At 71.3% G+C, this 55,389-nt stretch carries 57 protein-coding genes, 1 tRNA gene and 1 pseudogene (2 of these 59 running past the window's edge); 34 read left to right on the top strand and 25 right to left on the bottom strand.

Annotation, left to right across the window (positions count from 1 at the left end; translation table 11 throughout):
• The 6 genes from CG719_RS15040 to CG719_RS15015 all read right to left on the bottom strand — a co-directional run.
• A protein-coding gene (locus CG719_RS15040; RefSeq protein ID WP_100569113.1) for a HAMP domain-containing sensor histidine kinase crosses the window boundary here: on the bottom strand, positions 1-1,464 show its 5' portion. It extends 3 nt beyond the left edge of the window; the window shows 1,464 of its 1,467 coding nt (coding positions 1-1,464); the start codon lies at positions 1,462-1,464; the stop codon falls past the left edge of the window.
• Positions 1,461-2,195 (bottom strand): response regulator transcription factor, encoded by a 735-nt coding sequence (locus tag CG719_RS15035; RefSeq protein ID WP_100569112.1) that lies wholly within the window; start codon positions 2,193-2,195, stop codon positions 1,461-1,463. Before CG719_RS15035 ends, CG719_RS15040 begins: the two co-directional genes overlap by 4 nt.
• A gap of 117 nt (positions 2,196-2,312) precedes the next feature.
• Complete coding sequence (locus CG719_RS15030) at positions 2,313-2,531, bottom strand: hypothetical protein (protein WP_100569111.1); 219 nt, start codon at positions 2,529-2,531, stop codon at positions 2,313-2,315.
• Positions 2,532-2,590: 59 nt separating this feature from the next.
• Positions 2,591-3,721: a S1C family serine protease gene (locus CG719_RS15025; RefSeq protein ID WP_100569110.1), complete on the bottom strand. Its 1,131-nt coding sequence runs from the start codon at positions 3,719-3,721 to the stop codon at positions 2,591-2,593.
• 135 nt (positions 3,722-3,856) lie between these two features.
• Complete coding sequence (locus CG719_RS15020) at positions 3,857-4,879, bottom strand: LacI family DNA-binding transcriptional regulator (protein ID WP_100569109.1); 1,023 nt, start codon at positions 4,877-4,879, stop codon at positions 3,857-3,859.
• An 87-nt stretch (positions 4,880-4,966) separates the two neighbouring features.
• On the bottom strand, positions 4,967-5,743 hold the full coding sequence (locus CG719_RS15015; RefSeq protein WP_100569108.1) for a winged helix-turn-helix transcriptional regulator: 777 nt from the start codon (positions 5,741-5,743) through the stop codon (positions 4,967-4,969).
• A 241-nt stretch (positions 5,744-5,984) separates the two neighbouring features.
• Between CG719_RS15015 and CG719_RS15010 the strand changes: the two genes are divergently transcribed.
• The 8 genes from CG719_RS15010 to CG719_RS14980 all read left to right on the top strand — a co-directional run bounded on the left by CG719_RS15010 (position 5,985) and on the right by CG719_RS14980 (position 11,332).
• Positions 5,985-6,866: an alpha/beta hydrolase gene (locus tag CG719_RS15010; RefSeq protein WP_100569107.1), complete on the top strand. Its 882-nt coding sequence runs from the start codon at positions 5,985-5,987 to the stop codon at positions 6,864-6,866.
• A 37-nt stretch (positions 6,867-6,903) separates the two neighbouring features.
• Positions 6,904-7,158: a MoaD/ThiS family protein gene (locus CG719_RS15005; protein WP_100569106.1), complete on the top strand. Its 255-nt coding sequence runs from the start codon at positions 6,904-6,906 to the stop codon at positions 7,156-7,158.
• A 4-nt stretch (positions 7,159-7,162) separates the two neighbouring features.
• On the top strand, positions 7,163-8,461 hold the full coding sequence (locus tag CG719_RS15000) for a hypothetical protein (RefSeq protein WP_100569105.1): 1,299 nt from the start codon (positions 7,163-7,165) through the stop codon (positions 8,459-8,461).
• 119 nt (positions 8,462-8,580) lie between these two features.
• Positions 8,581-9,318, top strand: a complete 738-nt coding sequence (locus CG719_RS14995; protein WP_100569104.1) for an LmeA family phospholipid-binding protein — start codon at positions 8,581-8,583, stop codon at positions 9,316-9,318.
• A gap of 208 nt (positions 9,319-9,526) precedes the next feature.
• Positions 9,527-9,607, top strand: a complete 81-nt coding sequence (locus CG719_RS37540; RefSeq protein ID WP_355139345.1) for a putative leader peptide — start codon at positions 9,527-9,529, stop codon at positions 9,605-9,607.
• Positions 9,608-9,747: 140 nt separating this feature from the next.
• A complete protein-coding gene (locus CG719_RS14990) occupies positions 9,748-10,593 on the top strand; it encodes a sulfurtransferase (protein ID WP_100569103.1) in 846 nt (281 codons plus the stop codon).
• A gap of 49 nt (positions 10,594-10,642) precedes the next feature.
• Positions 10,643-10,930, top strand: coding sequence for a DUF1416 domain-containing protein (locus tag CG719_RS14985; RefSeq protein ID WP_100569102.1), 288 nt, complete (start codon positions 10,643-10,645; stop codon positions 10,928-10,930).
• A gap of 144 nt (positions 10,931-11,074) precedes the next feature.
• Positions 11,075-11,332 carry a DUF3099 domain-containing protein gene (locus tag CG719_RS14980; protein ID WP_100569101.1) on the top strand — a complete coding sequence of 86 codons (258 nt, stop codon included), beginning with the start codon at positions 11,075-11,077 and terminating at the stop codon, positions 11,330-11,332.
• Between the two features lie 16 nt (positions 11,333-11,348).
• Here the strand turns inward: CG719_RS14980 and CG719_RS14975 are convergent, their stop codons facing one another.
• Positions 11,349-11,711 carry a DsrE family protein gene (locus CG719_RS14975; protein WP_100569100.1) on the bottom strand — a complete coding sequence of 121 codons (363 nt, stop codon included), beginning with the start codon at positions 11,709-11,711 and terminating at the stop codon, positions 11,349-11,351.
• Positions 11,712-11,876: 165 nt separating this feature from the next.
• Between CG719_RS14975 and CG719_RS14970 the strand changes: the two genes are divergently transcribed.
• The 6 genes from CG719_RS14970 (at position 11,877) to ygfZ (ending at position 16,701) form a co-directional block, all read left to right on the top strand.
• Positions 11,877-12,668, top strand: coding sequence for a hypothetical protein (locus tag CG719_RS14970; protein WP_100569099.1), 792 nt, complete (start codon positions 11,877-11,879; stop codon positions 12,666-12,668).
• Entirely contained in the window at positions 12,665-13,519 is an 855-nt protein-coding gene (locus CG719_RS35405; RefSeq protein WP_159024884.1) for a hypothetical protein, read from the top strand. The genes CG719_RS14970 and CG719_RS35405 overlap by 4 nt, the downstream gene beginning before the upstream one ends.
• The gene (locus CG719_RS14960) at positions 13,516-14,376 is read left to right on the top strand and encodes a hypothetical protein (RefSeq protein ID WP_100569098.1); all 861 of its coding nucleotides are present in this window, start codon (positions 13,516-13,518) and stop codon (positions 14,374-14,376) included. Before CG719_RS35405 ends, CG719_RS14960 begins: the two co-directional genes overlap by 4 nt.
• 220 nt (positions 14,377-14,596) lie before the next feature.
• On the top strand, positions 14,597-15,172 hold the full coding sequence (locus CG719_RS14950; RefSeq protein WP_100569097.1) for an FABP family protein: 576 nt from the start codon (positions 14,597-14,599) through the stop codon (positions 15,170-15,172).
• Positions 15,173-15,254: 82 nt separating this feature from the next.
• Complete coding sequence (locus tag CG719_RS14945) at positions 15,255-15,725, top strand: Fur family transcriptional regulator (RefSeq protein WP_100569096.1); 471 nt, start codon at positions 15,255-15,257, stop codon at positions 15,723-15,725.
• Positions 15,726-15,735: 10 nt separating this feature from the next.
• On the top strand, positions 15,736-16,701 hold the full coding sequence (ygfZ, locus tag CG719_RS14940; RefSeq protein WP_100569157.1) for a CAF17-like 4Fe-4S cluster assembly/insertion protein YgfZ: 966 nt from the start codon (positions 15,736-15,738) through the stop codon (positions 16,699-16,701).
• A gap of 43 nt (positions 16,702-16,744) precedes the next feature.
• Here ygfZ and dtd read toward each other — a convergent pair whose 3' ends face one another.
• Positions 16,745-17,170 (bottom strand): D-aminoacyl-tRNA deacylase, encoded by a 426-nt coding sequence (dtd, locus tag CG719_RS14935; protein ID WP_100569156.1) that lies wholly within the window; start codon positions 17,168-17,170, stop codon positions 16,745-16,747.
• A 172-nt stretch (positions 17,171-17,342) separates the two neighbouring features.
• On the opposite strand from dtd, the gene CG719_RS14930 reads away from it, so the two are divergent.
• The 6 genes from CG719_RS14930 to CG719_RS14905 all read left to right on the top strand — a co-directional run bounded on the left by CG719_RS14930 (position 17,343) and on the right by CG719_RS14905 (position 24,900).
• Complete coding sequence (locus CG719_RS14930) at positions 17,343-18,008, top strand: RsiG family protein (protein ID WP_100569095.1); 666 nt, start codon at positions 17,343-17,345, stop codon at positions 18,006-18,008.
• A gap of 86 nt (positions 18,009-18,094) precedes the next feature.
• Positions 18,095-19,354 (top strand): GNAT family N-acetyltransferase, encoded by a 1,260-nt coding sequence (locus CG719_RS14925; RefSeq protein ID WP_100569094.1) that lies wholly within the window; start codon positions 18,095-18,097, stop codon positions 19,352-19,354.
• A 423-nt stretch (positions 19,355-19,777) separates the two neighbouring features.
• On the top strand, positions 19,778-20,695 hold the full coding sequence (locus CG719_RS14920) for a winged helix-turn-helix domain-containing protein (protein ID WP_100569093.1): 918 nt from the start codon (positions 19,778-19,780) through the stop codon (positions 20,693-20,695).
• Between the two features lie 123 nt (positions 20,696-20,818).
• Positions 20,819-21,697: a winged helix-turn-helix domain-containing protein gene (locus CG719_RS36425; RefSeq protein WP_100569092.1), complete on the top strand. Its 879-nt coding sequence runs from the start codon at positions 20,819-20,821 to the stop codon at positions 21,695-21,697.
• Positions 21,698-21,726: 29 nt separating this feature from the next.
• Positions 21,727-22,446 carry an HAD family hydrolase gene (locus CG719_RS36420; protein ID WP_234375589.1) on the top strand — a complete coding sequence of 240 codons (720 nt, stop codon included), beginning with the start codon at positions 21,727-21,729 and terminating at the stop codon, positions 22,444-22,446.
• 396 nt (positions 22,447-22,842) lie between these two features.
• Positions 22,843-24,900, top strand: a complete 2,058-nt coding sequence (locus CG719_RS14905; protein WP_100569155.1) for an aminoglycoside phosphotransferase family protein — start codon at positions 22,843-22,845, stop codon at positions 24,898-24,900.
• A 3-nt stretch (positions 24,901-24,903) separates the two neighbouring features.
• Here CG719_RS14905 and CG719_RS14900 read toward each other — a convergent pair.
• A pseudogene (locus tag CG719_RS14900) lies at positions 24,904-25,968 on the bottom strand (MerR family transcriptional regulator); the annotation flags it as partial.
• Positions 25,969-26,165: 197 nt separating this feature from the next.
• Here CG719_RS14900 and CG719_RS14895 point away from each other — a divergent pair.
• The 3 genes from CG719_RS14895 (at position 26,166) to CG719_RS14885 (ending at position 27,959) form a co-directional block, all read left to right on the top strand.
• On the top strand, positions 26,166-26,702 hold the full coding sequence (locus tag CG719_RS14895; protein WP_100569090.1) for a helix-turn-helix domain-containing protein: 537 nt from the start codon (positions 26,166-26,168) through the stop codon (positions 26,700-26,702).
• 113 nt (positions 26,703-26,815) lie between these two features.
• Positions 26,816-27,496: a hypothetical protein gene (locus CG719_RS14890; protein WP_100569089.1), complete on the top strand. Its 681-nt coding sequence runs from the start codon at positions 26,816-26,818 to the stop codon at positions 27,494-27,496.
• 130 nt (positions 27,497-27,626) lie between these two features.
• Positions 27,627-27,959 (top strand): DUF2516 family protein, encoded by a 333-nt coding sequence (locus CG719_RS14885; RefSeq protein ID WP_376495866.1) that lies wholly within the window; start codon positions 27,627-27,629, stop codon positions 27,957-27,959.
• A gap of 36 nt (positions 27,960-27,995) precedes the next feature.
• On the opposite strand, the gene CG719_RS14880 is transcribed toward CG719_RS14885, so the two are convergent.
• The 3 genes from CG719_RS14880 to CG719_RS14870 form a co-directional block, all read right to left on the bottom strand.
• Positions 27,996-29,324, bottom strand: a complete 1,329-nt coding sequence (locus tag CG719_RS14880; RefSeq protein ID WP_100569088.1) for a PP2C family protein-serine/threonine phosphatase — start codon at positions 29,322-29,324, stop codon at positions 27,996-27,998.
• 341 nt (positions 29,325-29,665) lie between these two features.
• Complete coding sequence (locus tag CG719_RS14875) at positions 29,666-30,784, bottom strand: C40 family peptidase (RefSeq protein ID WP_199836641.1); 1,119 nt, start codon at positions 30,782-30,784, stop codon at positions 29,666-29,668.
• Between the two features lie 201 nt (positions 30,785-30,985).
• Entirely contained in the window at positions 30,986-31,771 is a 786-nt protein-coding gene (locus CG719_RS14870) for an SAM-dependent methyltransferase (RefSeq protein WP_100569087.1), read from the bottom strand.
• Between the two features lie 377 nt (positions 31,772-32,148).
• On the opposite strand from CG719_RS14870, the gene mshA reads away from it, so the two are divergent.
• On the top strand, positions 32,149-33,486 hold the full coding sequence (gene mshA, locus CG719_RS14865; protein ID WP_100569086.1) for a D-inositol-3-phosphate glycosyltransferase: 1,338 nt from the start codon (positions 32,149-32,151) through the stop codon (positions 33,484-33,486).
• Complete coding sequence (locus tag CG719_RS14860) at positions 33,479-34,006, top strand: YbjN domain-containing protein (protein ID WP_100569085.1); 528 nt, start codon at positions 33,479-33,481, stop codon at positions 34,004-34,006. The genes mshA and CG719_RS14860 overlap by 8 nt, the downstream gene beginning before the upstream one ends.
• 13 nt (positions 34,007-34,019) lie before the next feature.
• Here CG719_RS14860 and CG719_RS14855 read toward each other — a convergent pair whose 3' ends face one another.
• Complete coding sequence (locus tag CG719_RS14855) at positions 34,020-34,835, bottom strand: helix-turn-helix domain-containing protein (protein WP_100569084.1); 816 nt, start codon at positions 34,833-34,835, stop codon at positions 34,020-34,022.
• A gap of 49 nt (positions 34,836-34,884) precedes the next feature.
• Between CG719_RS14855 and CG719_RS14850 the strand changes: the two genes are divergently transcribed.
• Positions 34,885-35,313, top strand: coding sequence for a DUF2000 domain-containing protein (locus CG719_RS14850; protein ID WP_234375587.1), 429 nt, complete (start codon positions 34,885-34,887; stop codon positions 35,311-35,313).
• Between the two features lie 133 nt (positions 35,314-35,446).
• On the opposite strand, the gene CG719_RS14845 is transcribed toward CG719_RS14850, so the two are convergent.
• Positions 35,447-36,709 (bottom strand): MDR family MFS transporter, encoded by a 1,263-nt coding sequence (locus CG719_RS14845; protein WP_100569082.1) that lies wholly within the window; start codon positions 36,707-36,709, stop codon positions 35,447-35,449.
• A gap of 186 nt (positions 36,710-36,895) precedes the next feature.
• On the opposite strand from CG719_RS14845, the gene CG719_RS14840 reads away from it, so the two are divergent.
• Positions 36,896-37,657 (top strand): phosphoglyceromutase, encoded by a 762-nt coding sequence (locus tag CG719_RS14840; RefSeq protein ID WP_100569081.1) that lies wholly within the window; start codon positions 36,896-36,898, stop codon positions 37,655-37,657.
• 751 nt (positions 37,658-38,408) lie between these two features.
• On the opposite strand, the gene CG719_RS14825 is transcribed toward CG719_RS14840, so the two are convergent.
• Together CG719_RS14825 and CG719_RS14820 are read right to left on the bottom strand one after the other, a co-directional pair.
• On the bottom strand, positions 38,409-38,624 hold the full coding sequence (locus CG719_RS14825) for a hypothetical protein (RefSeq protein WP_100569078.1): 216 nt from the start codon (positions 38,622-38,624) through the stop codon (positions 38,409-38,411).
• A gap of 228 nt (positions 38,625-38,852) precedes the next feature.
• Positions 38,853-39,341, bottom strand: coding sequence for a nuclear transport factor 2 family protein (locus tag CG719_RS14820; protein ID WP_100569077.1), 489 nt, complete (start codon positions 39,339-39,341; stop codon positions 38,853-38,855).
• A gap of 197 nt (positions 39,342-39,538) precedes the next feature.
• On the opposite strand from CG719_RS14820, the gene CG719_RS14815 reads away from it, so the two are divergent.
• Entirely contained in the window at positions 39,539-40,441 is a 903-nt protein-coding gene (locus CG719_RS14815; protein WP_159024883.1) for a LysR family transcriptional regulator, read from the top strand.
• Here the strand turns inward: CG719_RS14815 and CG719_RS14810 are convergent.
• The 3 genes from CG719_RS14810 to CG719_RS14805 all read right to left on the bottom strand — a co-directional run bounded on the left by CG719_RS14810 (position 40,389) and on the right by CG719_RS14805 (position 42,555).
• The gene (locus CG719_RS14810) at positions 40,389-41,198 is read right to left on the bottom strand and encodes a formylglycine-generating enzyme family protein (protein ID WP_234375586.1); all 810 of its coding nucleotides are present in this window, start codon (positions 41,196-41,198) and stop codon (positions 40,389-40,391) included. The genes CG719_RS14815 and CG719_RS14810 overlap by 53 nt on opposite strands.
• 69 nt (positions 41,199-41,267) lie before the next feature.
• The gene (locus tag CG719_RS35400) at positions 41,268-41,426 is read right to left on the bottom strand and encodes a hypothetical protein (RefSeq protein WP_159024882.1); all 159 of its coding nucleotides are present in this window, start codon (positions 41,424-41,426) and stop codon (positions 41,268-41,270) included.
• A gap of 43 nt (positions 41,427-41,469) precedes the next feature.
• A complete protein-coding gene (locus CG719_RS14805) occupies positions 41,470-42,555 on the bottom strand; it encodes a glycosyltransferase (protein ID WP_199836640.1) in 1,086 nt (361 codons plus the stop codon).
• A gap of 422 nt (positions 42,556-42,977) precedes the next feature.
• Here CG719_RS14805 and CG719_RS14800 point away from each other — a divergent pair.
• Positions 42,978-43,051: transfer RNA gene (locus CG719_RS14800), tRNA-Met, on the top strand.
• A gap of 60 nt (positions 43,052-43,111) precedes the next feature.
• Here CG719_RS14800 and CG719_RS14795 read toward each other — a convergent pair.
• Both CG719_RS14795 and CG719_RS14790 read right to left on the bottom strand, forming a co-directional pair.
• A complete protein-coding gene (locus tag CG719_RS14795; RefSeq protein WP_100569074.1) occupies positions 43,112-44,431 on the bottom strand; it encodes a phosphatase PAP2 family protein in 1,320 nt (439 codons plus the stop codon).
• 393 nt (positions 44,432-44,824) lie between these two features.
• The gene (locus CG719_RS14790) at positions 44,825-47,869 is read right to left on the bottom strand and encodes an FG-GAP-like repeat-containing protein (protein ID WP_100569073.1); all 3,045 of its coding nucleotides are present in this window, start codon (positions 47,867-47,869) and stop codon (positions 44,825-44,827) included.
• Positions 47,870-48,152: 283 nt separating this feature from the next.
• Between CG719_RS14790 and CG719_RS14785 the strand changes: the two genes are divergently transcribed.
• Positions 48,153-48,575: a hypothetical protein gene (locus CG719_RS14785; RefSeq protein ID WP_234375585.1), complete on the top strand. Its 423-nt coding sequence runs from the start codon at positions 48,153-48,155 to the stop codon at positions 48,573-48,575.
• Between the two features lie 81 nt (positions 48,576-48,656).
• Here CG719_RS14785 and CG719_RS14780 read toward each other — a convergent pair whose 3' ends face one another.
• The 3 genes from CG719_RS14780 to phoU all read right to left on the bottom strand — a co-directional run bounded on the left by CG719_RS14780 (position 48,657) and on the right by phoU (position 50,696).
• A complete protein-coding gene (locus tag CG719_RS14780; protein WP_234375584.1) occupies positions 48,657-49,196 on the bottom strand; it encodes a lamin tail domain-containing protein in 540 nt (179 codons plus the stop codon).
• Between the two features lie 479 nt (positions 49,197-49,675).
• Complete coding sequence (locus CG719_RS35815; RefSeq protein WP_199836638.1) at positions 49,676-49,831, bottom strand: hypothetical protein; 156 nt, start codon at positions 49,829-49,831, stop codon at positions 49,676-49,678.
• Between the two features lie 175 nt (positions 49,832-50,006).
• Positions 50,007-50,696, bottom strand: coding sequence for a phosphate signaling complex protein PhoU (gene phoU / locus CG719_RS14775; protein WP_100569071.1), 690 nt, complete (start codon positions 50,694-50,696; stop codon positions 50,007-50,009).
• Between the two features lie 252 nt (positions 50,697-50,948).
• Here phoU and CG719_RS14770 point away from each other — a divergent pair, with 252 nt between their 5' ends.
• Together CG719_RS14770 and CG719_RS14765 are read left to right on the top strand one after the other, a co-directional pair.
• The gene (locus CG719_RS14770; protein WP_100569070.1) at positions 50,949-52,214 is read left to right on the top strand and encodes a sensor histidine kinase; all 1,266 of its coding nucleotides are present in this window, start codon (positions 50,949-50,951) and stop codon (positions 52,212-52,214) included.
• Complete coding sequence (locus CG719_RS14765) at positions 52,211-52,891, top strand: response regulator transcription factor (protein WP_010358452.1); 681 nt, start codon at positions 52,211-52,213, stop codon at positions 52,889-52,891. Before CG719_RS14770 ends, CG719_RS14765 begins: the two co-directional genes overlap by 4 nt.
• A 107-nt stretch (positions 52,892-52,998) precedes the next feature.
• Here CG719_RS14765 and CG719_RS14760 read toward each other — a convergent pair whose 3' ends face one another.
• Positions 52,999-53,670, bottom strand: coding sequence for a DUF461 domain-containing protein (locus tag CG719_RS14760; RefSeq protein ID WP_100569069.1), 672 nt, complete (start codon positions 53,668-53,670; stop codon positions 52,999-53,001).
• Positions 53,671-54,382: 712 nt separating this feature from the next.
• Between CG719_RS14760 and CG719_RS14750 the strand changes: the two genes are divergently transcribed.
• Both CG719_RS14750 and ispD read left to right on the top strand, forming a co-directional pair.
• On the top strand, positions 54,383-54,865 hold the full coding sequence (locus tag CG719_RS14750) for a CarD family transcriptional regulator (RefSeq protein ID WP_003953493.1): 483 nt from the start codon (positions 54,383-54,385) through the stop codon (positions 54,863-54,865).
• A 311-nt stretch (positions 54,866-55,176) separates the two neighbouring features.
• Positions 55,177-55,389: the start of a 2-C-methyl-D-erythritol 4-phosphate cytidylyltransferase gene (gene ispD, locus CG719_RS14745; RefSeq protein ID WP_100569068.1), read on the top strand. 552 nt of this gene lie beyond the right edge of the window; the window shows 213 of its 765 coding nt (coding positions 1-213); its start codon is at positions 55,177-55,179; its stop codon lies beyond the right edge, outside the window.

Raw genomic sequence — 55,389 nt, 5'->3', positions numbered from 1 at the left:
GCGGGCCTCGGTGGCACCAGGTGTCTCCGGGGGCGGAACGGGCGCTCCCGGCAGCCGGACCGTCGCCACCGTGCCGCCGCCCTCGGCCGGGGTCAGCGTCACCTCGCCGCCGGCCCGCTCGACGGTGCGGGCGACGATGGACAGGCCGAGTCCCGAGCCGGGCAGGGCGCGGGCGCTCGGGGAGCGCCAGAAGCGGTCGAAGACATGGGGGAGTTCGTCGGCGGGGATGCCTGGCCCGTGGTCGCGCACGGTGAGGACGCCCTGGCTCAGGACGACGTCGATCGTGCCGTCCCTGGGGCTGAACTTCACCGCGTTGTCGAGGATGTTGACGATCGCCCGCTCCAGCGCCGAGGGCTCCGCCCGTACGAACCAGGGGTCCAGCGCCGTCGTTATCGTCAGCTCGGGGCCGCGGAGCCGGGCGCGGCCCAGCGCCGCCTCCACGGTGTCCTGCAGGGCGATCACCTGGACGCGTTCGCCGCGCTGCCCGTCCGAGCGCGACAGCTCCTGCAAGTCGCCGATCAGCGAGGCAAGTTCCGTCATCTGCGCCTTGACCGAGGCGAGCAGTGCCTTGCGGTCGCCCTCGGGGAGCGGGCGGCCCGTCTCCTCGCTGCGCGTGAGGAGTTCGATGTTCGTCCGCAGCGAGGTGAGCGGGGTGCGCAGTTCGTGACCGGCGTCCGCGATCAGCTGCTGCTGGAGGTCGCGGGAGCTGGCCAGGGAGGAGGTCATGGAGTTGAAGGAGCGGGACAGCCGGGCGACCTCGTCCTCGCTGTCGTCCTCCACGGGGATGCGGATCGTCAGGTCCTCGGTGCGCGCGACGTGCTCCACCGCCTCGGTCAGCTTGTCCACGGGGCGCAGCCCGGCGCGGGCCACGGCGAGGCCGGCCGCTCCGGCGCCGACGACCCCCACGCCGGAGACGAACAGGAGCAGCAGCGCGAGGTCGTTGAGGGTGTTCTCGGTGTCCGTCAGGGACACCCCGAGCATGAAGGCGATGCCCGGGTACGCGTCGGCGTTGGGGCCGGGGCCCATCGGGACGCCGACGGTGATCACGCGGACGTTGTTGCCCTTGGTGTCGGTGGTGGTGTGGAGGGTGCGCTCGCGCAGGTCGGGGTCGCCGGCGACCTCCTTGTCCACGGAGGTGACCTTCATGACGCCCGGGGACCGGCTGTCCACGCAGAACTTGCCCTGGACCGTCACCAACTGCACGTAGAGGTAGGAGCGCTGCATGTCGCCCGGCGCGTGGTCGGTCGTCTGCGAGCAGTTGGCCGCCAGGGAGGAAGCCGTGCTGGCGGACACCCTGCCGTAGCTCAGGAGCCGGTTGTCGACGTCGTCGTAAAGGTTCCCCTGGACGATGAACCAGCAGGTGAGGGAGACGGCCGCGACCGCGAAGGCCACTGCCGCCGCCACCAGCAGTGCCAGCCGGGAGCGGATCGGCAGCGCACGGAAACGGCGCAGCGCCTTCCTCACTCCGCGCCGCCCTGCCGCAGGACGTACCCCACCCCGCGCACCGTGTGCACGAGGCGGGGTTCGCCGTCGGCCTCGGTCTTGCGGCGCAGGTACATGACGTAGACGTCGAGGGAGTTCGAGGAGGGTTCGAAGTCGAAGCCCCAGACCGCCTTGAGGATCTGCTCGCGGGTGAGCACCTGGCGCGGGTGGGCCATGAACATCTCCAGCAGGGTGAACTCCGTGCGGGTCAGTTCCACCTGCCGTCCGCCGCGGGTGACCTCGCGGGTGGCGAGGTCCATGCGCAGGTCGCCGAAGGTGAGGGCCTCGTCCTCCTCGGCCGCGCCCGCCACGGCCGCCGCGTAGGTGCTGCGGCGCAGCAGGGCGCGGATGCGGGCGAACAGCTCGTCCAGCTCGAAGGGCTTGACCAGGTAGTCGTCCGCGCCGGCGTCAAGGCCTGTGACCCGGTCGCCGACCGTGTCGCGGGCGGTCAGCATCAGGATGGGGGTGGTGTCCCCGGCGCCCCGGATCCGGCGGGCGGCGGTCAGGCCGTCCATGCGGGGCATCTGGATGTCGAGGACGAGCAGGTCGGGCTGGTACGAGGCCGCCTTGTCCAGTGCGTCCGCGCCGTCCACGGCGACCTCGGTCTCGTACCCCTCGAAGGCGAGGCTGCGCTGGAGTGCTTCGCGTACCGCCGGCTCGTCGTCGACGATCAGGATGCGCTGGGGATCACGGTCGCCATCGGCGGGACTCATCGGTCGCTGTTCCTCGGGTCGCAGGGGCCGCGGGGTCCGGTCGGCCCCGGGATGGACGCTCTCAGCCTCGCATGTTTCGGTGCGGCGGAGTGCGGCGCGCGGGTCGCGCGCCGCGGCTCAGGCGGCGACCGCGGTGATCCGCCGCAGCGGGACCTTGTGCCGGTGCAGGCGTTCGGCGGAGGTGCGCAGGCCCATGAGCTGGGGGACCGCGACGGCCTCGGGTGCGCGGTGCGCCGGGCCGTGCAGTTCCTTCGCGACGGCGCGGGCCAGGGTGACTCCGGCGGGGGCGGTGGTGTCGATGGTGTCCGTCGTCTCGTGCAGAACCTGCTGGATCATGGCGTACTCCTTGTCGAACGGTCCCGGACGGTGTCCGGATCGCCTGCCGGTGCCGCGCCTCAGTTCTGGGAGCCGGAGCGCAGGGTGGCCAGGTCGGACTTGACGGTGTTGATCGGGATGGCGAAGCCGAGGCCGACGCTGCCGGCGTTGGACGAGTCCGACGCCTGGTTGGCCGAGTACATCGCCGAGTTGATGCCGACGACGTTGCCGCTCGCGTCGATCAGCGCGCCGCCGGAGTTGCCCGGGTTGAGGGACGCGTCGGTCTGTATCGCCTGGTAGGTGGTGGTGGAGGAGCCGGTGTCGCCGTTGAACTGGTGGCCGCCGAACTGGAAGGGCCAGCCGCCGTCGCCCTGCCCCTGGTTCTCGTCGGTGGGGACCGTCACGTCCCGGTGCAGGGCGGAGACGATGCCGCTGGTGACGGTGCCGGTGAGGCCCTCCGGGGAGCCGATCGCGACGACCTGGTCGCCGACCGTGAGTCCGTCGGAGTCGCCGAGGGCCGCCGGCTTGAGTCCGGAGGCGTTCCGCAGCTTGATCAGGGCGAGGTCCTTGGAGCTGTCGGTGCCCACGACCTGCGCGGTGTACGAGGTGCCGTCGCTGGTGCGCACCTTGATCGAGGAGGCGCCGGCTATGACGTGGTTGTTGGTGACGACCTCGCCCTTGCTGCTGACGACCACGCCGGAGCCGGTGGAGGTGCCGTTGTCGAGGGTGGCGTTGATCTCGACGACGCTCGGGGTGACCGCCCTGGCGATCGCGGAGATGCTGCCGCGCTGACTGGAGGGCACCACGTTGGTCGTGGTGGTGCTGGAGGCGGCGACCGTGTGCGTGCCGGTCAGCTCCTGGAAGGCGAAGGCGGTACCGCCGCCCACGACGGCCGAGGCGATCGCCACCGCGGCGAGCAGGGCGAGCGGGCCCCTGGTGCGCTTGCGGGAGGTGGAGGCGTGCGCGGGTCCCGCCGGGAAGGCCGGGAGGGCGGCGGTGCCGCCGCCGTCCGCGCCGCCCTGGCCGCCGTCGGCGCCGGGTCCGGCCGCGAAGGGGCGGCCGGGGGCGTACGGCGGCGGGGGAGGCCACTCCGGATTCACCGGGGCAAAGGCCCCTCGCGGGTCCGCCGACTGCACGGAGTCGGCAGCCGGGGCCTGCCCGTCACCCTCGGGGTGTTCGTACTCGCCGCTGCGGCGGATGCTCTCGCTCATGACATTGAGAGTGTCCCGGGATCATGAGAGCTTCCTGAGTCCCCGCTGAGAAGCCCGACAGAACCTCGTATGCCCGATATAAGGCCGTTCCCCGGAGGGGCCCCGGGGGGGGGCCTCGAAGGCGGCGAAGAGAGGCTAGGCGCAGCCGCAGGACGAGCGTACGACCAGCCGTGACGGGAACTGCTTGAGCCGCTCCCGGCGCGAGCCGGCGACCCGCAGCCCGTCGTCGAGGACCAGGTCCACGGCCGCCCGGGCCATCGCCGAACGGTCCGAGGCGACCGTCGTCAGCGGTGGGTCCGTCAGCGCCGCCTCCTTGATGTCGTCGAACCCGGCGACCGCGAGTTCGCCGGGGACGTCGATGCGCAGCTCGCGCGCGGCCCGCAGCAGGCCGATCGCCTGGTCGTCGGTGGAGCAGAAGACCGCCGGGGGACGGTTCGGGCCCGAGAGGAGCTCCAGGCTGATCCGGTACGCGTCGTAGCGGTTGTACGGCGCCTCGAACAGGCGCCCCTCCGTCGTGAGGCCGGCCTCGGCCATGGCGCGCCGCCAGCCCTCGACGTGGTCGGACACGGGGTCGCCCACGGCGGGCGTCTCGGCGGTGCCGCCCACACAGGCGACGTACTCGTAGCCGTGCTCCAGCAGGTGGCGCACGGCGAGCTGGGCGCCACCCACGTCGTCGATGACCACGGCCACGTCGTCGATGGCCTCGGGCCGCTCATGCAGCAGCACCACCCGGGCGTCCCAGGCCTCGATCTCGGCGGCGGCGAGGTCGTTCAGCGCGTGGCTGACCAGGATCAGGCCGGAGACGCGCATCCCGAGGAACGCCCGCAGATAGTGGACCTCGCGCTCGGCGACGTAGTCGGAGTTGCCGACGAGGACCATCTTCCCGCGCTCGGCTGCGGCCCACTCCACGGCGTGCGCCATCTCCCCGAAGAAGGGCTGTCGGGCGTCCGGGACGATCAGGCCTATGAGGTCGGTGCGCCGCGAGGCCATGGCCTGGGCGACCCGGTCGGGCCGGTACCCCAGCTCCTTGATCGCGGCGAGGACTCGCTCGCGGGTGGCCGGGGCGACCGGCCGGGGTCCGTTGTTGATCACATAGCTGACGACGGCAGTGGACGTCCCTGCCAGCCGCGCCACGTCATCCCGAGTCACCTTGGCCACGGCGCGGAGTCTACGCGGATGGACCCGCTCCCGGCAGGGCTTACGGGAGCGTGGGCGGGTATGCGTCACGCGTTGTGGGAGCGCTCCTCACCCCTGCGCGCGGGCCCGCCTCGTCGCGGTGTCCTGATTCTCCGCGTTTGGCTGGGCGGCCCCGGCCTTCTTCTCGTTCGCGGCGTCCCCGGCGCGGTCACCTTTCTCGGGAGTAACGAATCGGTAACCGACATTGCGGACCGTTCCGATCAGCGATTCGTGCTCGGGCCCGAACTTGGCTCGCAACCGCCGTACGTGGACGTCGACGGTCCGGGTGCCGCCGAAGTAGTCGTAGCCCCAGACCTCCTGGAGGAGCTGGGCGCGGGTGAAGACGCGGCCCGGGTGCTGCGCGAGGTACTTCAGCAGCTCGAACTCCTTGAAGGTGAGGTCCAGCACCCGGCCCTTGAGTTTGGCGCTGTAGGTCGCCTCGTCCACGGACAGGTCACCGCTGCGGATCTCCATCGGGGAGTCGTCGTCGACGATCTGCCGGCGGCCCACGGCCAGCCGGATGCGGGCCTCCACCTCGGCGGGACCGGCGGTGTCCAGGAGCACGTCGTCGATGCCCCAGTCGGCGGTCACGGCCGCGAGGCCGCCCTCGGTCACCACGAGGATCAGCGGACTGCCGAGGCCCGTGGAGCCCAGCAGCCGGCACAGCCCGCGCACCTGCGGCAGATCGCGCCGCCCGTCGACCAGGACGACATCGGCACCGGGGGTGTCCACGAGCGCCGGCCCCTCCGCCGGAGCCACCCGCACGTTGTGCAGCAGCAGGCCGAGGGCGGGGAGCACTTCCGCCGACGGCTGGAGGGCGTTGGTCAGCAGCAGCAGTGAACTCATCGCGCGCCTCCCCCCGGTTCCCGGCCGTGGTCGAGCAGGGGGAACCCCCGTGCCTGGGCCGTCGTACGTGCGTGCACCGTTCGGTCGTCCATGGCTCTGGCTCCTCCTTGGATCCCTGCCCGCCGCGCGATCGACGGGCCGTGCACCCGCGGTCTCCCGCGCCGTGCGCCACGCCTGCCGAAAGCACAAAAGGACCCGGGGGCTGCGCTGCCCGAGTCCTCTTCGCAGCAGAATAGCCGATATGAGGTCGGGATCGGCAGGTCGTGTGGTGCGTTCGACGGACGTTCCGGAGGGCGGGACACCGCCAGGGGCGGGCGTCGAAGGCGTGGTCAGGACGTTCCTGCGCACGGCGGACGGGGTCGCGCTCGACGCCCTGTACGAGCCGGGCGCGGCCGCGTACGACGGCCCCGGCCGCGGGCACGCCGGACTCGTGTTCGTGGTCGCACACGGTTTCACCGGCGACCTGGACCGGCCGCATGTGCGCAGGGTGGCGCGGGCCCTGGCCCGGCACGGCGCCGTGGTCACCTTCTCCTTCCGCGGCCACGGGGCCTCCGGCGGGCGCTCCACCGTTGGCGACCGCGAGGTGCTGGACCTGGCGGCGGCGGTGGCCTGGGCGCGCGGGTTCGGGCACGCGCGCGTGGCGACCGTCGGCTTCTCCATGGGCGGCTCGGTGGTGCTGCGGCACGCGGCCCTTCACCGCGGCCCCGCGCCGGACGAGGGATGCCCGGACACCCGTACGGACGCCGTGGTCTCCGTCAGCGCGCCCGCGCGCTGGTACTACCGGGGCACGGCGCCCATGCGCCGGCTGCACTGGCTGGTCACGCGCCCCGCGGGCCGCCTGCTCGGCCGCTACGGGCTGCGCACCCGGATCCACCACCGCGACTGGGACCCCGTCCCGCTGCCGCCGTTCCGGGCGGCCGCGCGCATCGCGCCCACCCCGCTGCTGATCGTGCACGGCGACCGGGACGGCTACTTCCCCCTCGACCACCCCCGGATGCTGGCCGCGGCTGCCGGTGACCACGGGGAACTGTGGCTGGAGCACGGCATGGGCCACGCCGAGAACGCCGCCGCCGACGAACTCCTGGACCGCATCGCGCGCTGGACCGTCGCACAGGCGGGCTAGCCTGACCCTGTTCATGGACGAGTGATCGAGGGACGGGATGGCAGAGGTCACGGTGCGCTACTGGGCGGCGGCGAAGGCCGCGGCCGGGGTCGCCGAGGAGCCGTACGAGGCGGAGACGCTCGCCGGGGTGCTGGACGCGGTGCGCGGGCGGCACCCGGGTGAGCTGGACCGCGTTCTGCGGCGGTGCTCGTTCCTCATCGACGGCGACCCGGTGGGGAAGCGCGCGCACGAGACGGTACGGCTGACCGAGGGCGGCACGGTAGAGGTGCTCCCCCCGTTCGCAGGAGGGTGAGCGAATGACCGACCGGCCGTATGAGGGGTCCCCAGGGTCTCCGTACGACAACCCCTACAGCGGGTACGACCCGTACGCGGGACAGCAGCCCCAGCAGCCCGCGGCACAGCAGCCCCACCCGGCCGCCCAGCCGCAGGCGTGGCCCGAGCATCCGCAGGCGTACGAGGACCCGCGGGTCGCCGAGCAGTACACGCAGCAGTGGCAGGGCGAGACCTGGGACACCCAGACGCACGCCAGGCCACCGGCGGCACCGGCGGCGGCGGAGACGGCGTACCTGCCCCCGGTGGGGCACCAGGGGCCGGTCGCGGCTTACGGGGTCCAGGGCGGCGGGGTCCAGGGCGCGCAGGCGCCCTCCTACGCGCCGCAGCCGCAGGCTCCGGCCGCGTCCGCCGCCGCACGGACGGCGTACCTGCCCCCGGTCGGGCAGCACGCCCCGCTGCCGCAGGCTCCCGCCCCGCAGCCCCAGGCTTCCGCCCAGGCCGCCGCGGATCCCGCGGGGAAGGACGGACCCGGCTACGGGCCCGCCACCGTCGCCGGCAACACCCGGATCACCGACGCGCAGCGGGCCCGCGCCGAGGGACGCTCACCGATCATCGAGCCCGGGATGCAGCCGGCCGCGCTCACGGCGCTGCTGGGGCTGCTGCTCGCCGGTGCGGCGGAGCTCGGCGTCTACGGGCTGCTGCTGCCGCTGGTCGTGCTCCAGGGCGTGACGGCCGCGGGCTGGTTCCGGCTGAACGGCATGTGGCCCGCCCGGCAGGGCATCGCCCTCGGCTTCCTGGGCGCGCTCGCCGCGGACGCGGCGGTGCTCGCCGCGGGCCGCGAGCACGCGCCCGGCGCGATCCTGGGCACGCTCGGGGTGTGGGTGCTGCTCTCCCTCGTCCTCCAGCTGCGCTCCCACGCCGACCCGGACGAGCGGATGTACGGCCTGATGGCGACCGTCGCCGCGGCGGCGCTCGCGATCGTGGCCACCGGCTACCTGGCCGCCCCGCCGGACGCGGTCGCGGTCGGCGCGGTGGCGGTCGCGGTGGCCGTCCTGGCACGGGCGCTGCCGCTGCCCACGGCGGCCTCGGTGGTCGTCGCGCTGCTCGCGGCGGCGGGCGCGGGCATCGCGGCCGGCGGCATGACGGACCTGGGCGCCAAGGGCGCGCTGCTCGGCGTCGGCGCCGCGGTGTGCGCGCTGATCGGGCACCGCGCGGCGAGCTACGACTACCCGTCGCGCTTCGTGCACTTCACGGCAGGCGTCGCCCTGCCGCTGTCGGCCGCGGCACCGGTGGTGTGGGTGCTGGGACGGGCGCTGGGATGACCTCCCGGACCGGGTCCTCTGTCACAGCTGTTCGACAAATCCCGGGCCCGGTCCCCGGGGAGGCTTACGCTCGCGTGTGACGGCCATCCGGTCGTGAAGGACCGCCGAGGGGGAACCGGTTGCGAGCGCTGAGAGTACTCCTGGTCGTCGTCGTGGTCCTGGGCGTGCTGTTCGTGGTGGTCGACCGGGTCGCGGTGCACTTCGCGGAGGGGCAGGCGGCCGACAGGCTCAGGACGACGGAGAACCTGGCGAGCACCCCGGACGTGTCCATCGAGGGCTTCCCGTTCCTCACCCAGGTGGCCGGCGGCGAGCTCGACGACGTCCGGGTCGGCATCAAGGACTACGAGGCGGCCACGGGGAACGGCGGCCAGAAGATCCGTATCGCCGGCATCGAGGCCGACATGCGGGGCGTGAGGTTCTCCGGCGACTACAGCTCGGCCACCGCGTCCACCGCCACCGGCACCGCGACCATCGCCTACGACGAGTTGCTGAAGGCCGCCAAGTCCAAGCCGACGCCGGTCCTTCCCGGCGTCGCCGCCCACGTGGTCGGCCTGTCCGACGGCGGTGCAGGCAAGGTCAAGGTCGACGTGGAGGTCGAGGCGGGAGCGCTGGGCATCAAGCAGACCTTCTCCGTGCTCAGCTCGGTCACCGTGCGGGGCAAGAAGGTGGAGGTGAGCGCCGACGACCTGCCCGTGGTGGGCGGCCTGCGGCTCCCCGAGAGCCGGGTCCGGGCGATCACCGACTTCCAGCAGGCGATCGAACGGCTGCCCGGCGAGGTCCGGCTGGACTCGGTACGGGCGGCGAAGGACGGCGTCGAGATCACGGTGAAGGGTTCGGACGTCAGGCTGGCCGGGTAGGCAGCCCGCTGGGACCGGCGAGGTGTCCGAGTAGCGAGACACCTCGTCCGCGGCGCAGATGCGCCGCGCGGCCGAGAACGGACACGAGCGCCCGGAGGCCGCGGGGCGATGACCCGGGAGCCCTTCCGTTCCCACATCCCGGACGATCGCGTCTCAGCATCCGACACGCCGGTGACATGTCCGCCTTTCCCTCCCTACGATCGACACCATGCAGCGACAGGCGGATCTCACGAAGCGGCGGGCAGTGGACCTGTGCCGTGTTGCCGCCATGCTCTGTCGCACTTCCTGAGCGGGAGCCCTCTCCCGTATCCCCCGCCCCGTGACGACCCGGGGCCCACCCGCGCGCCGTGTACGCCGGCATCGAACGCGTACCCGCGCGCCCCTTCGCACTCGCACGCCCCGCCGTACCTGCCCCGGAGGAGATTGAGCATGAGCCGCAGCGACGTCCTGGTCGACGCCGACTGGGTCCAGGAACACCTGGACGACCCGAGCATCGCCATCGTCGAGGTGGACGAGGACACGTCCGCGTACGACAAGAACCACATCAAGAACGCCATCCGGATCGACTGGACCCAGGACCTCCAGGACCCGGTCCGCCGTGACTTCATCGACCAGGCCGGCTTCGAGAAGCTGCTGTCGGAGAAGGGCATCGCCAACGACCACACGGTGATCCTCTACGGCGGCAACAACAACTGGTTCGCCTCGTACGCGTACTGGTACTTCAAGCTGTACGGCCACGAGAACGTCAAGCTCCTCGACGGCGGCCGCAAGAAGTGGGAGCTGGACGCCCGCGAGCTGGTCGACGGCACCGATGTGCCGGAGCGCCCGGAGACCGCGTACGAGGCCAAGCCGCAGGACGCCTCCATCCGCGCCTTCCGGGACGAGGTCGTGGCCGCGATCGGCAAGCTGAACATCGTCGACGTCCGGTCGCCCGACGAGTTCTCCGGCAAGCTGCTCGCCCCGGCCCACCTGCCGCAGGAGCAGTCGCAGCGCCCCGGCCACGTGCCGACCTCCCGGAACATCCCGTGGTCCAAGAACGCCAACGACGACGGCACCTTCAAGTCGGACGAGGAGCTCAAGGCCCTCTACGAGGACGAGCAGGTCGACCTGGCGAAGGACACCATCGCCCTGTGCCGCATCGGTGAGCGCTCGGCGCTGACCTGGTTCGTGCTGCACGAGCTGCTCGGTGTGCAGAACGTCAAGAACTACGACGGCTCCTGGACCGAGTACGGCTCCCTGGTCGGCGTGCCGATCGAGCTCGGCTCCGGCAAGTAAGCACGACGGCTCAGACCGTTTCGACCTCATCGAACCTCTGGAGAAGCACATGTGTGGAGCGAAGGCCGGCGGCCCGGACGCCTCGACGATCAAGCCCGGTGAGACCACGATCCAGGGTCAGGTGACCCGCGACGGCGAGCCGGTGACGGGCTACGTCCGTCTGCTGGACTCGACCGGCGAGTTCACCGCGGAGGTCCCCACCTCCGCCACGGGCCAGTTCCGGTTCTACGCGGCCGAGGGCACCTGGACCGTCCGCGCCCTCGTCCCCGGCGCCAGCGCCGACCGCACGGTCGTCGCCCAGCAGGGCGGCCTCGCGGAGGTCGCGATCGCCGTCTGAGCGGTCTGCCCGGACGGTCCGCGCGGGCGGTTCCGGGCACGGTACGGCCGAAGGGCCGCGCCCCACGGGTTGGACACCCGGGGCGCGGCCCTTCCGGCGTTCCCGCCCCCGCACGGCAGGCCCGTACGGACCTACCCTGGAGGTATGTACGCACGACGTCGGCATGTGTACTTCGCCATGATGGGGATCTGCGTCGGGCTGTTCGTCCTGGCGTGGGGCGTCGTGCGCATCTGGTCGGTCCCCGCCGCCGTCGGCATGTGCCTGGTCGCCATGGTGATCCCGCCGGTCGCCGCGATGGTCGCCAACCGGCGCGGCCCCGAGGACCGCTGGTGGGACGATCCGTCCGGCGACCCCAAGTCCGACGAGTGGTGGGACGAACTGGACGGCAAGAAGCGCCACTAGCCTCCGGAGAGATCTCTCAGTAGACGAGCGCCTGCGTACCGTCGGCCAGGGCCTCCTGCACGAAGACCTGCGCGCCCGCGATCCGCACGCCCTCGATGACGTCCTTCTCCGTGATGTCCCGGCGGGCCGCGCACTGGGTGCACAGGGTGAGACGGCCGGCCGCGAGGATCGACTCGATCAGGTCGGGCAGCGCAGCGGCGTGCGGCAGCTCGAACTCGGCGGCCCGGCCCGGCAGCGCGAACCAGGACGACTCCCCGGTCAGCCACAGGGAGACCTCCACCCCGCTGGCCGCGGCCACCGCCGCGACCGTGAACGCCTGAGAGCACCGCTCGGGAGCGTCCGCCCCCGCGGTCACCTTGATCACCAGCTTCTTCGCCATGCCCGAATCGTAAACAACTCCCTTGCAACCACGGACGTCATCCGTGAGTCTCCCGGGGAGCGCGCATACGGAAGGCGCGCTTCCCGTTCTGGGGGGAACGTCTTGGAAGTACCCGAAAGATCCGAACCGTCAACCGCAGTACCCGGGGTGCAGGAACCGCCTGAGGTGCAGGAAGCACCCGAGGCGCGGCAAGCGCTCGCGGCACCGGATGCGCCGAACGCCCCGGAGGAGCCGGCGGTCGCACCCCGCGCCCGCCGACGCGGCCGTACCGTGCTGCTCGTCGCCACCGCCGCCGTCCTCGGCGCCGTGGCCGGCACCTGCACCGGTTATCTGATCCAGGCCGACCGTGAACCCACCCGGCTGCCCTCCCTCTCGCAGCCCACGCTCGCGCGGGCGAAGGGCCCTGCTCCGGAACCCCTTTCGGCCGCCCAGGACCGTCGTGTACGGACCGACGGCGACCTGCGCAAGCTGCTGCTCCCGCGGCCGAGCGGCGCGCGGGACGTCCCGTTCCCGCCGGGCCACGACGGCTGGCTGAGCCTCGCCGAGTACGCGGGCACCTACAAAAGACCGGAGGTGGCCTTCCAGAACCAGGTCAAGAGCGAGTTCCGCCGCGCCGCGGTCACCACGTGGCGGACCAACGACACGCACTCCGTCGAGATCCACCTCGTGCAGTACCACCAGGAGGAGGACGTGGCCGCCATCGAGCAGATGGACAACGGGACGTACTGGGCCGAGCGCGACTCGGGCAACCGCAGTTGGCCCGTTCCCGGCACGGGTGACGGCAGGGCGTACGTGGACAGCACGCCCGACCGGAAGCCGGGCTACCTCCCCGTGTACTCGGCGGAGGCGCACGCCTGGCGCGGCGACATCGCGATGGACATCTACGTCTACGACACCAAGCCCGTGTCCAAGAAGGAGATCATGAGCCTGGCCGAACGGCAGGTGGGGCGGCTGTGAGCGAGGACCCGAGCACGGAGGCCGGTCCGTCCGGCGAGGCCGGACCCGTCGGACCCGCGCCGCGGACCGTGCCGGTGCCACCGCCGGAGCCGGCCGTCGCGTCCTCCCGGCGCCGCCGCGCCGGGCTGGTCGCCGGATGCGTCGTGCTGCTCGCCGCGCTCGCCGGCGGCATCGGTTTCACCGCGGTCACCGTCCGCGGCGCCGACCGGGACCCCGGCGAACCCGTCTGGCGCCTGCCCCACGCGGTGGCTGAGGGCGAGCAGCCCGAGGACACCGGCCTGAAGGCGATGCTGCTGCCCTACGGCACGAACGGATACGGGCGCGGCCCGGACCTCGGCGCGTACGGTGCCGACGCCGAACTGAGCGGAGCGCAGGCCGTCGCACTGCGCAAGGAGACGCTGCGGAACCTGCCGCGTTCCCAGCGGCGGCTGCTGGAGAAGCAGATCGACAAGCAGCACATCACGGGCATGGCCATGCGCAGCTACCTCAGCGTCGAGGACCCGGGGCGCCTCGGGGCGGATGTCGACGAAGCCTTCGCTGTCGAGATCGTGCTGTCCCGGATGGAGAACCGGGGGACCGTGCGCTCCATCGCGGTCGCCCAGCAGGAGTTCCTCGCCGCGATGAAGATCTTCCGGGCGGGGCCCCGGATCGAGGGCCACCGCAACGCCCGCTGCTTCCTGCCGCCCGCGGACTCCGGCGGGAAGATCGACTTCGTGAGCTGCTCCGCTTACGAGGGCGACGTCCTGGTCAGTGCCACCGCTTACGGGGTCAAGCCGCTGGACAAGAAGGGCGTGGCCCGGTTGCTCCGCGACCAGCTCGACCGCATCAAGGACCCGGGGAAGGCCGTATGACCGAGCAGCAGACACCCGTGACCGCCGCACCACCGGTGCCGGACGTGCCGCCGGCCGCCGTTGTCCTCCCGGAGCCCGAGCCCCGGCGAGACCGGCGGGGACTGCGGGCGGTACTCCGCTGGACCGCGGCCGCCGTCGTGTTCGCGGCGGCCGGGGCGGGGACGGCGTACGGCGTCACCGGCATGGACCGCACGGACGTACCGGGACTCGCCACCTCCTCGGACGGGCGCTGGGACTACCCGCGGATCGTCGGACCGCCGCTGCCGTCCGGCAGCCCCGCTCCGTTCGCCGCGTCCAACAAGGCCTGGGCGCACCACGCCGACCTGCGGGCCCTCGTGCTGCCCGCGCCCGCGGGGGCCCGCGAGGACAAAACCCTGCGCGGCACTGACGGCTGGCTGGGGACGAAGGACTTCCTCGCGGAGTACGCGCGGCAGAGCGACCGGAAGAAGTTCGGGCAGCAGCTGACCGACCACGGTCTGCGGCACATCGCGGCCCGTGGCTGGACCATGCGGGACGGCACGCACACACGGATCTACCTGCTCCAGTTCAACAGTGCCGCGCTCGTGGACCACCTGGTCGGAAGCGATACGGGGATCACCGCGTACGACGGTCCGGCCCACCAGGTGCGCGGAGCCGCGGTTTCCGTTTTCGACGAGGACTTTCCGGCCCGGGCCGAGGTCGACGACATCGGGTACTCCGTCTACGCCGAGGCCAAGCCGTACGGCGCCGAACAGGTGCGCCAGGCGTACCTGTCGGCGGGCGACACCCTCGCGGTCGTCCTCCAGACCCGCAAGGGCACCGCGCCCGCCGTCCCCTTCCAGCAGACGGTGATCCTGCAGAGCGAGCTGCTCGCCTGACGAGGTGGGCGCACCTCACCAAGAGGGCCGGACCCCGGCCGACTAAGCTGGGGTCCGGCCCTGTGCACATACCGCACCTGCTCAACCGAGGAGCACCCCGTGGAGATCTTCTTCGAAACCCTGCTGGTCCTGGTCTGCGTCGGCGTTCTCGCCTTCGCCTACCTGACCGTGAAGAAGCTGTACCAGGGCCAGCGCTGACCCCGAAGAGGAATCGCCGCTCATGATCGAGATCCCGTCCGACCTCCACAAGGACCTCGTCCCCCTCGCCTTCCTGCTCGGTGACTGGGCCGGCGCAGGCGTGCACGACTTCCCGGGCGCCGAGAGGTGCAACTTCGGCCAGGAGCTCAGCTTCACCCACGACGGCCGGGACTTCCTCGAGTACCACTCCCGCACCTGGGTGCTGGACAACGACGGCAACAAGGTGAAGCCGCTCGAGTCCGAGTCCGGCTTCTGGCGGATCGACGCCGACCGCAAGGTCGAGGTCACGATGACCCGCGACGACGGCGTCATCGAGATCTGGTACGGCGAGCTGGCGCACAAGAAGCCGCAGATCGAGCTGGTCACCGACGCGGTCGCCCGCACCGCCGCCTCCCGCCCCTACACCGGTGGCAAGCGGCTGTACGGCTACGTCAAGAGCGACCTGATGTGGGTCGGCGAGAAGCAGACCCCGGACGTCGAGCTGCGCCCCTACATGTCCGCCCACCTGAAGAAGGTCGTCACCCCCGAGGATGTCGAACGCTGGGCCAAGGCCCTCCCGGACGACCTCCCGGACGACGGGATCGCCTTCTTCAAGTGAGCCCGGCCGGCTTACGGCCCTGGTCCCAGGGTCTCTCGTTCGGATCAGACCTGATCCAAACGGAAGACCCTAGACTTGGGGTGTGGTGAGCACCGACTGGAAGAGTGATCTGCGGCAGCGTGGCTACCGGCTGACCCCGCAGCGGCAACTCGTGCTCGAAGCCGTCGACAGCCTGGAGCACGCGACGCCCGACGACATCCTCGGCGAGGTGAGGAAGACCGCGTCGGGGGTGAACATCTCCACCGTGTACCGGACCCTGGAGCTCCTTGAGGAGCTCGGGCTGGTCAGCCATGCCCATCTGGGGCACGGGGCGCCGACGTATCACCTGGCGGACCGGCACCACCACATCCATCTGGTCTGCCGGGACTGCACGAACGTGATCGAGGCGGATCTGTCGGTGGCGGCCGAGTTCACCGCCAAGCTGCGGGAGCAGTTCGGCTTCGACACCGACATGAAGCACTTCGCGATCTTCGGGCGGTGCGCGGACTGCGCGGGCAAGGCCGCGGCGGCTTCGGGCGCCTCGGCCGGCAGGAGTGCAAGTACCGAGTCGTAGGCTTGTGTTCATGAAGAGCCCCCTGCTGTCCCTGCCCGGCGCCGTTCCGGCCGAGGGTGTGGACGAAGGCGTCGCCGCCCACTACGGCGACCTGTTCCGCGAGCAGCGCGCCCTCGCGGACGGCACCGGATTCGTCGACCTCTCGCACCGCGGTGTCGTCACCGTCTCCGGCGAGGACCGGCTGAGCTGGCTGCACCTGCTGCTCACCCAGCACGTCAGCGACCTGCCTGCCGGCCGTGCCACCGAGGCGCTGGTCCTGTCCGCGCACGGCCACATCGAGCACGCGCTCTATCTGGTCGACGACGGCGAGACGGTCTGGGCGCATGTCGAGCCCGGCACCCAGGAGGAGCTGATCGCCTACCTGGAGTCGATGAAGTTCTTCTACCGGGTCGAGGTCGCCGACCGCACCGCCGACTTCGCCGTCGTGCACCTGCCGGCCGGTTCGATCGCCGAGGTGCCCGAAGGGGTCGTCGTCCGCGAGACCGCCTACGGCCGCGACCTCTTCCTGCCCCGCGCGGACCTGGAGTCCTACGCCGGCCAGGCGGGTCCGCCGGCCGGGATCCTCGCCCACGAGGCCCTGCGGGTGGAGCAGCACCGGCCCCGGCTCGGCTTCGAGACCGACCACCGCACGATCCCGCACGAGCTGGGCTGGATCGGCACGGCCGTGCACCTCCAGAAGGGCTGCTACCGGGGTCAGGAGACCGTGGCCCGGGTGCAGAACCTGGGCAAGCCGCCGCGCCGCCTGGTCTTCCTGCACCTCGACGGCAGCGAGGTCCACCTGCCGGTGGCCGGCACCGAGATCCGCCTCGCCGACGACGGCCCGGACGGCCGCAAGATCGGCTTCATCACCACGTCCGTACGGCACTACGAGCTCGGCCCGGTCGCGCTCGCCCTGGTCAAGCGGAACGTCCCGGTGGACGCACGGCTGATGGCGGGCGAGACGGCGGCCGCGCAGGAAGTGGTCGTGGAGCCGTAGCCTCCCCGCGGCTCACAGGTCACCGAGGCTCACACCTGCCGGTTCACACCTCCAGCAGGACGGTGAACGGGCCGTCGTTCGTCAGCGACACCCGCATCCGCGCGCCGAACCGGCCCGTCGCCACCGTCGCGCCCAGGGAGCGCAGCCGCGCGACCACCTCGTCCACCAGCGGCTCGGCGACCTCGCCGGGCGCGGCCGCGTTCCAGGTGGGGCGGCGGCCCTTGCGGGCGTCGCCGTACAGCGTGAACTGGCTGATGACCAGCAGCGGGGCGCCGGTGTCGCTGCACGACTTCTCGTCGTGCAGCATGCGGACCGACCAGAGCTTGCGGGCCAGTTGCGCCGCCTTCTCCTTGGTGTCCTCGTGGGTGACCCCGACGAGGACGCACAGCCCCTCGCCGTCGATGGCCCCCACCGTCTCGCCGTCCACGACGACGCTCGCGCCGTCCACCCTCTGCACCACCGCTCGCATGCCGACCATGATGCCTCTCGGCCGTCCGGGTGCCGTGAGGGGGCCATATCGTGCTTCTTTCCGCTCCGTAACCCTCCATCCGGGGCCGATCGGGCGCACTCGGTCACATCATGGCCACTCAGGGTGGCACGATGCTGTCGTACGCGCCGGTCGAGGGGACGGTTGAGGCGCCATGAGCACATCGAGTACCGAGCGGCACCCGGCGGCGGCCTCGCCGATCCTCGCGGAGGTCGCCGACGCCCACCGGCCGCCGGTGCAGCGCACCGACAGCCCCGGGCCGCCCTCCGTGGACCCCGGGCCCGGCTCTCCGGGCACGGGGTACGCACATCCCGACCTGACCGCGCTGAGCCTGCCGGAGCTGCGCGCGCTGCGCCGGCAGGCGCAGCGGGACGAGGCCGACCTGAGCTACGTACGGCGGCTGCTCCAGGGGCGGATCGACATCCTGCGCGCGGAGCTGGCCCGGCGCGGGCCGGAGTCCGTCCTGGGCGCCGGGCAGGTGTCCGCGCCCGAGCAGGGGTCCGTCGTCGAGCGGCTCGCGGAGATCCTCAAGGACGCGCCCGCCCGGCAGCGCTCCTCCGCCCGGCATGTGACGCTCGGCACACCGCACGGGGAGGAGTACCGGCAGCTCGCCGCCGAGATGCTCGCCGAGGTCGAGTTGTCGGACCTCGGGGCGCGTACGGACCGGGAGCTGGGCGCGGCGATGGGGCGGCTGGTGCGGTACGAGCAGCAGGTGTCCGGGCGGCGGCAGCAGTTGCAGCGCACGGCCGACGGATGCGGCACGGAGATCGCCCGCAGGTACCGCGAAGGGGAGGCCCAGGTCGACGACCTGCTCGTCTGACGCGGTCCGTGAGGCGCGAGGGGCGGGACGGCGGGGTGGAGGAAAACACCGCGACACCCCGCCCCCGGCGCCCCTACTGTCAGCCCATGACTGCCGCCAGCCCCGACATCGACGTACGGACCATCACCGAGGCCGAGATCCCCGACTGGGGCCGCGCCCTGAAGACCGGCTTCCTGCGTCCCCCCGGCGTCTCCGAGGCCGAGATCGCCGACCTGCGCACGTACGTCGAGCCGTCCCGCACCCTCGGCGCCTTCGACGCCGGCCGGTGCGTGGCGACGTTCCGGTCCTTCCCGCAGGAGATCACGGCCGTCGGCGGGGCGACCGTTCCCGCCGACGCGATAACCAACGTCAGCGTCACCGCCACCCACCGCCGACGCGGCCTGCTGACCCGGATGATGGCCCAGGACCTGGCGGCCGCGAAGGAGCGCGGTGACGTCGTGGCGACCCTGATCGCCGCCGAGTACCCGATCTACGGCCGTTACGGCTTCGGTCCGGCCGCCTGGATGACCGAGTGGGCGATCGACGTGCCCCGGGCCGGCCTCGACCCCCGCCGGTCGGGGCCGGAGGACGGCGGCCGGGTCGACCTCGTGGACGCGGAGGACGTACGCAAGCTCGGCCCGGAGCTGCACGAGCGGCTGCGCCGCGCCCAGCCCGGTGCGGTCGACCGCTCCGACCGCTGGTGGCAGGTCAGCACCGGCGTGGTGCGCCCGGACCCCAGCCGGTGGACCGAGCGTTTCCACGCCGTCTACCGCGCCGCGGACGGCACGGTCGAGGGGCTGGCGGTGTACCAGTGCGACGAGACCTGGTCGGACGCCAAGCAGCCGCTGAACACGGCCACCGTGAAGGACCTCGTCGCGGTGACCCCGGCCGCCGAGCGCTCGCTGTGGCTCCACCTGTGCTCGATCGACTGGATCATGAAGGTCAAGAGCGGCTGGCGGGCCTCCGACGACCTGCTGCCCCACTTCCTTCCCGACCCGCGCGCCGCCACCGTGACCACGCACGCGGACTGGCTGTGGGTGCGGATCCTCGACGTCCGTCGGGCCCTGGAGGCGCGGACGTACGAGGGCACGGGGACGCTGATCCTCGACGTCCTGGATCCGGCCGGAATGGCCGGCGGGCGCTGGCGCCTCGAGGCGTCGCCCGCCGGAGTGAGCTGTACGCCGACGACCGGGAGCGCCGATCTGACGCTGGACGTGGCGCAGTTGGCGACCCTGTGGCTCGGCGACGAGTCGGCGGTGCGGCTCGCCGCGCTGGGCCGGGTCCGGGAAGAACGAGCGGGCGCCGCCCGTGGGGCCGACGCCCTGCTGCGTACGTCCAGGCGGCCTTGGTGCCCGGACATGTTCTGAGCGCTCCTTCCTGCCGGTGCCGGGTGACGGGTATGACGCATCCGTAGCGTGGCTGTTCAGTTGTGGCGGTACGAGACGGTCTTCAGTTGTGGCTGTGCCGCATGTTCGGTTGTGGCTGTGCCTGCCGTACCCGCCGGCTGCGCACCGGCTGTTCGTGCCGGCTGCGTGCCGGCTGTTCAGTTGTGGCTGTGCCTGCGCGGTGCCGGATACCGGCTGCCGCTCCCCGTTGGCGCGCCGGCCGACCGGGCTCCCGGCTCCCCTCCGGAAGGGAGCACGGTCGTACGTACCAACCGTCACCTGGTGGCCAACACTTGGAAGGTTCGGCCATGTCGCTCAAGTTGGCTACCAACTCCACTGCTGTTATCTCCGCTTGGAAGCGGCTCATAACCACCTTCCCGTGAACTGCCGCAAGATGGCGGGAAGTTGTACCGTTTTGCCGTGGACCCGGAACATGCCTCCGTCAATGGACGGAAGAGGTCACAGCGGCCACAGAGGTCACACCGCGAGGTGGCCGACGAACTGCGGCACCGGATCAGGACCGGAGTGCTGCGGCCGGGCCAGCGCATGCCCACCCAGGCGGAGCTGGCCGACGAGTTCGGCGTCGAGCGCGGGGCCGTGCGCCAGGCCCTGGGCATCCTCCAGGCGGAACACCTGCTCACCAATGTGTCCAAGGGGAGCCCGGCGACCGTCGCGGCCGGCCCGGTGGGGGCCCTGACCGGCCCCGCCGCCCGGCCGCTGCCCACCACGGCCGCGCTGGCGCCCCGTATCGAGGCCGCCTTCGACGCCTCCCACGTCGCGATCGACGCCTTGTGCCTGACCGCGATCTCGCTCAACCTGGCCATCGGCGAGCCGTTGCGGCAGATCCACGCCGGGCGACTGAAACCGGCCAAGGTCGACGTCCGCGTGCTGCTGCCCAGCCGGGACATCGACCTCGCCTTCCCCGTGCCGGTGGACGCCTCCGACGCCGGCCGGCTGCGCCGCGGCTGGCTGGCCCAGCGCAACGCCCAGGGCCAGGTGCTCAAGCACAACCTGCTGGCCCTGCGTGCCACCCACGGCATCGACGTGCACGTGACCTTCCGCGCGCTGCCCTTCACCCCGCCGGTCAAGCTGTACCTGCTCAACGACGGGGAGGCGCTCTTCGCGTACTACACACTGCGGCGGCGTGAGCAGGAGATCGACCAGGAGCCCCTCGAGCTGTACGACGCCGAGGGGACCCGGTCGATCCTCTTCGCCTTCGAGCAGGGCGCGGGAGCGCGGGACACGGCCTTCGTCGAGCAGTCCCACGTGTGGTTCGACGCGCTGTGGGAGACGATCAGTTCGGAGCTGCTGCTCACGAGCTGAGGGCACCCATCGCGCCGTGCTCGGTCGAGTTGGTGACCAACTACGTTTCAGTTGTCTCCACTTGGTCGCTATCAATGAACAAGTTCCAAACAACTCCCTTCAGATGGAGCAAAGTTGTAACGTTTGGTCGTGACCCAGGAGAGCGTGGCCGTGAACGGCAGCAGAAGAAGCTCGCCCCAGGAGATCGCCGGCACCCTGCGGGAGCGGATCCGCACCGGCGAGCTCCGGCCGGGCGACCGCCTGCCCACACAGGCCGAACTCGCCGAGGAGTTCGGGGTGGAGCGCGGCGCCGTGCGCCAGGCCCTGCGGGTGCTCCAGGCCGACGGCCTGCTCAGCAACGTCACCAAGGGCAGCCCGCCGCGCGTCGCCGCGCCCGTCGCCGCCCGCGCCGAGCCGCAGCCGACGATGGTCGGCCTCGCGCCCCGGCTCGTGGAGGCCTTCTCCGCCCGGCAGGTCAGGATCGACGCGGCCTGCCTCACGGCCGAGTCCCTGATGATCGCCGTCGGCGAGCCGCTGCGGCTGATCCACGAGGGCCGGCTGCGCCCCGAGTCGATCGACGTGCGCATTCTGCTGCCGTCCCGCAACATCGACCTGGCCTTCCCGATCTCGGTGGACCGGCCGGCCGAGGAGGACCCGGTCCACGGGCGCTGGCTCACCCAGCGCAACGCCCAGGGCCATGTCCTGAGCCACAACCTCAAGGCCCTGCGCGCGACCCACGGCATCGACGTCCGCGTGGCCTTCCGCGCGCTGCCCTTCACCCCGCCGGTCAAGCTCTACCTGCTCAACGGCGCGGAGGCGCTGATGGCGTACTACATGATCACCCGCCGCGAGGAGGCGGCGGACGACGGGACGCTGGACATGTACGACGTCCTCGGCACGGAGTCCCTGCTGTTCTCCTTCGAGCAGGCGACCGGGCAGCGCGACGCCGCGTTCGTGGCGGAATCGCAGAAGTGGTTCGACGCCCTCTGGGAAACCATCACGTCGGATCTGACACTCTCCTAGTGACTTCTGATACGACGCAGACCGAAGCGGTGACAGCCGAGACCGGGAACGAGACCGAGGAACTGCGGAACCTGATCGCGGATGCCCATGTCGTGCTCTGGGACTTCGACGGGCCGATCTGCCGGCTGTTCGCCGGGCATTCGGCGGAGCGGGTGGCGGACGAACTGGTGCGGTGGCTGGAGGGCCAGGGCCTGCACGGCGTGCTGACCGGCCCCGAACGGCAGTCGCACGACCCGCACGTCGTCCTGCGCGCCGTGGACCGCCGGCACCCCGGCAGCGACCTCGTCACGGAGCTGGAGGCGCGGCTGACCGAGGAGGAGCTGCGAGCCGTCCCCTCCGCGCAGCCCACCCCGTACGCCGACCCGCTGATCCGCACCTGGAAGGCCCTGGGCTCGCGCCTGGCCGTCACCACCAACAACTCGCCCCTGGTGGTGCGCGAGTACCTCGACGGCCGCGACCTCGGCGGCTGCTTCGCCCCGCACGTCTACGGACGCACCCGGGACCTCAAGCCCCTCAAGCCCGACCCGCACTGCCTGAACCGCGCCCTGAGCGCCACGGGCGCGGCTCCCGACCGGGCCCTGATGATCGGCGACACCCCCGCGGACCACGAGGCCTCCCTGCGGGCCGGCGTGTCCTTCCTCGGCTACGCCCGCAACGCCCGCAAGGAGAAGCTGCTCAGGGAGGCGGGCGCCACCGTCGTCGTGGACTCCCTGGAACCGGTACTGCGGACCCTGCGGGACGGGCTCTGAGCGCCCCGCCGGTTGGGGCGGGCGGCACGGCCGCCACACGGGTCTCCTGTAGCATGCGCGCACCGCATGAGCAATAGCTCCGCTTCGCACGTATGGCACGCAAGAGGTGGCGTGCGAGGTGACCTCGACGGTGCGACGCAGGCCGGAGACCACAGGCAGGGGCACGCCACCCGTTGTGCCGATGCCGGGTGCGCTCCGATCGTGTCCGTTATGGCACCTGGCGTACCTTTTTCCACACCATCACTTCTGAGTACTTGAGCAACTGGAGCGGCCGTGGGCGCACCTCCTCCCCGTCCCTTTCTCGGGGAACACGCCCTCCACGACGTCAGGGCGTTCGTGCGGCTCGCCGCCAGGCTGGGCCGGGCGAGCGGCGGTCATCACCACCAGAACCACGTCATGCCGCTGACGGAGCGTATGGCGCGGCTGCTCGGCGGGGAGGCCGGCGCGTCGGTGACCGTGCGCGTCCGCCGGGCCCAGGTGCTGCCCGTGGTGATCAGGACCTGGAAGAACGAGGGCGACATCCTCGACACCGTCACAGGCGTGCTGCCCCACGTTCCGAAGTGCCTGGTCCAGCAGGAGTCCTTCGCGATCCACAGCCATGTCGAGGGTGTTCCGCTCGCCGGCGTCTGCGGTGACGGGAAACCGGTCGACACACTGCTGGTCAAGGCGCTGGCGGAACTGCTCGCCCGGACGACCCAGGTCCGCAGGGAGGTGGTGCCCCCGCTGCCGCCCGAGTGGCCGCGCAACGAGAAGGACAGCCAGGCGTTCCTGCAGACGCTGGCGCGGCTCGCGGACCGGCAGATCAGGCAGGCCAACTGGCAGGACTTCGGCGGGCTGTTCGCGGCCCTGGGCATCCCCGAGGACGCCCTGGTCCGACTGGCCGAGCGCGTGCCCGCGATGGCCAGGCGGCCGTACAGCCTGCTCCACGCGGACCTGCACCGGGACAACCTGATCATGTCGTACGACGGTGATCCGGCCCTCGTCGGCGTCGACTGGGAACTGGCGACCTACGGCGATCCGCTGCACGACCTCGCGACGCACCTGGTCCGCATGCGGTACCCGGATCACCAGTGGCACGAGGTGATCGACGCCTGGGCCGAGGCCATGAGCCGCGTCCGCCCCGCCTCCGCCAACGGCCTGGGCAAGGACCTGCGGCACTACGTCGCCTTCGAGCGGGCGCAGTCCGTCTACCCGGACGTGATGCGGGCGGCGAGGGCCCTGGAGGACGCGCCCGACCAGAAGAGCCTGGACGAGGCGACGGCGTCCGTGCGGCGGGCGCTGGAGGCCGCCGCCGAACCGCTCGGACTCAGGAACGTTCCGGACACCGCGCAGATCGAACGCATCCTCTTCCGCCGGAGAGCCTCCCGGTCGGCGGGGCGGACCGGCGGTGCTGGGCGGGCCGCGGAAGCGGTGTCCTGGTCGTGGGACCCGCGCCTTCAGGAGCGGCCCGACTTCCCCGACTCCGCGATCCGCCACGCGCTGCTCGCCGAGGGCACTGCCCCGGCCCGGTGGGTGCTCAAGGGCACCGCCCACCTCAACTCGGTGGTCCGGGTGCCCGAGTCGGACGTTCCGGTGGTGGTACGCCGCAAGGTGGCGAACGTCTGCCGCCGCGAGCCGAGCTTCCTCAGCGAGCATGCCGTGCTGCGGGCCATCGAGCGGTCCGGCGTCCCTGTGGCGGCGCCGAAGGTCCTCGCCCTGGGCCGCAGCCACCGGGGGGAGCCCTGCGCCATCCACACGTACGCCGGCCCCGACGACCCCGACCGCCCGCCCAGCCATCCGGAGCACGGCCTGCGACCGCACGAGGCGGACGCGCTCGTCGACCAGTTGTGCGCGCTGACCGGAGTGGACTACCGGGAACTCGACCCGGTCGCGGGGAAGGAGGCCTTCTTCAGCTGGCTGTGCGACCAACTGGTGATCCTGGTGGACGAGCTGCCCAAGGAGTCGCGGCAGCTGGCCCGGTTCCTCGGCCTGCCCGGCGCCTCCCGGCTCAGGCAGATCCTCTCCCGCTTCCGGGTCGGCTCCCGCCGTCCGTCGCTCCTGCACGGCGACCTGAACCCGTGGAACCTCGTACGCCGCGAGGACGCGCTCGCCCTCACCGTCATCGACTGGGAGATGGCCCTGATCGGCGACCCGCTGTACGACCTGGTCCGGCACATGCACCTCACGCCGACCCGCCCGGAGATCCGCGAACGCATGTTCAGCCGCTGGGAACGCCGCCTGCCCGCCGAGTACACGGCCGGCTGGCGGGAGGACTGGCGCGTGTACCACCGGCTGGAGACCGTCCGCTCCGCCTACGTGGACCTGGACCGCCTGGTGACCGGCGCCGGCCTGGACGCCCCCAACGTCCGCCGAGCCGTCGACTCCTACGCGATGACCCTCGCGGCGGCCACGGGCTTCCTCGGCCTGACGGTCCGCGCCACGGCGAACCCGCATTTGGCCCGGGCACTGGACTAGCCCCACGACGTCGGCGACCACACAGCTGACGTTGTCCGGCCCGCCGGAGCCGTTGGCGAGGGCGACGAGTTCGCGGACCGTCCGCTCCGGCTCCCCGGCGTCGGAGAGCACCCGGTGGATCTCTTCGGCCGGTACGACGGTCGACAGGCCGTCGGAGCAGAGCAGGTAGCGGTCTCCCTGCCGGGCGTCGTGCAGACGCATGTCGGGGGTGCCGTCGGCTCCCTGTCCCAGGGCTCGTATCAGGAGCGACCGCTGGGGGTGGGAGGCGGCTTCTTCCGGGCTGAGACGTCCCTCGTCGACCATCGTCTGCACCATGGTGTGGTCGTGGGTGATCTGGAACAGCTCCCCGTCGCGCAGGAGGTGGACGCGGCAGTCGCCGATGTGGACGAGGGCGAGTTGCGAGCCGGTCCAGAGCATCGCGGTGAGGGTGGTGCCGGCCTCTTCGGAGGAGGAACCGGTCCCCGCGATGCCGTGGACAGCCTGTTGGGCCTGTTCGATCGCGTCCTCCAGGACATTGAGGAGGTCGCCCGCCGGGATGCTGTCGGCTTCGAGGTGCTTGAGCGCGTCGACGGCGGCCGCGCTCGCGGGGGCTCCCTGCCTGCCGTAGCCGTCGGCGACGGCGAGCAGCCGGGGCCCGGCGAAGGCGGTGTCCTGGTTGCTCTCGCGGACGAGGCCGGTGTCGGACAGGGCGGCGTAACGGATGCCCAGGGGCTTGGTGGTCGGGGACATGGCAGGGTCCTTCCGGGACAGGTGGTCGATGAGGAAGGCGGCCAGGTCGCGCCGTGCGGCGGTGTCGGCCTCGACCCGGGCCCAGAACGAGCGGATCTCCTGGGTCGCCTCGGCCGCCTCCAGCGCGCAGACGAGCTGGATGCGGGCGAGGGGCATCCCCAGACGCCGAAGCCAGGCGACCAGCCGGGCGCGCTCCAGTTGCTCCGGTGCGTAGAGGCGGTAGCCGGTCACCGGGTCGACACGGGCGGGGGTCAGCAGGCCGAGTTCGTCGTAGAGGCGCAACGCCTTCGGTGACAGCCGGGACGCCCTCGCGAACGCCCCGATGGTCAGCAATCCCATGCCCGCCCCTCCTCACGCCGAGCACGTCGCCCGGCCCCTCGATGCTGTGGCCTGCCCCAAGGTGAAGGTCAATGCCGGGCTCCGCGCGACCCCGTCCGAGGCTCTCCCACCCATTCGGGGGTATGCGAAAGGCGGGGGGCTCACTCTTGCAAGCAAGATGCTTGCAATTGTTAGCGGGAGTGGTGCAAGGTGGAGGCATGGCATCGCTCAACGTCGGCAATCTCGGTGAGTACCTGCGCGAGCAGCGGCGCAACGCGCAGTTGTCGTTGCGGCAGCTCGCCGATGCCGCCGGGGTGTCCAACCCGTACCTGAGCCAGATCGAGCGCGGGCTGCGCAAGCCGAGCGCGGAGGTGCTCCAGCAGGTCGCCAAGGCGCTGCGGATCTCCGCGGAGACGCTGTACGTGCGGGCCGGGATCCTCGACGCCGAGCGGGACCGGGACGACGTCGAGACACGCGCCGTCATCCTCTCCGACCCGTCGCTGAACGAGCGGCAGAAGCAGGTGCTGCTCCAGATCTACGAGTCCTTCCGCAAGGAGAACGGGTTCGGGACCGCCGAGACGGACGGCACCGGCGACACCGGTGGCCCCACCGGCCACGGCACCCGCGCGGCGGACGACGGCGACGGCGACGGCGCCGACCAGGGCTCCATACCCGTCCGGACCGCCCCCGCCGGGCCAGGCCGTACCGGCACGTCCGGCGGCAGTGACGCCGATCCGCGGGAGGCGGCGGGCTGACATCAGTGATCCCAGCGATCCCACGGTCACGGCCCGTACGGGGCGGGCGTGCGGCCCGACCACCGCGGAAACCCACAACCCTCAGCCACAAGCGATCCGGGAGAACCAGCACCATGGCCATCACCGACGACCTGCGCAAGACCCTCAGTGACCCCACGCCGCTCTACTTCGCCGCGGGCACCGCGGACCTGGCCCTCCAGCAGGCCAAGAAGGTGCCCGCCCTGGTGGACCAGCTGCGCGCCGACGCCCCGGCCCGTATCGACGCGGTGCGCAACACCGACCCGAAGGCCGTTCAGGCGCGTGCCACCGCCCGCGCCAAGGAGGCCGGCGTCCGTGTCAGGGAGACGCAGGAGAACCTCCAGACCAGGGTCAACGGCTTCCTGAACTACCTGGACAGCGATCTCAAGAAGCTCAGCACCAACCTCGACGCCGATCTGAAGAGGCTCGGCGAGAGCGCCCAGGACCTCGCCCTGCGCGGCGTCGGCGTCGCCGCCGAGTACGCCGTCAAGGCCCGTGAGACCTACGAGAAGGTCGCCGAGCACGGTGAGCAGGCCGTGCGGACCTGGCGCGGCCAGGCCGCAGACGGCATCGAGGACATCGCCGAGGAGGTCGAGGAGCTCGCCGTCGCCGTCGAGCCCGAGCCGAAGGCGGAGCCGGTCGTGGTCAAGGAGGACGGGCCCGCCGAGAACGGGGCCACGCCCATCACGGCCAAGAAGAACCACGGGAAGGGGAAGGGTCCGGCCATGCGCAGGACCCCGCCCACGGCGAAGAGGGCCACCCCGCCCACCCCGTAGGCGCGCCGAAGGAACATGGGGCGGGCCGGGCACTCCTTGGGCGCCCGGCCCGTTCTTATGGATACACGGCGGCCGGGCACGGGTACGGTGGCCGTACAGAGGACTCGATCGGGTGGTGGGCATTGTGCTGATGACGGCGTTCGGCGGCTTCCTGTCGCTGCTCTACCTGGCGATGCTGGTGCTCGCCGTGGTGGCCTTGGGGATGGCCGTCCTGTACCGGGATGACGCGTACCGCGCGGCCGACAAGCAGAACAAGGGCTTCTGGCTGATCATCCTGGGTGTCGCGGTCGCGGTGAACCTGCTGGTGCCGATGCTCTTCCTGCAGATCGCGGGCCTTGTCGCCACGATCGTCTTCTTCGTGGACGTCCGCCCCGCGCTCAAGCACGTCTCGGGTGGCGGCTTCGGCCGCCGCCGCGGCAGCAGCAGCGACGGCCCGTACGGGCCCTACAACGGCGGCCGGTGAACCCCCGGGCCGACGGCGGCCCGCGGCGTCGGTCGGCTACGGCTCCCGGTCCAGCAGGACCACGGCCACATCGTCGGTGAGTTCGCCGCCGTTGAGCCCGCGCACCTCGTTCACCGTGGCCCGCAGCAGCCCCTCCCCACGCAGACCCTCGTCGAGCTGGCGGCGGACCACATCGACCATCCCGTCCTGACCCAGCCGCTCACCGCCCTCCCCGATCCGGCCCTCGATCAGACCGTCGGTGTAGAGCATCAGGCTCCACTCCGCGCCCAGCTGCACCTGCATCCGGGGCCAGCGGGCGCCCGGCAGCAGACCGAGGGCGGGGCCGTTGTTCTCGTACGGCAGCAGCCGGGCGGGCCGGCCAGGAGTGATCACCAGCGGTGACGGGTGGCCGGCCAGGCACAGTCCCGCATGGCGCCCGTCGGGCGCTATGTCCACCGCGCACAGGGTCGCGAAGATCTCGTCGTCGGAGCGCTCGTGCTCAAGGACCTGCTGGAGCGTGCCCAGCAGCTCGTCCCCGCACAGCCCCGCCAGGGTCAGCGCCCGCCAGGCGATACGCAGCTCCACACCCAGCGCCGCCTCGTCCGGGCCGTGCCCGGAGACGTCGCCGATCATGGCGTGCACGGTGCCGTCGGGCGTGCGGACGGCGTCGTAGAAGTCGCCGCCGAGCAGCGCGCGCGAGCGGCCGGGGCGGTAGCGGGCGGCGAAGCGCAGCGTGGACCCGTCCAGCAGGGGGGTCGGCAGCAGGCCGCGCTCCAGCCGGCGGTTCTCCTGCGCGCGCAGCCGTCCCTCGGCGAGCCTGCGCTCGGCCGAGTCGGAGCGCTTGCGCTCGACCGCGTACCGGATCGCACGGCTCAGCAGCCGCCCGTCCAGCTCGTCCCGGAACAGGTAGTCCTGGGCGCCGACCCGCACCGCCTGGGCGGCGCGCTCGGCGTCACCGGAGGAGGTGAGCGCGAGAACGGCGTGCCGGGGCGCGAGTTCGAGTATGTGCCGGAGCACGGCGAGCTCGTCGTCGTCGCCCGCGGACCGGCCGGGCGCGGGCAGCGCGAGGTCGAGCAGGATGCAGTGGACGTCGTCGGTGAGCAGCCGCTCGGCCTCGGTGAGGTTGCGGGCCCTGCGCACGCGGATCGGCTTGCCGGACGCGTCGAGCAGTTCGGGCACCATCGGCGAGCCGACCGGGTCGTCCTCGATCAGCAGCAGCGTGAGCTGGGTGGTGTTGGCCGGCGTTGCGGCGCGGCTGTCCTTCTCGACCGTTGGTTCCTTACGCGGGGCCTGCGCTGCGGAGGTGCCGTCGCCGTGGGACGCGGTCTGTGCCTGGTCGCACTCCGCGGCCGGGACCGTCCTCTGCCGCGGTACGGGCACGGGCATTGTCCTGGGTTCCTTCCCTCCCCCCGAGGGCATGGCGGTAACCAAGGGACCTCGGGCCGCCGACGGGGACATTAGCGGTAGTCGGCGCCGCGGGGGAATGGTGTGGGGCGCGTCGCTCCGGCTTTCGCCCCTGTCATATGCCGCGATCCCTACCGGAGTTGGACAGGGCGCCGCCGGGGCCGGAATGACGAAGGTCACGTCCCCCGTGAGTTTGGTGGCGGCCGGGGGTGCGATCGGTCACGTGGCCGGGGTCACCGGGGAGTGGGGAAAGGGGCGTCCGGCCCGTGGAGGCTCAGTGCGTGTCCCGCCCTGGGGGCGCAGTCGGTGTCGCGCCGTGGGGGCTAGTCCGTGGTGGGCCGTACGACGCCCAGGATCGGCATCGAGCCCGCCCCGGCCAGCGTCACCGTGCGCCCCGGGCGCGGTGCGTGGACGATCGTGCCGTCGCCGACGTACATCCCGACATGGCTGGCGTCATCGAAGTAGATGATCAGATCGCCGGGCCGCATGTCCTTGATGTCCACGCGCTCGAGTTGCTGCCACTGCTGCTGGGAGGTGCGCGGGACCGGGTGGCCGGCCGCCGCCCAGGCCTGGGAGGTGAGCCCCGAGCAGTCGTACGTGCGGGGACCCACGGCGCCCCACTGGTACGGCTTGCCGAGCTGGGCCGTGGCGAACTCGACCGCCTTCCTGCCCGACGCGGACGCCCTGCCCTTGAGTTCGTCGAGGATCCCGGTGCTCAGCCAGGCCGACTGCGCCTGATCGGCGGCCTGCCGCTCCAGTTCGGCGAGGCGCTCGCGCTGCCGCTTCTCCAGCTTTGCCTCGAGCTGCTCGGCCTCCTTGATCCGCTGCTTGATCCGCTTCTTCGCGGCGGCCTTGGCCTTGCGGCCCGCCTCCAGCTCCCGCAAGTGGTCGGCGGCATCGCCCGCGTACAGCTCCAAGTCCTGCTGGGCGCGGGTGGTTTCCTCGATCAGGTTCTTGGTCGCCCGCTGGCTCTGGAGCAACCGGCCTGCCCCGTCGAAGAAGTCCTGCGGGTCGTTGCCCAGCATCAGCTGGACCTCCGGAGGCAGGCCACCCGTGCGGTACTGGGCGCTGGCCGCGGCGCCGGCGCGTTCCTTCAGACCGTCGAGTTTCCGCTGTTCGTCGGCGATCTTCCCGTTCAGGTCCGTGATCTCGGCGGACTGCTTCTTCGCCTTCTCGTCGGCCAGGTTGTAGGCGTCGGTGGCGACGGCCGCGTCGTGGTAGAGCTCGTCCAGCTCGGCGCGGACGGCTTCGAGGTCCTGGTCCGGCGGGAGCGTGACGGAGGGCGGGGACGAAGGCGAGGGCGCGGACGAGGAAGCGGGTGCGGCGGGCGGCGCCGGGTCCGGCAGCGCGCGCGCGAAAGCGGTGCCCGGTGCTCCCAGCAGCGTGACCGCGCAGACCACGGTCACGGCCGCCGCGAGCACGCTGTGCCTGCCCCGTCCCATACTCGCCCCCCAGCTGGTTAACCGTCAGTAACATGCAGACGCTCGGGTGATCGTGCCACGACTCGGCGCAAAGCGACAGAGGTGTGGCGATCTCCCGGCGATCTCCCCGTCTGTGTGACGAACGACCCGCAAAGATCGTTCCCCGCAGGTCACGGTGGTTGCGCGGGCGGTCGTCCGGCCGCCGCGCGGCTGGTCGGCCGGTCAGTTCCGCGGCGCCAACGCCCGCCAGTCGATCGTCACTTCGCCCTGCCGCCACCGCGTCGGACCGTCCGTCACCGGCCAGTCGGCCGCCAGGTCGCGCACCGAGCGGATCCAGCGCTGCCGGGCGCCGTAGGAGGCGTACGGCGCCGCGCTCGCCCAGGCGCGGTCGAAATCGCGCAGGAAGGCGTGCACCGGCTCGCCCCGGACATTGCGGTGGATGAGTGCCTTCGGGAGGCGTTCAGCCAGGTCGGACGGTCGGTCCAGAGAGCCGAGCCGGGTGGCGAAGGTCACCGTGCGGGGGCCCTCGGGACCGAGCGCGACCCAGACGTGCCGGCGGCCGATCTCGTCGCAGGTGCCCTCGACCAGCAGCCCTCCGCGCGAGTGCCCGTCCGCCGGGGCGAGCCGCGCGCGCAGTCGCTCCCAGACGGCGGCGACATCTCCCTCGTCGTACTGCCGCAGCACGTTCGCCGCGCGGATGAGGTGGGGGCGCCGCGGGACGGGAACCTCGAAGCCGCCGTGCCGGAAGACGAGTCCTTCGCGCTCGTACGGCTTGGCGGCCGTGACCCGGGCCGGTTCGATCTCGACGCCGACCACGCGCGCGCGTGGAGCGGCGGTGCGCAGCCGGGTCAGCAGCTCGACCGCCGTCCAGGGGGCGGCGCCGTAGCCGAGGTCGACCGCCACCGGATCGGCGGCGCGGCGCAGTTCGGCGCCGTGCACGGCCGCGATCCAGCGGTCCATGCGGCGGAGCCGGTTGGGGTTGGTCGTCCCGCGCGTCACCGTTCCCACGACGGGGGTCCCCACTCTCGAGCGAAGCCGAGAGTGGGGGAGGGGCGCTGCGAGGGATGTCATGCATACGAGGGTATGGCGCCCCTCGGCCCCCATGGCACGGACGTACCACCCCCTCCCTCGCGGGCCCGTGCCGCGGCCGTTCCATCACGTCGCGTGCGCGTGCGCGTGCGTCGCGCCGTGCTTTTGCGGTACCCGCAGTCCGTCGCGTGCCGGTCGCGCCCGGGCGGCACGCCCACCGGGGTCGAACGGTTGAGCGAGAGTCGGTAATGATTGAGTAAAGGAACCGGGTGTGGAAATGGAGTCGGGGCCTCCGGCGTTGGGTCTTGGAGGGCGCTCGGCGCCCTCGGCATGCCCGCAACGAGGAGGAACGCCACGTGAGCCAGTACGTCAGCAGGCTCGGGCGTCGTTCCCCGACAGCCCCCACGCGGCTGCGGCTGCACCGTCGGCCCCGGCGCGTCGCCATGCTCTCCGTGCACACCTCACCGCTCCACCAGCCCGGCACGGGCGACGCCGGCGGCATGAACGTCTACATCGTGGAGCTGGCCCAGCGGCTGGCCGCCCAGGGCGTCGAGGTCGAGGTCTTCACCAGGGCCACCGCGGGGGACCTGCCGCCCGCCGTCGAACTCTCCCCGGGCGTCCTCGTCCGGCACGTCGACGCCGGCCCCTACGAGGGCCTGGCCAAGGAGGAACTGCCCGCCCAGCTCTGCGCCTTCACGCACGGTGTGATGCAGGCCTGGGCCGGCCAACGCCCCGGTCACTACGACCTCGTCCACTCCCACTACTGGCTCTCCGGCCACGTCGGCTGGCTCGCCGCCCAGCGCTGGGGCGTCCCCCTGGTGCACGCCATGCACACCATGGCCAAGGTCAAGAACGCCAGCCTGGCCATGGGCGACACCCCCGAGCCCGCCGCCCGCGTCATCGGCGAGACCCAGATCGTCACCGCCGCCGACCGGCTGATCGCCAACACCGACGAGGAGGCGGGCGAACTCGTACGGCACTACAGCGCCGACCCCGCCAAGGTCGCCGTCGTGCACCCCGGCGTGAACCTCACCCGCTTCCGCCCCGGCGACGGCCGCGCCGCCGCCCGCGCCCGCCTCGGCCTGCCGCAGGACGCCCTGATCCCGCTGTTCGCCGGGCGTATACAGCCGCTCAAGGCCCCCGACGTGCTGCTGAGGGCCGTGGGCGTCCTCCTCGACCGGCGGCCCGAGCTGCGCTCCCGCATCGTCGTGCCCGTCGTCGGCGGCCCGAGCGGCAGCGGCCTCGCCAAGCCGGAGGGGCTGCAGAAACTGGCCGCCCGGCTCGGCATCGCCGACGTCGTACGGTTCTGCCCGCCGGTCGGGCAGGACCGGCTGGCCGACTGGTTCCGGGCCGCGTCCGTCCTGGTCATGCCCTCCTACAGCGAGTCCTTCGGCCTCGTCGCGATAGAGGCGCAGGCCACCGGCACCCCGGTCCTCGCCGCCTCGGTCGGCGGGCTGCCGGTGGCCGTACGGGACGGCGAGACCGGATTCCTGGTCCAGGGCCACGACCCGGCCGACTACGCGCACATGCTGAGCCGCTTCGCCGACACCCCGCACCTCGCCGACCGGATGGGCGCCGCCGCCGCCCGGCACGCGCGGTTCTTCGGCTGGGACGCGTCGGCGGCGGCCACGGCCGACGTGTACACGGCCGCGTTGCAGGCCCACCGGCGTCGCGTACGCTCGCCCCATGGGTAGCGCCACGGGTGCCACGGGTGAGGCGGAGCAGCAACGGGCGACGCGGGTCGTCGAGGACGTGCTCAAGGGCGCCGAACTGGAGTGGGAGAGCCCGCGGTCCGGCACCTACGTTGTGAAGCTTCCCGGCATCCGCAAGCTGTCGACCACTCTGTCGATGATCGTCGGCCGGCACTCGCTGTCCCTGAACGCCTTCGTCATCCGCCACCCCGACGAGAACGAGTCCGCCGTCCATCGCTGGCTGCTGGAGCGCAACCTCAAGCTGTACGGCGTGAGTTACGCCGTCGACCAGCTCGGCGACGTCTACGTCGCCGGCCGGCTGCCGCTGGCCGCGGTGACCGCCGACGAGGTCGACCGGCTGCTCGGGCAGGTTCTGGAGGCGGCCGACGGCAGCTTCAACACCCTGCTGGAACTCGGCTTCGCCTCGGCGATCCGCCGCGAGTACGCCTGGCGCGTCTCGCGCGGCGAATCGACCCGCAACCTGGAGGCGTTCGCACACCTGACCCGGCGTCCGGCCGGCTGACGCCCACCGGGCCTCACGTCCCGGGCCTGCCGCGCGAGGTCCCGCGGCCGTAGCGCCCCGGAGTCACCCCCACGAGTCTCCTGAAGTGCCGGGTGAGATGGGCCTGGTCGTAGAAGCCGGTCTCGGCGGCCACCTCGGCCGGCTTCCGCCCGGCCAGCAGCAGCCGGCGGGCGCGGTCCACCCGGCGGGACATCAGGTACTGGTGCGGAGCGATGCCGTAGGCACCGCTGAACGCCCGTACCAAATGGGCGGGATGGGCCTGCACCAGAGCCGACGCCTCGTCGAGGGTGACACCCTGTGGCAGCCGCTCGTCGATCAGTTCGCGCACCCGGCGGGCGAGGGCGGGGTCGCGGCGCGGGGCCGCGACAGCGAGCCGTGGCCGCAGATGCGCGCGCAGCCGTTCGCCGATGAGCGTCAGCCGGCTCTCCGCCTCCAGCTCGTCACCGGGCAGCGTGAGCGCGGTGTGCACCTGCCCGACCCGCCGCCGCAGCACCGGATCACGCAGGTCCGGCCCGTCCACGGCCGCCCCGATGAGCTCGTCGCCCAGGTGGGACGTGTCCAGGTACAGCACCCGCTTGCGGAAGCCGCGCGGGCCGACGGGCGAGCCGTTGTGCGGGACGTGCGGCGGCAGCAGGGACACGGTGTCGTGCGGCGTGCCGTGCTCGTGCCGGTCCAGGTCGTACCGTACGGCGCCGTCGTCCACGATCAGCAGCGTCCACGCCTCGTGCACGTGCATCGGGTAGGCGTACTCGGTGAAGTGCGCGTGGAACACCTCCACGACGCCCGGGACACGCGGGCGCCAGGCGGAGACGTTCCGCTGCGGGGCCATGCAAAGAACGTACAAGACGACGCGGGACGGAGTTCGGGAGTCTCCCTCCATGAACGACGAGCAGCCCATCCGCTTCGACACCAAGATCGCCGTCCTGCTGCGGGAGGACCTGGAGCCCTGGCAGCGCCTGAACGTCACCGCGTTCCTGGTCAGCGGCCTCGGCACGACGGTCCCCGAGGTGATCGGGGAGCCGTACGAGGACGCCGGCGAGGTGCCCTACCTGCCTATGTTCCGCCAGCCGGTGCTGGTCTTCCAGGGCACCAAGGAGACGCTTACGGCGGCGCACGGGCGGGCCCTGTCCCGGTCCCTGCCGTGCGCGGTCTTCACCTCCGACCTGTTCACCACGGGCAACGACCGCGACAACCGGGCCGCGGTCCGGGCCGTGCCGACCGCCGAGCTGGATCTCGTGGGGCTCGCGGTGTACGGCCCGCGCAACGCGGTGGACAAGGTGCTGAAGGGCGCGCGGATGCACCCGTAGAGCGGAGGTATCCGTAGAGCGGAGGTATCCGTGGTGCGGAGGCGTCCGTGGTGCGGAGGCGGCACTGGGCGGAGGCGTCCGTGGTGACGCCGCCGCCGAGTGCCGCCTCCGGCTGGTGACTACTCCGCCCGCCTCACGCGGTGCCGACCTCGGTACGGGGCTCGGCGCGGGATTCCACGACGGCCGGCCCGGCCTTCGGCAGGTGGCGCATCAGGGCCCAGTAGCCGAGGGCGGCGGCCGTGCCGACGGCCGCGCACATGCCCCACAGCAACTCGGCGCCGAACCGGTCGATGACGGTGCCGGACATCAGGGGCGCGACCAGGGCGGCCACCGACCAGGACAGGGTGTAGACGCCCTGGTAGCGCCCGCGCCCGTGCGCCGGGGAGAGCCGGACGACCAGCCCGGTCTGGGTGGGCGCGTTGATCATCTCGCCGAGCGTCCACACGCACACCGTGAGCGCGAACACACCCACCGAGCCGGCGAACGCCGTGAGCCCGAAGCCGTACCCGGCGAGGAGCGCGGAGACGATCAGCAGCCGTCCGGGGTCCCGGTGCTCGATGAAACGGGTGACCGGGATCTGCAGGGCGACGATCAGGAACCCGTTGACGGCAAGGGCCGTGCCGTAGTCGGCGGGCGTGAAGCCGGCCCGGCCCATGGCGATCGGCAGCCCGACCGACCCCTGTTGGAAGACGACCGCGATCAGGAAGGACGTTCCGACGACGCCCATGAACCGCCCGTCCCGCAGGACGGTCCACAGCCGGACGGGGTCGCCGCCGTCGTGGCTCGCGTGCGCGTCCGGAACCGGCCGGGACTCGGGCAGCTTCAGGAAGACGACGATCGCGCAGGCCATCGTCATCGCGGCCTCGATCAGGAAGCCGGCGAGATAGCTGTACTCGGCGATGAAGCCGGCCGCCATGGAGGAGATGGCGAAGCCGAGGTTGACGGCCCAGTAGTTGAGGGAGAAGGCGCGGACCCGGTCCTCGGGCCGCACGATGTCGGCCATCATCGCCTGCACGGCGGGCCGGGAGGCGTTGCTGGCCATGCCGACCAGGAAGGCGACGGCGGCGATGGCGACGGGGTCCCGGACGAACCCGAGCGCCGCGACGGACACGGCGGTGGCGGACTGGGCGACGAGCAGGGTCGGCCGCCGTCCCAGCCGGTCGGCCATCACGCCCCCGGCGAGCGAGGAGACGACCCCGCCGAGCCCGTGCAGCGCGGCGACCAGACCGGCGTACGAGGCGGAGTAGCCGCGGTCCAGGGTCAGGTACAGCGCCATGAACGTGGCGACGAAGGCGCCGAGCCGGTTGACGAGGGTGCTGGTCCACAGCCACCAGAACTCTCGGGGGAGCCCGGAGACGGTCTCGCGGGCGGCGCGTCTGAGACTGGCGACGGACATGGACGACCCCCCGGGGATGTACGCGGATGTAAGCGGCTGAAGCGGCGAGCACAACTTACGTGGCGGCGGCCGTGCAGGACCACTCGATTAACAGAAGCCGTCAACTGTCGGGGCTGCGCCGGGGGCTGCCGTCCGCCTGCTGGGCGCCGGGGCAGGGGCCCGAATGCGTGGATTACGCTCTGAGGCATGGCCGACGCACCGTACAAGCTGATCCTGCTCCGCCACGGCGAGAGCGAGTGGAACGCGAAGAACCTGTTCACCGGCTGGGTGGACGTCAACCTCAACGAGAAGGGCGAGAAGGAGGCGGTCCGCGGCGGTGAGCTGCTGAAGGACGCCGGCCTGCTGCCCGACGTGGTCCACACCTCCGTCCAGAAGCGCGCGATCCGCACGGCCCAGCTCGCGCTGGAGGCCGCCGACCGCCACTGGATCCCGGTCCACCGCTCCTGGCGCCTGAACGAGCGCCACTACGGTGCCCTCCAGGGCAAGGACAAGGCCCAGACCCTTCAGGAGTTCGGCGAGGAGCAGTTCATGCTGTGGCGCCGCTCCTACGACACCCCGCCGCCGGCGCTGGACCGCGACGCCGAGTACTCCCAGTTCTCCGACGCGCGCTACGCGAACCTCCCGCCGGAGCTGCGTCCGCAGACGGAGTGCCTGAAGGACGTCGTCGTCCGCATGCTCCCGTACTGGTTCGACTCGGTCGTCCCCGACCTCCTGGCCGGCCGCACGGTCCTGATCGCCGCCCACGGCAACAGCCTGCGCGCCCTGGTCAAGCACCTCGACCAGATCTCGGACGCCGACATCGCGGGCCTCAACATCCCCACCGGCATCCCCCTCTCCTACGAACTCGACGCCGACTTCCGCCCCGTCACCCCGGGCGGCAAGTACCTCGACCCGACCGCCGCGGCAGCCGCCATAGAGGCGGTCAAGAACCAGGGCAAGAAGAAGTAAGCGCCCACGAACAAGCCCCCTACCTGCGGGTTCTCCGTTGGTAGGGGGCTCTACGCTCGCGCGGGAGCGCCCCGCGGCGCGTGGCTGCGGGGCGCCTTGTGGGGTCTAGTCGATGAGATTCCGCCCGTTGTACGTACCGCCCTTGCAGGTGAAGTCCGTAAAATCGGGCGTTCCGCCGCCCTGCCTGCACTGAGCACCGCTGATTGCGCCACTCTGTGCGGTGGCGGTGGCGGCGCCTGTGAGGCCGAGTCCGGCGAGGGCTGCCGTGGCGCTGACGGCGGCGAGGATTCGTCGAATGCGCATTTGGTTCCCCTTTCACGGATTACCTCGATTGCGGCACTAGTCAGCTTGATCCTCACCCATGTGGGCGTCACGTCATGTTGCGCCATTCAGGTGACATGACTGTCAGGTGCGGGGTCGGTGGCGCGACCCGTCGGACAGGCCCTAGAACAGGCCCCAGGCGGTGTCCGGTCCCGGTAGATGCTTGACACTTTGGTCCCAGCTGATGGTTGACAGTGGCCGTGATCGGCTTTTCTGTGCGTGTCGTTGCGGCGTGTGTGGGGAGGCCGGGATTGGCGCTGGTGGAGTTGTCGGTTGTCGAGCAGAGATACCGGGCTGTCTTGGCGGTGCTGGCGGGTGCGACGGGTCGGCACAAGTCCCTGCGGCTCTCCCGGCTACGCTCGCGCAGGAGCGCCCCGCGGCGCGTGGCCGCGGGGCGCCTTGTGGGGTTCTGCGGGGCGCCTTATGGGGTTTAGTCGACCGGCTGCCCGTCGTACTTACCGCCCTTGCAGGGGTTGCCCGGCTCATTGATCATGGGCTTTCCGCCGCCCTCCTCGCACTGAGAAGGGGTGACGTAGGAGGGGGCACCCTGTGTGGTGGCGGCGGTGGCGGTGGCGGCGCCTGTGAGGCCGAGTCCGGCGAGGGCTGCCGTGGCGATGGCGGCGGCGAGGATTCGTCGAGTGCGCATTCGGTTCCCCTTTCACGGATTGCCTCGTTTGGGGCACTAGTCAGCTTGATCTTCACCGATGTGGGTGGCACGTCTTGGTGCGCCATTCGGGTGACAGTGCTGTTCGTGACGCGACCCGTCGGACAGGCCCTGGAACGAAGAGACCACCCCCGGCCGGACGCCGGCTGGACGGCATCAGGTGCGCGTACACGCGGACGGTCAGACGGGCGGTGGACCACGGCCTTTGCGTCACGCTCCCGGTATGGCCATGGGCATGTCCATCAGGACGTCATGGCGAACGATCTTCCACTCGCCGTTCATGCGGCGCAGCCGGGTGTCGTAGTAGCCCGACTCGTACGGCACCACGGTGCCCTGTGCGCCCAACGCGCCTTCCGGCCAGCCGGTTTCGGGGCGGCGCCGGGCGCGCACCCGGAACACGACGAACTGTGCGTTGAGATGGGCGCTGTCGCCGTCGACCTCGATGATGCAGTCCGAGGTGGTGTGGTGACTGGAGCCGCCCTCCGGGTGCGGTTCCATGAAGTTCTCAACCGCGTACCGCACTGCCACACCGCCGATCAGAGGCTCGCCGACCGGCTCGTAGGTCCCCTGGCCGGTCTTGGCGTGGATCTGCACGACCGCGTCGTCCGTGAACAACGCGCCCTGTGCCTTGCCGTCGCGCGCGTCCGTGGCACGGACGTAGCGGGCGAGTACCTCCTGCACTTCGCGCTCACTGGTCATGGTTCGGCTCTCCTCGTGTACTGCGTGGCTGGCGGCCCTGCCGCACTGTGGCGGTGCCGCGGCATCGTGGGCTGTGGACGTGGATGGACCGCTGCAGGATCGGGCTTCGGCAGCGGCCCACGCATTCGCGTTCAGTCGACCAGACCCCGTGTGTTCCCAGCCATGACCGATGTGACATGCGGCGATACCCTGGAGGCATGGATCGCCTGGAGACCCGTGAACTCGTGTACTTCGCGGCAGTGGCTGAGGAACTCCACTTCAGCCGTGCGGCGGAGAGCCTGGGCATCACACAGCCGGTGCTCTCGCGTGCCATCGCCCGCCTGGAACGGCGCATGGGCGTCCGTCTGCTGAACCGGACGAGCCGGCGGGTGGAACTGACGGACGCGGGCCGTACATTCCGCGACGAGTGCCGGCGGCTGCTGCGCCAGCTCGACGTTGCGGTACGGCGCACCCAACGATCCGCCGATACGCCCCGCTTCGTCGTTGCCGTCCGCCCCGGAACCGGTAGCGGGCTGCTTTCGGAGCTGCTGCGTCAGTACAGCGGGCCCGCGCCTGAGCTGATCTTCACGCACGACCGTGCGGGCGCGGTGCGCGACGGGCTCGCGGATGCGGCCCTGGTGTGCGTCGGCAGTGAGGACCTGACGGGCCTGAGCGGCATCGAGGTGGGCGAGGAACTCCCGGTCGCGTTGCTGCCCGGAGACCACCACCTGGCGGGTCGAGCGGAGGTTGCCGTCGTTGACCTCCAGGGTGAGCCGGGCTACCGCGCCCACTGTCCGGAGGCCGGACTTGACGAGATCATGGACCGGGTCGCCCTCGGCCGTCTTGTGACCGTGGTCGGGTCGGCGGTGGCCGACCGCCTGCCCAGCGATGTCGCGGCCGTGCCGGTGACCGATCTGCCGCCCACCACGCTGGCGTTCTGCTGGTCGCGGGGGACGCAGAACCGGAGTCTGTCGGCGCTGGCGGACACCCTGGCCGCGGGGAACACCGGTGAGCAGCCCGGAAGGGCGGCCTTCCGAACTGGCGACGTGGCTGGACGTCAGGCTGTGCTCAGTACGCCCCCTGACCGGTTGGCACAGGTGCGACCGGACGGACCGCGGTGAAGCCCTGGAACTCGTAGCGGGTGGCGGAGAGCAACAGCAGCCACTCGTCGCAGCCCTGCCACGGATGGAGGTCGCCGGCGCCGCCGCGCACCACCCGTGGTCCGTTCCCGGTGCGAGGCCGTGCGTCCACCGGTGCGTCCCTGAAATCCGGGATCCACACGTCAGCGCAGATTTCGTTCGCCGACCCCATCGCCGCGACCCCGAAGGCGTTCTCAGCCGCGGCGGTGCGCTCCTCGTCGGCGAAGTCGTCGAGCACCTGGTCCTCGTCCGGCCTCCCGTCCCCGCCGAAGGTCAGAGTGGTCGTGCCTGCCCGGGCCGCATACTCCCACTCCGCCTCGCTGGGCAGCCGGAATGGCAACGTCCCCAGCAGATCGTCCAAGTCGTCCTCGAACCGGGCCGTGCTCGAAGCCGAGTCGGTGAAGCTGTCCTCGTACTCGGGCAGCCAGTGCCGTACTTGCGCCACCGTAAGCGGATGCCGGGCGATCAGGAATGGCTCGACCCGCACCTCTCGCACCGGCCTGGCTCGGACAGCACCGGCGAAGAACGCTTCGAGGTCGTCATCCGAGCCGTCGGCCCGCTCGATGGCACGAACGGCGTCCAGTTCCGCGTCGGACAAGCCCATTCGGAACGTCCCACCGGGAACAGCCCGGAAGACCACTCCGTAGGGGGCATGCCGCCAAGCCGGCTGTCCGGCCACGATCTCCTGAGCCCACATGCTGCCGGACGCCAGCAGCTGGGCATTCCGGATGTTGATCAAGCCCCCTGCCTGCGGGTTCTCCGCTGTCAGGGGGCTTGATGCCGTGCTGGGGGCGCCTGCCGATCAGGGTCAGGAGCGGCTCGCGCCCCGAGGCACGATCCGCATCACGGCGGTTCCCAGGGCCACCAGGGCGAAGGCCGCCAGGCCCAGCCACACGCTGGTCGTCAGTCCGATGCCGGTGGAGGCCAACGCTCCACCGCCCACAGTCGTCGCAGGGTTGTTGTACAAGGGTCCCTCCCGAATGATCTCTGACAGTTTCTGAAGCGACCTGCTACCAGGCGCGCTCACGGCGGAACACGGAGTCCAGGTACGCCTTGGTGTGGCAGGCCTGGAGCAGGAAGTCGAAGAACAGCTCGTACATGGACGCGGCGAGCAGCATCCGCTTCCAGCCGCGCTCCCGCACGGTCACAACCCGCTCGATCACGAAGACGAGCGATACCCAGAGCCAGAACTCGTGCGGGCGGAACGAGTGCAGGGCCAGGGAGTAGGCGATGGTCGACAGGTACACGACGGTCACGAGGACGCCGGCCATGCTCAGGAGCTGACGGCCCCAGTAGCGCCACGTGATGTGTGTCAGGCCGTACTGGACACAGTTCTCCACCGCTCCCCGCTTCCAGCGCAGTCGCTGGTCCCACAGGGCCTTCCAGGTCAGCATGACCTCGGTGGTGAGCGTGCAGCCCTGCGGTGAGAGCACCTGATGGCCCAGGTGCAGCACCGCGAAGGTCAGTTCGTTGTCCTCGGTGAGCACCGAGGTGTCGTAGATGCCCCCGATCCCGTCCCCGGCCGGGAGGCGGCCCGTCAGGCGGGCCCGGGAGATCTGCCGCAGCACCTGCACCCGGAACATGGCCGCCGTGCCGGTGAGCACCAGGCACTTGCCGCCCAGTCGCTTCACGTCCCGCGAGTAGCGGGCGTACTCGTTGCGCTGGAGGTGGCCCACGAAGCCCCCGCCGGGTCCTCCCCGGAAGGTGCCGCCCACGCCCCCGTAGCCCTTCGCGAGATGCTCGACCCCGCAGGCCACGAAGCCGGGGTCCAGGGCGCTGTCCGCGTCCGTCACGAGAACCACGTCGTCGTCGTGCAGACCGGGCAGCAGCTCGGCCAGGACCTGGTTCAGGCCCCCGGCCTTCTTGTGCCGGTTGCCCCGGGTCTCGAAGACCTCGGCCCTCAGGGAGTCCGCGATGGCCACGGTGGCGTCGGTGCAGTTGTCCGCGACCACGATGACCCGCTGCGGGGGCACGGTCTGCCCGTACAGCCCCCGGATGGAGTCCGCGATGGCGCCGGCCTCGTTGTGGGCCGGTATCAGGGCGATCACGTCGCGGATCTCGGCGGGCATCAGGCCCGGTCTTCGATGCTTCCCCATGGGTGCCTCTTGTGGGTCCTTCTGAGATGGGATCGGCGGGGCTCGAAAAAGGGAGGCGGTGGCCGGTTCACGCCTCTGTGGCCGCCCCGTACGCGACGGTGGACAGACCGGTGGCCGCGAGTCCGCACATGACGTCCCCCCAAACATCCCCCGTGAAGATTTCACATGATCTTCACATGACGTCCGGCAAACCGTACTGCCACGGGCGGTTTCCGTAATGGGTGGCGCAGAGAGTCGGGTTGAGGGAGGGATCGAGCCGGCTACCGCAAAGTGGGACGCATATGCACAGTTGTCCCACCTTCAATCACTTTTTGAGTGACGAATGTCACACCGGGACCCCGCAGTCCCATGCCCGGCATGCCCAACCGTGCAGGCCCCTGTTCGGCATCCGCTTCCGAGTCGGGTACTGTTGCTCATGCCGACGCGGGGTGGAGCAGCTCGGTAGCTCGCTGGGCTCATAACCCAGAGGTCGCAGGTTCAAATCCTGTCCCCGCTACTACGTGAAAGGGCCCGGTCTCCGGGCCCTTTCGCATTCCGCCACGCGGTGCGACAGCCTTCAGATCGGTTCCGGTTGCGGTTCCGGGCGTCGTGCTGGTGCGGGCCTCGGGTCCCATGCCGTGGTGGTCCGTACGTAGCCGTAGATCACTGAGGCCATCGCGAGGATGAGCAGGGGGCCGGACAGCCACGGGTGCTCGGCCATCGTCAACGGCAGGAAGCGGTAGGACACCAGCAGCGCGGCGAAGACCGCCGCGCCGTACGCGGCCAGCCGGATCCCCGACCGGTCCCAGCCGCGGTCGAACGCCCGCAGGGCCGCCTCGACCGTGAGGACGAAGACCACGCCGGCTATGAGATCCACGCCGTAGTGGTAGCCGAAGCCCAGCGTCGCGGTGAGCGTGGCGACCAGCCAGAACGTGCCCGCGTACCGCAGGACGCGCGGGCCCTTCCGGGAATGGATGAAGATCGCGGCGGCCCACGCCGTGTGCAGGCTGGGCATGCAGTTCCGCGGAGTGATCTCGTCGAACCGCATCGGGTGCGGGGTGTCGATCAGCGACGGCGTCTGCGGCCACAGGTCGCCCACCGCCCAGTGCCCGCTGGACGGAATGTCCGGCGACCACAGGCTGACCGACGACCAGTAGTCGGTGCCGGTTCCGTAGGCGAAGATCGGCCCGACCACCGGAAAGATCATGTAGAAGGCCGGCCCGAGAAGGCCGATCACCAGGAAGCTGCGCACCAGGTGATGGCCCGGGAAGCGGCGTTCGACCGCCACACCGCGCAGTTGGTACAGCGCGACGGCGACCGCGGCCACCGCGAGCTGACCGTAGACGATGTCGAGGAAATTGAAGCCGAAGGGGCCGGTGGCCGTGACGATCCGGCCCACCAGCCACGACGGATTGCCCAGCGCGTGATCGGCTGTCGCCACGTACTGGTCGAGCACCGCCGGGCGGGTCTTCGAGGTGATGAGCAGCCATGTGTCGCCGGTCTTGCGGCCGGCCACCAGCAGCAGGCCCAGCCCGACGCCCTTCAGCAGCAGGACACGTTCTGCGCCCGTGCGGCGGGTGACGGCGACGACCGCGCAGCCCAGAATCACCCACAACGCCCCGTTGCCGAAGGGGTGGCCGCCGGTCGTCCTGACGTCCAACGCCCACCGGACCAGCGAGAAGGCGATGTCGACGCCGACCGCCGCGGCCACCGCGACGAACCGTTCCCGCCAGGTCAGGACCACCATCATCAACGCCATGGCGGCGTACAGCAGGCCGCCCGACTTGGGGGGGACCACCAGCTCCCGCACCTGGCTGGTGAGGGGTCCCGGCAGGCCGTAGTGACGCGCGGCGAACTCCAGCACGATGAGGAATCCGAGGGCCGCGACACCCGTCACGGCCCAGAGTCCCGCCCGTGATCGAAGCAGGTCCGGTATGTGTCTGGGCGGAGCGGTCACTTCGCCCGCAATCCCAATACGTCTCCCAAAGCCCCGAGACACGTCATACCCCCTCGTCCGCCCCTGCACGCCGTCCGTGCCCTTGGTGTGCCCTTCAGAGCGGACGGCCACAGTCAGTAGCGGTGCCCCAGGCCCTCACCGGGGAGCGAAGCACAGCGGATCTGAGCAGGTCAATAGCCATGCGGGCACGCAAACGCCGTCGCCGGCCCGGCCCGGGGCGGCAGCCGGGCCACGGTGGCCGGCGGCCGGCGGGCAACATGGCGGCCCCTGACCGTAGTTCCTGGTCAGGGGCTGTTCACATGCGCGGAGGGTGTGGGGTGAGAGCCCGCGGTCTCAGGACAGCGCCTTGTAACCCTTCCAACCGGTGGCGATCTTCGTGCGCGCGCCGAAGGACCCCTTGCCGTTGCCGTTGTAGCGCCACAGGTTGCCGGAGGTGTCACGGGCGACGAGGTCGGCCTTCCCGTCGCCGGTGATGTCCCCGACGCCGACGACGGCGTTGTAGGAGGCTCCCCAGTTCTTGGCCACCTTCACCCGGGCCTTGAACTTGCCCTTGCCGGTGCCGTTGTAGCGCCAGAGCTGGTTGGACTTGTCCTGGACGAGCAGGTCGCCGTGGCCGTCACCGTTCAGGTCGCCCGCGCCCACGATCTTCTTGTACCCGGTCCACCGGGAGTAGAGCTTGGTGCGCGCCGAGAGCTTGCCGGTGCTCGTTCCCTTGAAGAGGTAGACGTCCCCGGTCGACGCCTTGCGCGCGATCAGGTCCGCCCGTCCGTCGCCCGTGACATCCCCCGGCGAGGTCAGGATGTCGTACTGGTTCCAGCCCGAGCCGAGGGAGGTGTACGGTGTCGACGGCGTCAGCGCCTTGCCGCACCCCGGCTTGTACGCGCGCAGGGCACCGCTGCTGAGCCGCACGAGCACGTCGTTGCACCGGTCGCCGTTCAGATCGCCGTACGGGATCGCCTTGACGGTCTTCGGCCAGCCGGAACCGGAGGTCTTGGCGCTGAACTTCCCGGCGCCGTTGCTTCGTTGGTAGGTCAGAACGCCCGAACCGTTCAGCGTCAGCAGCTCGCCGAAGCCGTCGGAGCCGACGAAGTCCCGGTGCACGGCGGCGCCGCCGCTGAGCTTCAGCGTCCCGGACCTGGTCAGGGCCTTGCCCGTCCCGTCGGCAGGCGCGGCGGTCAACGTCCAGGTGTAGGCGCCGTTGGGCACCAGCCGGCCGGAGCCGTCCTTGCCGTTCCACGCCGTGGCCGCCAGGCCGCGCGCCAGGCCGCCGGAGAGGGTGCGGACGGCCTTGCCGGTGGCCTTGTGCTTGATCACGAGCTGCCAGGAGGCGGCCGGTTTGTTCAGCCGCCACTTCGGGCTCCACTGCCCGGTTCCTCCCTTGACGTCCACCGAGGCGGCGACGGTGGCGTCGAGCTGGACCAGGGGCGAGACGGGGACACCGCTGGGGATGAGGTGGATGCCCTTGGCGCCCTGCTGGGCGATCACACCGGTGTAGGGGTCGACGTCCCAGGGACCCCACTCGAACTTCCCGACGGTGTGCGACACGGGGGTCCCGCCGCGAACGTCGGTGACCTTCAGGTTCCCGTCCGACTCCATCGCGACGAAGCCGTCACCGAGCTTCGCCTGCGACCAGTCGCCGGAGACGAGCGTGAGGTTCTTCTTCGTGGTGGTGTCGTAGACGCCCTGGCCCGTGAGGGAGCCCACGCAGGTCCACAGCAGCCACCGCCCGACTGCCTGGAAGTCGTTCAGCATGCACCCGCGCCCGAACCACACCGCATCGCCCCGCCGTCCGGTCAGCACGTCGACGGGGACCACCGCGTCGTTGCCGGATCTCACCCACAGGGTGGTGCCCCACATTGCTTCGGTGGTCTCCGTCGTGGTGAACACCGTGCGCCCGGTGTCGAGGTCGACGACCCGGGTCTCCGCCCCGGTGCTGGTGTACGGAGTCTTCAGGACGGCGAAACGGCCGCTGACGGCCTCCACGAACTGGTAGGTACGGGAGCTGTCGATCCGGGTGCCGGGCAGCGACTGGGTGGGCCCCAGGAGGTGGGGCTGCTCGGCGGCGGAGGTGCTGGGGCCCCAGACGACCGTCCGGCCGTCACCGGTGTCGTCGAGGCGCGGGCGGCCCGCCCAGTAGTTCTCCGGCACCACGCGGCCGCGGTTGGTGAGCGCCCCGACGGTGGGGGATCCGGCCACACCGATGTCGCGGGTGCGGAGATACGTCCACTCCTGCGAGCGATCCGTCTCCACGGTGGTCAACCGCCCTTGTGTCAGGGTCAGCTGGGAGACGTCGTCGACCCTCTGCCAGGGGTACGCGTCGGCGATCCTGCGTACCGTCACGCCGCCGCCGGCGGCGGGTTCGACGAGGGAGACGCCCCACTGGTCCGTGCCGGGGCCGCCCGGCACCAGGAGCCCGCCGCCCGGAGTCGGCACGGCACGCCACGACGACCTGGCCAGAAGCGTCTTCCCCGGGGAGCCGTCGAGGGGTACGGACTCGACCCTCCACACCGGCAGGCTGTAATTGAGGGGACCCAGGGCGGAGTCGTAGCGCGAGACGACGAGGGTGTCGCCGACCATGCCCAGCACCTGCCCGACGTCGCGTACCGGGACCGTCCGCGGGGCGGCGGTCAGGTCACGGCGGGAGGCGATGTGGGCGGTCCCCTCGTCCCACCACAGCAGGTGTGTGGCGGTGAGGGCGATGAACGGGTACCCCGCGCTCACGGTGTACGGCAGCGTGATCAGCCGGCCCTGGTCGAGGTCGAGCCAGCCGGTGAACGACTCGCGGTCGACCCGCCAGCTCACGAGCTGTCCGTGCGCGTCGCCCAGCGCCGCGTTGCGCTCGTTGAGAATGTAGATGCCCTGGGGTACGCCCTCCACCGTGCGGTCGGTGACGGAGCCGTCGTCCCGGACGTCCAGCAGGTGCCACGTGACGTCGCTGCCCTGGGTCCCCGCCAGCGTCACGACCGTCGATCCGAGGGTGGCCCGGTACTCGTGGCGTGCGGGAAGCGCGATCGTGCGGGACCGGCCGGACCGCATGTCCCGCAGTGTCACCACACGGTCGGACTCGTCGTAGGAGGCGACGACGTCCGAGCCCGCGCCGAATTCCGGGAGGCCGAAGACGCCCGTGGCGGACGCGTCGACGACCGTGTCGACGCCGTCGTAGGTCGTCCACAGGTGGCCGCGCCCGTACTCGTGGCGGAGGAAACCGGAGGGCCCCGCGCTCAGCAGACTCGTCTCGGGAACCATGGCCGTGGTGGCCGGGACGACCACCTCTCCCGCGGCCGTTTCACCTTGCGCGGTACCGACCGCCGGCGAGCCGAGGCCCATGGCGAGCGTGAGGGAAACGGCGGCGCCGCGTATGAGCGCACGTCTGGCCATGCGGGTCAGCTCCAGGAATGGCAGGCGAAGACTCGGGAGGCTTGTGCAGCGCGCGACTGAGCCGCAGGTCATGAACCTGCGTCGGCTGATGTTCGTCCCCCCCCGGGCGAGTGGCCGGATCGTAGCATTCGCCCTGCTCACGACCGTGGTTGGGGAAGTCGGCCCGCAGTCGGCGTGTTGCGTCGGGCGGCAACTCCCCGTCAGGCAGAAGGGCTTCGCGAGGGGTGGGCTAGCGTCCGGGCGTATGGAGAGAAGTCGGGTGGGGTATTGGCCGGTTGCTTTCGTGGCTGTTCTGGGGTTGTTGGTGGTGGGGTTGCCCGCGGTGTACTTCCTGACCTCCTATGGCTGTGGCGCGGACGAGGACCGGCTTGCCGAGGTCATGGCGGGTGCGGCGGTGCTGGGTACGGCACCGGAAGGGGCTGATCCCACGGGCCGGTACCGGAGTTGTGACGACGACGATCGCTTCGTGGTCGTCGGTGCGGAGTACCGGTACGGCGGGTCCTCCGAGGGTGCCCTGGCCCACTATCGGGAGGCCGCCCGGGCGGACGGCTGGCGGCCGAGGAGCGCCGCCAAGAGGGGAACGGTGCCCGGTTGTTTCACCAAGTCGATGGGTGGGACGACCGCCTACCTGGGCATAGAGGGTCCCGACGACGGTCTGCTCCAGGTGGAGATCGTCGCGGACCACGCGGGTTCGCAGTGGTGTTGAGGGGCTGACCTGCGCCCGCACGACGACGCCCCCTGCCGGCGGGAAATCCGCCGGCAGGGGGCCGCAGGGGTGTGCCTGGTGTCAGTGGCGGCCGCCGCGGTTGTCGCGGTCGTGGTGGTTGTCGCGGTCGTGGTGGTTGTCACGGGGGGTGTCGCGGGGGTCACGGTCGTCGCGACGGTTGTCGTTCCAGGTGGTGAGGTCCACCACGCGGCCCCGCTCGTTGCGCAGGGTGGCGGTGTCGCGACGGTCCCAGATCTCGTTGCGGCGGTCCTGGAACAGGTCCGTGCGGCTGTCGCGGCCGATACCGGTGTGGACCCGGACCGTGGCGCGGCCGTTGAGCCGGAAGTGACGGAAGGTGTAGGTGTGGCCGTGCTTGTCGGACAGCGTCCAGCCGCTCAGATTGACGTTCTGGCGGCCGTTGTTCGTGATCGCCACCCACTCCTCGTTCAGGGCGCGGTTGGAGCGGTGGTCGCGGCCCTCGGAGCCGAGGTGCACTCCGCTGATCACCACGTTGTCGCGGTGCGAACGCGGGGCGTGGTCGGCTGCGGACGCCGGCAGCGTCGCCGTACCGACCAGTGCTCCGGCAACGGCGGCCGCGGCGGCCAGACGACGAGCGGTCACAGAAACGGAAACGGACACAGGCTCTCCCTGCTTGGTGCGAGCACACTCCGCCCGCGGGGACGAGCCGCGCGGGAAGGTGTGCGCTGTACGGTGGCGGCCGGCTGGCCGCGCCCTCATACCTTGTCCGTCGATTCCGGGACATGGGGGTGATTCCCGACCGGTGTTACAGAGTGCCCATATTTCCGTGACGGTTGACTGTAGGGCTCATTCAGGCGCCGAACACGAGCGGTTGACGGCCCGTCGGCGGGAAGGTCCTTGCGGGCACTGAGCCCCCGTGCGCGCTCGCCATGGCACGCCACCCCGGCCGCCGCGCGGCCGTCACTCCCCCGTGGGTAACAGCCGGCCACCCGTACCGGCGCCCGTACGTACGGCACCCGTACATACGCCGCAGGGCCCCGGTGGAGTACCGGGGCCCTGCGATCACCGCGGCGGCCTGCGCCGTGGTGCGGTTGTGGACGAACTCGGTGGGCGGCGGCCCGTCAGCCGCACTGGCAGGGGCCGCCCGACTGGCAGCCGCAGCCGCAGCCCGAGCCGCAGCCGCAGGCGCCGAAGAGCGGGAGGCTCTTGATCTCGGCGGGCTGCTCGGTCTCGCGTTCCTGCGTGGGGTCGGGCGTGGTGCTGGGGGATTCGGCCATGGGTCCCTCCTCGAGACTGGTGCCTTTGCCCATTTCATGCCCGCTGCCCTGGGCGCATCAACGGCGCACGGTGGCTCGTACGCGCCTCAGCGTCCCGGCGCCTGCGGCGTCGTAGAGCCCAAGCGCCCTGGCACCTGCGGCGTCGCAGAGCCCCAGCACTCCGGCGCCCCGGCCGTCAGGCCCCCTCCACCCCCGTCACCGGCTTGATGTCCTGCTGGAGTTCGTCCGCGTGCTCGCCGGTCACCAGGTACACCACCCGCTTGGCGACCGCGACCGCGTGGTCGGCGTACCGCTCGTAGTAGCGGCCGAGCAGGGTGACGTCCACGGCCGTCTCGATGCCGTGCTGCCAGCGGTCGTCGATCAGGTGCGTGAAGAGGGTGCGGTGCAGCAGGTCCATCTCGTCGTCGTCCTGCTCCAGCTGGAGGGCCAGGTCGACGTCCTTGGTCACGATCACCTCGGCCGCCTTCGCCATCAGGCGCTGGGCCAGCTGTCCCATCTCCAGGATGGTGGCGTGCAGGTCCTGCGGGACCGCGCGCTGCGGGAAGCGCAGCCGGGCGAGCTTGGCCACGTGCTGGGCCAGGTCGCCCGAACGCTCCAGGTCGGCGGACATCCGCAGGGACGTCACGACGATCCTGAGATCCGTCGCCACCGGCTGCTGCCTGGCCAGCAGGGCTATCGCCCGGGCCTCCAGGTCGTGCTGGATTTCGTCGACCCGCTGGTCGGCCTCGATCACGCTCTCGGCCAGCTTCAGGTCGGAGTCCAGGATGGCGGTCGTGGCGCGCCCGATCGCCGACCCGACCAGCCGGGCCATCTCCACCAGACCGTCGCCGATCGAGTCAAGTTCCTCGTGGTACGCGTCCCGCATCAGGGTTCCCTCTCGTGCGTCTCGTTCAGGGGGTTCGTAGGGGTTTTCCGGGGCCTGGGGCCGCGGCGGAGCCTGGGGTGCGAACCCCACGCTCCCACGGTCCGGGCCGTACGCGTCCGTTTCCGTCACCCCAAATGAACCATCCCTGGCTGCAAGGTGAACTCTGGGCGACGAGTGTCCGAGGTCGCACCTGGACGGCTGTGGTCCGGTCCTGTCCCGTGCCTAACCTGGACGCATGGACGTGAACGACGCATGGACGTGAACGCGGCGGTCGCCGCAGCGGCAGCGATCGCCGGAGTGCTCACCGGCGTCATCGCCATGCTGGCGTTCCGCTGGAGCGAGCGCGAGCAGAGGCGCCCGACCCGTACTTCCCTGCACACCGACCCGGTCCTGCCGCCGGGTGTGGACACCGTCCTCTCCGTACTGCGCTCCTCGGCGGTCGTCCTCGACGAGGCCGACGCCGTGGTCAAGGCCAGTTCGGCAGCGTACGCCCTCGGACTGGTCCGCGGCGGCACGCTGGCCGTGGAGCCGATGCTCCAGATGGCCCGGGACACCCGGAGGGACGGAGAGATACGGCAGGTCGAGCTGGACCTGCCGCGGCGCGGCACCGGACGCGGCGAGGCCCTCGCCGTCTCCGCGCGCGTCGCGCCGCTGGGCTCCCGGCTGGTGCTGCTCCTGGTGGAGGACCTGACCGAGGCCCGCCGCATCGAGGCCGTACGACGCGACTTCGTCGCCAATGTGAGCCACGAGCTGAAGACCCCGGTCGGCGCGCTCTCCCTGTTGTCCGAGGCCGTCATGGACGCCTCCGACGACCCGGAGGCCGTGGAGCGCTTCGCCGGGCGCATGCAGATCGAGGCGACCCGGCTCACCAACCTGGTGCAGGAGCTCATCGACCTCTCCCGGGTGCAGAACGACGACCCGCTGGAGGACGCCGAGCCGGTCCGGGTGGACGAGCTGGTGGCCGAGGCCGTCGACCGCTGCCGCCACCAGGCCGGGACCAAGCAGATCACGATGGCCGCCGGAGGCACCGCCGACCTGCGGGTGTGGGGCAACCGGGGCCAGCTCGCCGCGGCGCTCGGCAACCTCGTGGAGAACGCCGTCAACTACTCCCCGTCCCGCACCCGCGTCGGCATCGCCGCCCGCCGGGTGCGGGTGCCCGGCGGGGACCTCATCGAGATCGCCGTCACCGACCAGGGCATCGGCATCTCGGACAAGGACAAGGAGCGCATCTTCGAGCGCTTCTACCGCGTCGACCCGGCCCGGTCGCGTGCCACGGGGGGCACCGGCCTGGGTCTGGCGATCGTGAAGCACGTGGTCGCCTCGCACGGCGGGGAGATCACTCTGTGGAGCGCCGAGGGACAGGGCTCCACCTTCACCCTGCGGTTGCCGGAGGCGGCCGTGGCCCGAGAGGCCCGCGACCGCGCACAGCAGCATCCCGCCCTCGACGAGGAGGCCGGGCAGGCACTCAACGAACAATCCCCTTACGAACCGCTTCCCGCCCCGGAGGTCCTTCCGTGACCCGAGTGCTCGTCGTCGAGGACGAGGAGTCCTTCTCCGACGCCCTTTCGTACATGCTCCGCAAGGAGGGCTTCGAGGTCGCCGTCGCGGCCACCGGGCCCGACGGACTCGACGAGTTCGAGCGCAACGGCGCCGACCTCGTCCTCCTCGATCTGATGCTGCCGGGCCTGCCCGGCACGGAGGTGTGCCGTCAGCTCCGCGGCCGCTCCAACGTTCCCGTGATCATGGTGACCGCCAAGGACAGCGAGATCGACAAGGTCGTCGGCCTGGAGATAGGCGCGGACGACTACGTCACCAAGCCGTTCTCCTCCCGCGAGCTGGTCGCCCGCATCCGCGCGGTGCTGCGCCGGCGCGGTGAGCCGGAGGAGGTCACTCCGGCGGCCCTGGAGGCCGGGCCGGTCCGTATGGACGTCGACCGGCACGTCGTCACGGTCTCCGGGTCCAAGGTCGACCTCCCGCTCAAGGAGTTCGACCTGCTGGAGATGCTGCTGCGCAACGCCGGCCGGGTCCTGACCCGGATGCAGCTCATCGACCGCGTCTGGGGTGCCGACTACGTGGGCGACACCAAGACGCTGGACGTCCACGTCAAGCGCCTGCGCGCGAAGATCGAGCCGGACCCGGGCGCCCCGCGCTATCTGGTGACGGTCCGGGGGCTCGGTTACAAGTTCGAGCCGTAGACCGGCGCGGGCCGCGCCGCACGCACCGGTCCCTGCCGTCGCGACATACGACAAGGGCGGCACCCTCGTGGAGAGGGTGCCGCCCTTGTCGTACGTGGGGGCGGGTCTCAGTGACCGGCCGCCGACTGCGAGGCCGAGTCGCTGGGCGTCGCGGCGGCGTCGGCGCCCTCCGACGCGGAGGCCGACTCGGACGGCGCGTCCGACGGCGACTTGGACCGCTTGCCCGCGGGGGAGTGGGACGCGGCCGGCTCGCCGGGGGCCGCCGGGATGTTGCTCGGGCCCCACTTGTCGAAGTAGCCCTCGGCCGGGACCACGAAGGGGCGCAGGCTCACGTCACCGGTCTTGCTGAAGGTGAAGGTGACCTTCTGAGCGTTGCCGTCCTTGAGCACCGGGCCCGGGTTGGTCAGCGCGGCGGAGGCGTTGCCCTTGCCGCCGAGGATCACGGAACCGTGCGCGGGGACGATCACCTTGCCGCCGCCCTGCGCCGCGGTGAGCTGGGCGGAGCCGTCGCCGTCGACACGGATCGCGTCCAGCGTCTCGTCCGTCGTGCCGCTGTTGAACAGCGTCGCGATGATCACGGCCGGGCCCTTGGTCTGGACGCCGGGCTGGGTGACGACCACCGCGTTCTGGACCTTGATCGTGCCGACCGTCGTGGCCGCGTTGTCGGGGTGGATCTGGAGCGTCTGGGCATCGTTGCCGGCGCCGCACGCGGCGAGCGAGGCGAGCGAGAACGCGATGGCGGCGGCGGCGAGGGCGCCGCGTCGAAGGCTGCTGCTCACGGCGGCGGCAACTCCTTGAACGTGGGCGGAACAGGACGGCTCCCTTATAAAGCCGCCCTAAGCGTCTGTCAGCGGCCATAGGCTATCGAGCCGTTCCCGCAGGCCCGCACCCGACCCGCCCCCTGTGCCCCGCGCCACACCTCGCGCCCCCCGCGGCGCAGCCGTCCGGGCGGCCGTAACCGGTCGGCGGACCGGGTCCGTTCCGCCGGGCGGCCGGATCCGTACGGGCCCCCGCGCATTGGCCGCGCGGCTGTCCGCCTTTCCCATTACCGCCACCCGCATAGCCCGCTCATAGCGCGTCATCGGCCTGCTGGGGATTTCCGGTGAAGGAATGCGCGCCGGGGGTGGGAATTGATCAACGGCCGCCCGTCCGGTGGATGGGACGAACGGCGTGATCAATTCCGGATTCGTCTTGGAGACGGCTGGGAAGCACCGAACGGAGTAGCGGAAGTCGAGCGCTTGGAACCAGACAAAACGGGATGTTCAGCCGTTTGGACGGGGCGCCGGATGTGTGTAACGTACGCGTTTCGGCCCACACGCGGAGCCCCTCCGACCTGCGAATACCCGCTTCCTCTTGACCTCCGGGACCCTTCCGAAGCACGTCCCCGTTGCTGTTGTCAAGCCCCGAGATATGCCCTGACCTGCGAAAACGCCATTCAGAAGACGCCGTATCCGTGTTACCCTGGATAGCCACGGAAGGGGTACCTGTCACATGACGTTCAAGGTTGGCGACACCGTGGTCTATCCCCATCACGGGGCCGCGCTGATCGAGGCTATCGAAACTCGCCAGATCAAAGGCGTGGACAAGACCTACTTGGTGCTGAAGGTCGCCCAGGGTGACCTGACGGTGCGTGTGCCAGCGGACAATGCGGAGTTCGTCGGCGTGCGTGATGTGGTCGGTCAGGACGGGCTGGACCGGGTCTTCGAGGTCCTGCGTGCTCCGTACGCCGAGGAGCCCACGAACTGGTCGCGTCGCTACAAGGCAAATCTGGAGAAGCTCGCCTCCGGCGATGTCATCAAGGTCGCGGAAGTCGTACGTGACCTGTGGCGTCGCGAGCGCGAGCGCGGACTCTCCGCCGGTGAGAAGCGCATGCTCGCCAAGGCCCGCCAGATCCTGGTGAGCGAGCTCGCCCTCGCGGAGAACACCAACGAGGACAAGGCCGAGGCCCTGCTCGACGAGGTTCTCGCGTCCTGACGCGAGGCGACCGTCACACCCGCCTCAGTTCAGCACAGAAAATGCCGCGGTGCCCGATGGCGCGTTTTACGTCGCCGGGCGCTGCGGCATGTTCGTACCCGCGCGGGCCCGCGCGGGTCTCCTCCATGCCGTACGGCGGGAGAGGCTCCCCCCGATACTGTGTGCCGGGCCCGGGCAGTCGGCTCGACCAGTGTCACGGAAGGGTCCGGTCGAGGCCGTGCGCCCGGCACTCCCCCCGGGCTCTGCGAGCAAGGGGGATGCTCCCCCAGGCCATACCCACGCCGGGCCGCCACACAAACCTGACAGGAACCATGTCTGACGAATCGCGTCCCTCGTCCGCAGGCGGCAGGCCGGGAGCCCCCGTCGCCGCCGTGATTCCGGCCGCCGGCCGGGGCGTACGCCTCGGCCCGGGCGCCCCCAAGGCGCTGCGCGCGCTGAGCGGCACGCCCATGCTCATCCACGCCGTGCGGGCCATGGCCGCCTCCCGGGCGGTCGGTCTCGTCGTCGTCGTGGCCCCGCCCGAC

The organism is Streptomyces sp. CB01373, from assembly GCF_002803075.1.
GTDB lineage: Bacteria > Actinomycetota > Actinomycetes > Streptomycetales > Streptomycetaceae > Streptomyces.
Note: the sequence above shows the minus strand (reverse complement) of the source record. Positions and strands in the feature narration are given on the sequence as shown.

Bases quoted from the DNA above. Each gene is read 5' to 3' on its own strand.
- CG719_RS15035 (WP_100569112.1), bottom strand. From the start codon at position 2,195: ATGAGTCCCGCCGATGGCGACCGTGATCCCCAGCGCATCCTGATCGTC.
- CG719_RS15030 (WP_100569111.1), bottom strand. From the start codon at position 2,531: ATGATCCAGCAGGTTCTGCACGAGACGACGGACACCATCGACACCACC.
- CG719_RS15025 (WP_100569110.1), bottom strand. From the start codon at position 3,721: ATGAGCGAGAGCATCCGCCGCAGCGGCGAGTACGAACACCCCGAGGGT.
- CG719_RS15015 (WP_100569108.1), bottom strand. From the start codon at position 5,743: ATGAGTTCACTGCTGCTGCTGACCAACGCCCTCCAGCCGTCGGCGGAA.
- CG719_RS15010 (WP_100569107.1), top strand. From the start codon at position 5,985: ATGAGGTCGGGATCGGCAGGTCGTGTGGTGCGTTCGACGGACGTTCCG.
- CG719_RS15005 (WP_100569106.1), top strand. From the start codon at position 6,904: ATGGCAGAGGTCACGGTGCGCTACTGGGCGGCGGCGAAGGCCGCGGCC.
- CG719_RS15000 (WP_100569105.1), top strand. From the start codon at position 7,163: ATGACCGACCGGCCGTATGAGGGGTCCCCAGGGTCTCCGTACGACAAC.
- CG719_RS37540 (WP_355139345.1), top strand. From the start codon at position 9,527: ATGCAGCGACAGGCGGATCTCACGAAGCGGCGGGCAGTGGACCTGTGC.
- CG719_RS14990 (WP_100569103.1), top strand. From the start codon at position 9,748: ATGAGCCGCAGCGACGTCCTGGTCGACGCCGACTGGGTCCAGGAACAC.
- CG719_RS14985 (WP_100569102.1), top strand. From the start codon at position 10,643: ATGTGTGGAGCGAAGGCCGGCGGCCCGGACGCCTCGACGATCAAGCCC.
- CG719_RS14980 (WP_100569101.1), top strand. From the start codon at position 11,075: ATGTACGCACGACGTCGGCATGTGTACTTCGCCATGATGGGGATCTGC.
- CG719_RS14975 (WP_100569100.1), bottom strand. From the start codon at position 11,711: ATGGCGAAGAAGCTGGTGATCAAGGTGACCGCGGGGGCGGACGCTCCC.
- CG719_RS14960 (WP_100569098.1), top strand. From the start codon at position 13,516: ATGACCGAGCAGCAGACACCCGTGACCGCCGCACCACCGGTGCCGGAC.
- CG719_RS14950 (WP_100569097.1), top strand. From the start codon at position 14,597: ATGATCGAGATCCCGTCCGACCTCCACAAGGACCTCGTCCCCCTCGCC.
- ygfZ (WP_100569157.1), top strand. From the start codon at position 15,736: ATGAAGAGCCCCCTGCTGTCCCTGCCCGGCGCCGTTCCGGCCGAGGGT.
- dtd (WP_100569156.1), bottom strand. From the start codon at position 17,170: ATGCGAGCGGTGGTGCAGAGGGTGGACGGCGCGAGCGTCGTCGTGGAC.
- CG719_RS14930 (WP_100569095.1), top strand. From the start codon at position 17,343: ATGAGCACATCGAGTACCGAGCGGCACCCGGCGGCGGCCTCGCCGATC.
- CG719_RS14925 (WP_100569094.1), top strand. From the start codon at position 18,095: ATGACTGCCGCCAGCCCCGACATCGACGTACGGACCATCACCGAGGCC.
- CG719_RS14905 (WP_100569155.1), top strand. From the start codon at position 22,843: ATGCCGCTGACGGAGCGTATGGCGCGGCTGCTCGGCGGGGAGGCCGGC.
- CG719_RS14895 (WP_100569090.1), top strand. From the start codon at position 26,166: ATGGCATCGCTCAACGTCGGCAATCTCGGTGAGTACCTGCGCGAGCAG.
- CG719_RS14890 (WP_100569089.1), top strand. From the start codon at position 26,816: ATGGCCATCACCGACGACCTGCGCAAGACCCTCAGTGACCCCACGCCG.
- CG719_RS14885 (WP_376495866.1), top strand. From the start codon at position 27,627: ATGACGGCGTTCGGCGGCTTCCTGTCGCTGCTCTACCTGGCGATGCTG.
- CG719_RS14880 (WP_100569088.1), bottom strand. From the start codon at position 29,324: ATGCCCGTGCCCGTACCGCGGCAGAGGACGGTCCCGGCCGCGGAGTGC.
- CG719_RS14875 (WP_199836641.1), bottom strand. From the start codon at position 30,784: ATGGGACGGGGCAGGCACAGCGTGCTCGCGGCGGCCGTGACCGTGGTC.
- CG719_RS14860 (WP_100569085.1), top strand. From the start codon at position 33,479: ATGGGTAGCGCCACGGGTGCCACGGGTGAGGCGGAGCAGCAACGGGCG.
- CG719_RS14855 (WP_100569084.1), bottom strand. From the start codon at position 34,835: ATGGCCCCGCAGCGGAACGTCTCCGCCTGGCGCCCGCGTGTCCCGGGC.
- CG719_RS14850 (WP_234375587.1), top strand. From the start codon at position 34,885: ATGAACGACGAGCAGCCCATCCGCTTCGACACCAAGATCGCCGTCCTG.
- CG719_RS14845 (WP_100569082.1), bottom strand. From the start codon at position 36,709: ATGTCCGTCGCCAGTCTCAGACGCGCCGCCCGCGAGACCGTCTCCGGG.
- CG719_RS14840 (WP_100569081.1), top strand. From the start codon at position 36,896: ATGGCCGACGCACCGTACAAGCTGATCCTGCTCCGCCACGGCGAGAGC.
- CG719_RS14825 (WP_100569078.1), bottom strand. From the start codon at position 38,624: ATGCGCACTCGACGAATCCTCGCCGCCGCCATCGCCACGGCAGCCCTC.
- CG719_RS14820 (WP_100569077.1), bottom strand. From the start codon at position 39,341: ATGACCAGTGAGCGCGAAGTGCAGGAGGTACTCGCCCGCTACGTCCGT.
- CG719_RS14815 (WP_159024883.1), top strand. From the start codon at position 39,539: ATGGATCGCCTGGAGACCCGTGAACTCGTGTACTTCGCGGCAGTGGCT.
- CG719_RS14805 (WP_199836640.1), bottom strand. From the start codon at position 42,555: ATGGGGAAGCATCGAAGACCGGGCCTGATGCCCGCCGAGATCCGCGAC.
- CG719_RS14790 (WP_100569073.1), bottom strand. From the start codon at position 47,869: ATGGCCAGACGTGCGCTCATACGCGGCGCCGCCGTTTCCCTCACGCTC.
- CG719_RS35815 (WP_199836638.1), bottom strand. From the start codon at position 49,831: ATGGCCGAATCCCCCAGCACCACGCCCGACCCCACGCAGGAACGCGAG.
- phoU (WP_100569071.1), bottom strand. From the start codon at position 50,696: ATGCGGGACGCGTACCACGAGGAACTTGACTCGATCGGCGACGGTCTG.
- CG719_RS14770 (WP_100569070.1), top strand. From the start codon at position 50,949: ATGGACGTGAACGCGGCGGTCGCCGCAGCGGCAGCGATCGCCGGAGTG.
- CG719_RS14750 (WP_003953493.1), top strand. From the start codon at position 54,383: ATGACGTTCAAGGTTGGCGACACCGTGGTCTATCCCCATCACGGGGCC.